This window comes from Streptomyces sp. NPDC014891 (assembly GCF_043081085.1).
Lineage (GTDB): Bacteria > Actinomycetota > Actinomycetes > Streptomycetales > Streptomycetaceae > Streptomyces.
Genome location: NZ_JBIBWF010000009.1, coordinates 1 through 57671 on the forward strand (window position 1 = coordinate 1; position 57671 = coordinate 57671).

At 72.2% G+C, this 57671-nt stretch carries 53 protein-coding genes and 1 riboswitch (1 of these 54 running past the window's edge); of the genes, 34 read left to right on the forward strand and 19 right to left on the reverse strand.

Translation table 11 applies throughout. From position 1 onward, the window contains the following. The 3 genes from ACF09E_RS24615 to ACF09E_RS24625 form a co-directional block, all read right to left on the reverse strand. Positions 1–928 (reverse strand): phosphatidylglycerol lysyltransferase domain-containing protein (locus ACF09E_RS24615; RefSeq protein ID WP_392207109.1); only part of this gene is annotated, 928 nt, incomplete at its 3' end. A gap of 130 nt (positions 929–1058) precedes the next feature. Beyond that, a complete protein-coding gene (cobT, locus tag ACF09E_RS24620) occupies positions 1059–2138 on the reverse strand; it encodes a nicotinate-nucleotide--dimethylbenzimidazole phosphoribosyltransferase (RefSeq protein WP_392207111.1) in 1080 nt (359 codons plus the stop codon). A 47-nt stretch (positions 2139–2185) separates the two neighbouring features. Beyond that, complete coding sequence (locus ACF09E_RS24625) at positions 2186–3388, reverse strand: bifunctional adenosylcobinamide kinase/adenosylcobinamide-phosphate guanylyltransferase (RefSeq protein WP_392207113.1); 1203 nt, start codon at positions 3386–3388, stop codon at positions 2186–2188. Between the two features lie 91 nt (positions 3389–3479). On the opposite strand from ACF09E_RS24625, the gene ACF09E_RS24630 reads away from it, so the two are divergent. Beyond that, positions 3480–3686, forward strand: a complete 207-nt coding sequence (locus ACF09E_RS24630) for a hypothetical protein (RefSeq protein WP_361407450.1) — start codon at positions 3480–3482, stop codon at positions 3684–3686. A gap of 125 nt (positions 3687–3811) precedes the next feature. Here the strand turns inward: ACF09E_RS24630 and ACF09E_RS24635 are convergent, their stop codons facing one another. From ACF09E_RS24635 to ACF09E_RS24645, 3 genes are all read right to left on the reverse strand, one after another. Then, positions 3812–4960 (reverse strand): S1C family serine protease, encoded by a 1149-nt coding sequence (locus ACF09E_RS24635; protein WP_392207115.1) that lies wholly within the window; start codon positions 4958–4960, stop codon positions 3812–3814. Positions 4961–5096: 136 nt separating this feature from the next. Then, entirely contained in the window at positions 5097–5858 is a 762-nt protein-coding gene (locus ACF09E_RS24640) for a methyltransferase domain-containing protein (protein WP_361853824.1), read from the reverse strand. Between the two features lie 80 nt (positions 5859–5938). Further along, a complete protein-coding gene (locus tag ACF09E_RS24645; RefSeq protein ID WP_361853821.1) occupies positions 5939–6541 on the reverse strand; it encodes a DUF3043 domain-containing protein in 603 nt (200 codons plus the stop codon). A 272-nt stretch (positions 6542–6813) separates the two neighbouring features. Here ACF09E_RS24645 and ACF09E_RS24650 point away from each other — a divergent pair, with 272 nt between their 5' ends. From ACF09E_RS24650 to ACF09E_RS24670, 5 genes are all read left to right on the forward strand, one after another. After that, on the forward strand, positions 6814–7614 hold the full coding sequence (locus ACF09E_RS24650) for a PspA/IM30 family protein (RefSeq protein ID WP_361853818.1): 801 nt from the start codon (positions 6814–6816) through the stop codon (positions 7612–7614). A gap of 75 nt (positions 7615–7689) precedes the next feature. Next, positions 7690–7968 (forward strand): hypothetical protein, encoded by a 279-nt coding sequence (locus ACF09E_RS24655; RefSeq protein WP_388799647.1) that lies wholly within the window; start codon positions 7690–7692, stop codon positions 7966–7968. A 391-nt stretch (positions 7969–8359) separates the two neighbouring features. After that, positions 8360–9601, forward strand: coding sequence for a sensor histidine kinase (locus tag ACF09E_RS24660; RefSeq protein WP_392207118.1), 1242 nt, complete (start codon positions 8360–8362; stop codon positions 9599–9601). Beyond that, on the forward strand, positions 9598–10287 hold the full coding sequence (locus ACF09E_RS24665; protein ID WP_392207120.1) for a response regulator: 690 nt from the start codon (positions 9598–9600) through the stop codon (positions 10285–10287). Before ACF09E_RS24660 ends, ACF09E_RS24665 begins: the two co-directional genes overlap by 4 nt. A 187-nt stretch (positions 10288–10474) precedes the next feature. Beyond that, positions 10475–13621 (forward strand): efflux RND transporter permease subunit, encoded by a 3147-nt coding sequence (locus tag ACF09E_RS24670; RefSeq protein ID WP_392207122.1) that lies wholly within the window; start codon positions 10475–10477, stop codon positions 13619–13621. 93 nt (positions 13622–13714) lie between these two features. Here ACF09E_RS24670 and nadA read toward each other — a convergent pair whose 3' ends face one another. After that, entirely contained in the window at positions 13715–14923 is a 1209-nt protein-coding gene (gene nadA / locus ACF09E_RS24675; protein ID WP_392207124.1) for a quinolinate synthase NadA, read from the reverse strand. Between the two features lie 250 nt (positions 14924–15173). Between nadA and ACF09E_RS24680 the strand changes: the two genes are divergently transcribed. Then, complete coding sequence (locus ACF09E_RS24680; RefSeq protein WP_015033024.1) at positions 15174–15530, forward strand: iron-sulfur cluster assembly accessory protein; 357 nt, start codon at positions 15174–15176, stop codon at positions 15528–15530. Between the two features lie 99 nt (positions 15531–15629). Here the strand turns inward: ACF09E_RS24680 and ACF09E_RS24685 are convergent, their stop codons facing one another. After that, positions 15630–17219, reverse strand: a complete 1590-nt coding sequence (locus tag ACF09E_RS24685) for a hypothetical protein (RefSeq protein WP_392207126.1) — start codon at positions 17217–17219, stop codon at positions 15630–15632. A 66-nt stretch (positions 17220–17285) separates the two neighbouring features. Further along, positions 17286–17492, reverse strand: coding sequence for a hypothetical protein (locus tag ACF09E_RS24690; RefSeq protein ID WP_392207128.1), 207 nt, complete (start codon positions 17490–17492; stop codon positions 17286–17288). Positions 17493–17625: 133 nt separating this feature from the next. Here ACF09E_RS24690 and ACF09E_RS24695 point away from each other — a divergent pair, with 133 nt between their 5' ends. After that, positions 17626–18600, forward strand: coding sequence for a carbohydrate kinase family protein (locus ACF09E_RS24695; protein ID WP_392207130.1), 975 nt, complete (start codon positions 17626–17628; stop codon positions 18598–18600). 160 nt (positions 18601–18760) lie between these two features. Here the strand turns inward: ACF09E_RS24695 and ACF09E_RS24700 are convergent, their stop codons facing one another. Next, a complete protein-coding gene (locus tag ACF09E_RS24700; RefSeq protein ID WP_392207132.1) occupies positions 18761–20164 on the reverse strand; it encodes a cysteine desulfurase/sulfurtransferase TusA family protein in 1404 nt (467 codons plus the stop codon). 412 nt (positions 20165–20576) lie between these two features. Between ACF09E_RS24700 and coxB the strand changes: the two genes are divergently transcribed. The 4 genes from coxB (at position 20577) to ACF09E_RS24720 (ending at position 25047) form a co-directional block, all read left to right on the forward strand. Further along, the gene (coxB, locus tag ACF09E_RS24705; RefSeq protein WP_361847939.1) at positions 20577–21542 is read left to right on the forward strand and encodes a cytochrome c oxidase subunit II; all 966 of its coding nucleotides are present in this window, start codon (positions 20577–20579) and stop codon (positions 21540–21542) included. Continuing rightward, a complete protein-coding gene (ctaD, locus tag ACF09E_RS24710) occupies positions 21539–23275 on the forward strand; it encodes a cytochrome c oxidase subunit I (protein WP_148004443.1) in 1737 nt (578 codons plus the stop codon). The genes coxB and ctaD overlap by 4 nt, the downstream gene beginning before the upstream one ends. Beyond that, positions 23272–23670: a cytochrome c oxidase subunit 4 gene (locus ACF09E_RS24715; protein ID WP_017238857.1), complete on the forward strand. Its 399-nt coding sequence runs from the start codon at positions 23272–23274 to the stop codon at positions 23668–23670. Before ctaD ends, ACF09E_RS24715 begins: the two co-directional genes overlap by 4 nt. 120 nt (positions 23671–23790) lie before the next feature. Beyond that, positions 23791–25047, forward strand: coding sequence for an Ig-like domain-containing protein (locus ACF09E_RS24720; RefSeq protein WP_392207134.1), 1257 nt, complete (start codon positions 23791–23793; stop codon positions 25045–25047). A gap of 46 nt (positions 25048–25093) precedes the next feature. Here the strand turns inward: ACF09E_RS24720 and ACF09E_RS24725 are convergent, their stop codons facing one another. Continuing rightward, on the reverse strand, positions 25094–25495 hold the full coding sequence (locus ACF09E_RS24725) for a hypothetical protein (protein WP_392207136.1): 402 nt from the start codon (positions 25493–25495) through the stop codon (positions 25094–25096). 202 nt (positions 25496–25697) lie between these two features. Between ACF09E_RS24725 and ACF09E_RS24730 the strand changes: the two genes are divergently transcribed. From ACF09E_RS24730 to ACF09E_RS24755, 6 genes are all read left to right on the forward strand, one after another. Further along, a complete protein-coding gene (locus tag ACF09E_RS24730; protein ID WP_030314378.1) occupies positions 25698–26318 on the forward strand; it encodes a heme-copper oxidase subunit III in 621 nt (206 codons plus the stop codon). Between the two features lie 74 nt (positions 26319–26392). After that, positions 26393–27202, forward strand: a complete 810-nt coding sequence (locus ACF09E_RS24735; RefSeq protein WP_388802124.1) for a c-type cytochrome — start codon at positions 26393–26395, stop codon at positions 27200–27202. Then, a complete protein-coding gene (locus ACF09E_RS24740) occupies positions 27199–28251 on the forward strand; it encodes a Rieske 2Fe-2S domain-containing protein (RefSeq protein WP_361847925.1) in 1053 nt (350 codons plus the stop codon). The genes ACF09E_RS24735 and ACF09E_RS24740 overlap by 4 nt, the downstream gene beginning before the upstream one ends. Next, complete coding sequence (locus ACF09E_RS24745; protein WP_361847922.1) at positions 28248–29870, forward strand: cytochrome bc complex cytochrome b subunit; 1623 nt, start codon at positions 28248–28250, stop codon at positions 29868–29870. Before ACF09E_RS24740 ends, ACF09E_RS24745 begins: the two co-directional genes overlap by 4 nt. A gap of 130 nt (positions 29871–30000) precedes the next feature. After that, the gene (gene trpD / locus ACF09E_RS24750; RefSeq protein ID WP_392207138.1) at positions 30001–31065 is read left to right on the forward strand and encodes an anthranilate phosphoribosyltransferase; all 1065 of its coding nucleotides are present in this window, start codon (positions 30001–30003) and stop codon (positions 31063–31065) included. A gap of 82 nt (positions 31066–31147) precedes the next feature. After that, positions 31148–31264, forward strand: a riboswitch (SAM riboswitch). Between the two features lie 244 nt (positions 31265–31508). Continuing rightward, the gene (locus ACF09E_RS24755) at positions 31509–32921 is read left to right on the forward strand and encodes an aminotransferase class V-fold PLP-dependent enzyme (RefSeq protein ID WP_392207140.1); all 1413 of its coding nucleotides are present in this window, start codon (positions 31509–31511) and stop codon (positions 32919–32921) included. A 70-nt stretch (positions 32922–32991) separates the two neighbouring features. On the opposite strand, the gene ACF09E_RS24760 is transcribed toward ACF09E_RS24755, so the two are convergent. Continuing rightward, entirely contained in the window at positions 32992–33273 is a 282-nt protein-coding gene (locus ACF09E_RS24760; RefSeq protein WP_148004451.1) for an Lrp/AsnC family transcriptional regulator, read from the reverse strand. After that, positions 33270–34013: a rhomboid family intramembrane serine protease gene (locus ACF09E_RS24765; RefSeq protein ID WP_361847912.1), complete on the reverse strand. Its 744-nt coding sequence runs from the start codon at positions 34011–34013 to the stop codon at positions 33270–33272. The genes ACF09E_RS24760 and ACF09E_RS24765 overlap by 4 nt, the downstream gene beginning before the upstream one ends. Positions 34014–34171: 158 nt before the next feature. Here ACF09E_RS24765 and ACF09E_RS24770 point away from each other — a divergent pair, with 158 nt between their 5' ends. From ACF09E_RS24770 to ACF09E_RS24790, 5 genes are all read left to right on the forward strand, one after another. Continuing rightward, positions 34172–34414 carry a hypothetical protein gene (locus ACF09E_RS24770; RefSeq protein ID WP_309049699.1) on the forward strand — a complete coding sequence of 81 codons (243 nt, stop codon included), beginning with the start codon at positions 34172–34174 and terminating at the stop codon, positions 34412–34414. A 33-nt stretch (positions 34415–34447) separates the two neighbouring features. Continuing rightward, on the forward strand, positions 34448–35812 hold the full coding sequence (locus ACF09E_RS24775) for an NYN domain-containing protein (protein WP_392207142.1): 1365 nt from the start codon (positions 34448–34450) through the stop codon (positions 35810–35812). A 267-nt stretch (positions 35813–36079) separates the two neighbouring features. Further along, positions 36080–37129 (forward strand): NlpC/P60 family protein, encoded by a 1050-nt coding sequence (locus tag ACF09E_RS24780; RefSeq protein ID WP_392207144.1) that lies wholly within the window; start codon positions 36080–36082, stop codon positions 37127–37129. A gap of 200 nt (positions 37130–37329) precedes the next feature. Continuing rightward, a complete protein-coding gene (locus tag ACF09E_RS24785) occupies positions 37330–38340 on the forward strand; it encodes an NlpC/P60 family protein (RefSeq protein WP_392207146.1) in 1011 nt (336 codons plus the stop codon). An 81-nt stretch (positions 38341–38421) separates the two neighbouring features. Continuing rightward, positions 38422–39651: a hypothetical protein gene (locus tag ACF09E_RS24790; protein ID WP_392207148.1), complete on the forward strand. Its 1230-nt coding sequence runs from the start codon at positions 38422–38424 to the stop codon at positions 39649–39651. 27 nt (positions 39652–39678) lie between these two features. On the opposite strand, the gene ACF09E_RS24795 is transcribed toward ACF09E_RS24790, so the two are convergent. After that, a complete protein-coding gene (locus ACF09E_RS24795; RefSeq protein WP_392207150.1) occupies positions 39679–41004 on the reverse strand; it encodes a DUF2079 domain-containing protein in 1326 nt (441 codons plus the stop codon). A 219-nt stretch (positions 41005–41223) separates the two neighbouring features. After that, positions 41224–42489, reverse strand: coding sequence for a glycosyltransferase family 87 protein (locus ACF09E_RS24800; RefSeq protein ID WP_361847895.1), 1266 nt, complete (start codon positions 42487–42489; stop codon positions 41224–41226). A gap of 89 nt (positions 42490–42578) precedes the next feature. Here ACF09E_RS24800 and ACF09E_RS24805 point away from each other — a divergent pair, with 89 nt between their 5' ends. Then, a complete protein-coding gene (locus ACF09E_RS24805; RefSeq protein WP_392207152.1) occupies positions 42579–43721 on the forward strand; it encodes a glycosyltransferase family 4 protein in 1143 nt (380 codons plus the stop codon). A gap of 233 nt (positions 43722–43954) precedes the next feature. Here ACF09E_RS24805 and ACF09E_RS24810 read toward each other — a convergent pair whose 3' ends face one another. Beyond that, a complete protein-coding gene (locus tag ACF09E_RS24810) occupies positions 43955–45751 on the reverse strand; it encodes an AMP-dependent synthetase/ligase (protein WP_392207154.1) in 1797 nt (598 codons plus the stop codon). 255 nt (positions 45752–46006) lie between these two features. Here ACF09E_RS24810 and ACF09E_RS24815 point away from each other — a divergent pair, with 255 nt between their 5' ends. The 6 genes from ACF09E_RS24815 to ACF09E_RS24840 all read left to right on the forward strand — a co-directional run bounded on the left by ACF09E_RS24815 (position 46007) and on the right by ACF09E_RS24840 (position 51022). Continuing rightward, positions 46007–46774 (forward strand): metallophosphoesterase, encoded by a 768-nt coding sequence (locus tag ACF09E_RS24815; RefSeq protein ID WP_392207156.1) that lies wholly within the window; start codon positions 46007–46009, stop codon positions 46772–46774. Between the two features lie 90 nt (positions 46775–46864). Beyond that, positions 46865–47308: an SRPBCC family protein gene (locus tag ACF09E_RS24820; RefSeq protein WP_388802154.1), complete on the forward strand. Its 444-nt coding sequence runs from the start codon at positions 46865–46867 to the stop codon at positions 47306–47308. Positions 47309–47508: 200 nt separating this feature from the next. Continuing rightward, complete coding sequence (locus ACF09E_RS24825; RefSeq protein WP_392207158.1) at positions 47509–48642, forward strand: ArsA-related P-loop ATPase; 1134 nt, start codon at positions 47509–47511, stop codon at positions 48640–48642. Between the two features lie 43 nt (positions 48643–48685). Then, a complete protein-coding gene (locus tag ACF09E_RS24830) occupies positions 48686–49195 on the forward strand; it encodes a DUF5304 domain-containing protein (RefSeq protein ID WP_392207160.1) in 510 nt (169 codons plus the stop codon). A 66-nt stretch (positions 49196–49261) separates the two neighbouring features. Next, positions 49262–50203, forward strand: coding sequence for an ROK family glucokinase (locus ACF09E_RS24835; protein WP_148004464.1), 942 nt, complete (start codon positions 49262–49264; stop codon positions 50201–50203). Between the two features lie 72 nt (positions 50204–50275). Beyond that, complete coding sequence (locus tag ACF09E_RS24840) at positions 50276–51022, forward strand: endonuclease/exonuclease/phosphatase family protein (RefSeq protein WP_392207162.1); 747 nt, start codon at positions 50276–50278, stop codon at positions 51020–51022. 67 nt (positions 51023–51089) lie between these two features. Here the strand turns inward: ACF09E_RS24840 and ACF09E_RS24845 are convergent, their stop codons facing one another. Beyond that, positions 51090–51764, reverse strand: a complete 675-nt coding sequence (locus ACF09E_RS24845; protein WP_388802166.1) for a hypothetical protein — start codon at positions 51762–51764, stop codon at positions 51090–51092. Further along, positions 51757–52539: an alpha/beta hydrolase gene (locus tag ACF09E_RS24850; protein ID WP_392207164.1), complete on the reverse strand. Its 783-nt coding sequence runs from the start codon at positions 52537–52539 to the stop codon at positions 51757–51759. The genes ACF09E_RS24845 and ACF09E_RS24850 overlap by 8 nt, the downstream gene beginning before the upstream one ends. Before the next feature lie 191 nt (positions 52540–52730). Between ACF09E_RS24850 and ACF09E_RS24855 the strand changes: the two genes are divergently transcribed. The 4 genes from ACF09E_RS24855 (at position 52731) to ACF09E_RS24870 (ending at position 56506) form a co-directional block, all read left to right on the forward strand. Then, the gene (locus tag ACF09E_RS24855) at positions 52731–53462 is read left to right on the forward strand and encodes a 1-acyl-sn-glycerol-3-phosphate acyltransferase (RefSeq protein WP_148004468.1); all 732 of its coding nucleotides are present in this window, start codon (positions 52731–52733) and stop codon (positions 53460–53462) included. A gap of 48 nt (positions 53463–53510) precedes the next feature. Continuing rightward, on the forward strand, positions 53511–54722 hold the full coding sequence (gene macS / locus ACF09E_RS24860) for a MacS family sensor histidine kinase (RefSeq protein WP_392207166.1): 1212 nt from the start codon (positions 53511–53513) through the stop codon (positions 54720–54722). Then, positions 54719–55393: a response regulator gene (locus ACF09E_RS24865; protein ID WP_388802175.1), complete on the forward strand. Its 675-nt coding sequence runs from the start codon at positions 54719–54721 to the stop codon at positions 55391–55393. The genes macS and ACF09E_RS24865 overlap by 4 nt, the downstream gene beginning before the upstream one ends. 114 nt (positions 55394–55507) lie before the next feature. Continuing rightward, positions 55508–56506 (forward strand): 2-hydroxyacid dehydrogenase, encoded by a 999-nt coding sequence (locus ACF09E_RS24870; protein WP_392207168.1) that lies wholly within the window; start codon positions 55508–55510, stop codon positions 56504–56506. Between the two features lie 19 nt (positions 56507–56525). Here ACF09E_RS24870 and ACF09E_RS24875 read toward each other — a convergent pair whose 3' ends face one another. Further along, positions 56526–57671 carry the 3' portion of an anthranilate synthase family protein gene (locus ACF09E_RS24875; protein WP_392207170.1) on the reverse strand. It continues 744 nt past the right edge of the window, so only the last 1146 of its 1890 coding nucleotides appear in the window; its start codon lies off the right edge, out of view; the stop codon is at positions 56526–56528.

The window sequence follows — 57671 nt, forward strand, 5'->3', positions numbered from 1 at the left end:
CGATCGCCCCCGGCCAGGCCTCGGGGTCGCCGATCGGATCGCCGGAGGCGAGCGACACCCCGCCGACCACCCGGTAGGTCACGGCGGCCTTCTCGCTCGGCGACCACACGACGCTCTTCTCGCGGCGCAGCGCGAAGTAGCCGAGCGAGTCGCGGTCGCCCTGCTTGTCCAGCAGGGCCCGCAGCCGCTCCTCGTCCTCCTCGGTCAGCGGATCGGTGGCCCGGCGGGAGCGGAAGGCGGCGAAGAGCACCGCGAACAGCAGCAGCGTGGACAGGACGTTGATGGTCACGTCCACCCAGCCGGGGGTGCTGATCCCGGCGAACCGCGAGTCGTCCGAGGCCAGGGTGATCAACCGCATCACGCCGTACCGCCAGCGCTCCAGGAAGGTGGAGGGGGCGCCGGAGGTGTTGGTGACGGTGACCAGGACGGCCGCCAGCAGCGAGGTGACGAGCAGACCGCCGACCGCGACCACCGCCGCCAGCCACGGGTTGGAGCGGTCCCCCTTCGCGTAGAACTCCTTCCGGCCCAGCAGCAGCGCGAGCACGAACGCGGCGGTCAGGACCAGCGAGATCCAGTTCTGGGCGTGCTGGCGGATCTCGGGGAAGAGCATCACCAGCGCGAAGAGCAGCAGGAACAGCCCGCTCAGCACCAGGTTGAGGATCCACGCGGCCCGCTTCCGCCGCCGCATGGTGATCGCCAGGAAGAGGGTGAGGACCCCCGAGGCGAAACCGGCCGTGAGCAGGTACGGAGTGAAGTAGTTGTCCTCGTTGTGCCGGCGCAGGTCCTGCCCGAAGGAGACCCAGACGGCACTCAGGAAATTGATGAACGTGACGACGCGCAGGTACCAGACGGCGAACGCGGCGCTGCGCCGTGAACGGGCCGTGGTGCCCCGGGGCGCTGCTTCGGCGGACAAACGGACCTCTCCCATGAAAAGCGATCATATGGGGCGTCGTTTGTCATGCGGCGACGCCGGAGGCGGCCGCGCGCGCGTCGTGCGCACCTGACGTGCGCCACGCGTGCGGCCGCCTCCGGAGCCGACGAATCCCTGCTTCCCCGCGTCAGACCCCGGAGCCGGTGTCCCCGCCGTCCGGAGTGGTCGGATCCGGACGCTCGGGCAGCTCCGCGGCGAACGCCGCCGCGGCCTTGACGAGGGGGAGTGCGAGCAGCGCCCCGGTTCCCTCACCCACATGGACGCCGTGGTCCAGCAGAGGGTTGAGCGCCATCCGGTCCAGGGCCTTCGCCTGCGCCGGCTCCCCGCTCACCTGACCCGCCAGCCACCAGTCCGGCGCCCGGAACGCCGCCCGCTGCGCCACCAGCGCGCACGCCGCGCCCACCACACCGTCCAGGATCACCGGCATCCGCCGCACCGACGCCTGGAGCAGGAAGCCGGTCATCGCCGCCAGGTCCGCCCCGCCGACCGCCGCGAGCAGCTCCAGCTGGTCGCCCAGGACCGGCCGGGCCCGGCGCAGCGCGTCACGGATCGCCGCGCACTTGCGCATCCACGCCAGGTCGTCGATCCCCGCGCCGCCGCGGCCGGTCACCACGGAGGCGTCGGTCCCGCACAGGGCGGCGATCAGGGTCGCGGCCGGCGTCGTCCCGCCCACGCTCAGATCACCCAGCACCACCAGATCGGTGCCCGAGTCCGCCTCCTCGTCGGCGATCCCGATCCCGAGCCGGACCGCGGCCTCGGTCTCCTCGACCGTCAGCGCGTCCTCGATGTCGATCCGTCCGCTGCCGCGCCGCACGCGGTGGCGCGTCACCTCGGCCGGCAGCAGCTCCGGATCGCAGTCCAGTCCCGCGTCCACGACCCGCACCGGCACGCCGGTCGACCGGGCCAGCACCGCGACCGGGCTCTCCCCGTCCAGCACGGCCCGCACCAGCGCGTGGGCGGTGCCCGCCTGGCGTCCCGACACGTCGAGCGAGGCCACCCCGTGGTCGCCCGCGAAGAGCACCGCCTTCGGCTGCTCGATCGCCCGCACCTTCACCGAGGCCTGCGCGGCCGACAGCCACTCCCCGAGCTCGTCGAGCCGGCCGAGCGACCCCGGCGGCACCGCCAGCCGCTCGCGGCGCTCCTCGGCGTCACGCCGGATCCCCCCGTCGGGGCGCTCGATCAGATCGGAGAAGTCGTCCAGGTTCACGGGTATCCGCCTTGTGACAATCAGCGAGGGCCATCGGTGCTGGCACCCTACCCGCGCAGCACGAGCGCCTGACCGGCGACCACGAGGAGGACCTCCTCGCACTCGTCCGCGAAGGCCGCGTTCAGCCGGCCCAGCTCGTCGCGGAAGCGCCGGCCCGCCGCCGTCGCCGGCACCACGCCCGATCCGACCTCGTTCGTCACGGCGACGACCGTGCGTTGGGTCGCCCGCACCGCCGCCACCAGCTCGGCGGTCCGCTCGCGCAGCGCCGCCTGCCCGCCGTCCGCCCACCTCGCGTCGTCCCAGGCGCCCACCCGGTCCATGGCGTCCGTCAGCCACAGCGACAGACAGTCGACGAGGAGCGCCGGCCCGTCCCCGTCGAGCAGCGGTACGAGGTCGCAGGTCTCGGCGGTACGCCACGAACCCGGCCGCCGCTCCCGGTGCAGGCCCACCCGCTCCGCCCACTCCGGGTCGCCGTCCCGGCTCCCGCCGGTCGCCACGTACAGCACGTCCGGGAAGGTCTCCAGCCGCCGCTCGGCCTCCACCGACTTCCCCGACCTCGCCCCGCCGGTCACCAGCGTCCGCCGGGGCACGTCCGGCACCTCGTGGTACTCGCCCACGTACAGCGTCGTCCCGTCCGGCACCGCCCGCGCGCCCGCCGCGGCCAGCCGCCGGTCCAGCTCGGCACCGGTCGGCGCGTCGTGGTCCAGGTGCGCGGCCACGACGTCGGTCGCGGGGCCCACGGCCCCGGTCGCCCGCAGCCGGGCCAGCGCGTCCGGCCGCCCCGTCACGTCCGCGACCACCATGTCGTACGGCCGCCGGTGGTCGTCCGGAAGTCCGGCAGGCGACCCGCCCGGCGGCAGGTACAGCAGCGTCTCGCCCTCGGCCGAGGTCACCTCGTACCCGGTCCCGGGGGAGTCCATCGGCACCGCCCGCACCCGGTGACCGGAGATCAGCGTCAACTCCCGTCCGTCCGGCACCCGCCCGGCGGTGGGCAGCCCGGCGGGCACCTCCACCGCCGGCCCGTCGTGCGGATGGGTCAGCAGCACCTGTCGCACCCCCACCAGCGAATGCCCGGACCGCGCGGCGGCCAGCGCGGCGCCCGGGGTGAGATCGAGCAGCAGGGCCCCGTCCACGAGCAGCGCCGTCGCGGCGCGCACCCGCGGCCCGCGGGAGAGCGCGCACACGGCGCAGGAGCAGTCGGGACGGGGCAGGCCGAGCGGGGCACCGGTGCCGAGCAGAGTCAGTTCCACCCTCAGATCCTCCCGCGCCACCGCGAGCGGTGCGCGCCCGGCTACGCTGCGGGCAGGAAACCGATCATCCGGTGAGCACCAGGAGGCGGACATGGCATGGACGTGGCGGTTCGAGAAGTCCGACGGCACGGAGGTCGAGCCGGTGGTGACGCCCGAGGAGTTCACCACCCAGGGCGACGCGGAGAGCTGGATCGGCGAGAACTGGCGTGACCTGCTGGGCGGCGGGGCGGACCAGGTGACGCTCTCGGAGGACGGGACGAAGATCTACGGCCCGATGCCCCTGAACGCGGAGGCCTGACCCCCGCCCGACCACCCACCGCCCCCGGCTCCGCCGGGGGCGGAGCCCGCCCGGCGGTCCGGGCTCGGCGTCGTGGGGCTCCGTCCGGCCAGGGCGAAGCCCGCCCGGCAGCGCCCCCGCCCTCCTCACATCTCGCCCAGCGTCACCGTCGCCGTCCGCGTCTCCTCCCCCCGTTCGTACGTCACCACCACCTCGTCGCCCGGCCGGCGCGAGGCCAGCGCCTCCGCGAGGGACGTGATCGTCGTGACCTCCGTGTCGCCCAGCCGCGTGATCACGTCCCCCGGCCGCAGCCCCGCCTTCCCCGCCGCCCCGTTCGCCGGCGCCTCGACCACCGCCACGCCCGTCGGCTCGTAGGCGTCGTCCAGCACCGTGCGGCCCGTGATGTCCAGCGCCGCCCGGCCCGAGTCGGTGACTTTGCCGTCCTTCACGATCTGGTCCGCGATCGTCCGCACGGTCGAGGCGGGGATCGCGAACCCGATGCCCGCCGCCGAACCGCCGCCGATCTCCGGGTCGACCGCCGCCAGCGTCGGGATGCCCACGACCTCGCTGTCCAGGTTCACCAGCGCGCCCCCGCTGTTCCCGGGGTTGATCGCCGCCGACGTCTGGACCATGTTCGCGATGGTCGCCCCCGTCCCCCCGCCGTTCCGGCCCTCGCTGACCGTGCGCCCGGTCGCGGAGACGATGCCCTGGGTGACGCTGCCGGACAGCCCCAGCGGGGAGCCCATCGCCAGCACGATCTGGCCCATGTCGACGGCCGAGGAGTCGCCGAACCGGGCCGGCTTCAGTCCCTGCGGCAGCGAGTCCAGCTTGATCACCGCGAGGTCCTGCTCGGGGTACGAGGAGACGAGCCGGGCGGTCACCGGCCGGCCGCCCGTCGCGGCGCTGACCCGGAAGGTCTTCTCCTGGCCGACCACGTGCGCGTTGGTGACGATGTGGCCCTTGTCGTCGTAGACGACCCCGGAGCCGAGGCTCTCGCTCGCGTCGATCTGCACGACCGACGGCAGGACGTTCTTGATGACGGCCCGGTAGTCGTCCTCCAGGTCGTTCGCGGCGAGCGGCGCCGCCGCCTGCGTGGAGCGTTCCGGCTCCGGCGCTCCTCCGCCGGCCGAGCAGCCCCCGAGGAGCCCGACGGCGCAGACCACGGCAGCCAGCGGCGGAAGGGGGGAGCGGGAGACACGAGCGAACAGGAGGAGACCGGAGCGGAGGGGGAGACCGGAGCGGAGGGGGAGCGGAGACCGCGGGGGACGGGGAGCGCGGGCACGGGAGACGTCCATGTCCGGAGTATCCGTGCCGTCCCGGGACCGGGCCCGGTGAGCGCATCCGATCAGCGGAGCACCACCGCCCGTCGGCGTCCGGGCCTGCCGCGCGGGGCCGCGCGGGCGCGCCCGCCGCGCACGGGCGGCCCGGGGATCAGCCCCGTACCCCGCAGAGGTGCAGCAGCGCCGCCACCCGGCGGTACGGCTCGGTCCGCCCCGCCCGGTCCTCGGCGGAGAGCAGCCGGTCGAGCTCCTCGGCGGGCGGCAGCCCCGCGTCGGCGGGGACGGCGTCGGTGAAGACCCGCACCCCGTACCAGGCGTGCAGCGGCGCCGCGATCCCGGCGAGCGTGGAGGTCAGTGCGTCGAGGCGGTCGGCCCGCACCTTCACGCCGTCGTCGTCGGTGTAGACGTCGGAGTCGAAGCCGGCGAGCGCACCGGACCAGTCGCCAGCGAGTCCCGGGCGCATCGCGAGGGCCTCGGCGTTCCGCACGACCAGCGAGAGCAGCCCCCCGGGGGCGAGCATCCGGGCGAGCCCCGCGAGCAGCGCGTCGGGCTCGTCCGCGTACATGAGGACGCCGTGGCAGAGGACGACGTCGAAACTGCCGGGCAGGAAGTGCACCCCGGTCTCGCGCCCGTCGCCCTCGATCAGCCGGACCCGTTCGCGGATGCCGGCGGGTTCGGTCGCCAGCGACTCGCGGGCGGCCTTCAGAAGGTCGGGATCGGCCTCGAGGCCGGTCACCGTGTGCCCGGCGCGGGCGAGCCGGAGGGCCTGGGTGCCCTGGCCCATGCCGGCGTCGAGGATCCGGAGCCGCTGCCCCACGGGGTAGCGGCCGGCTATCTGCTCGTCGAGCTGGCGGGCGACTATCTCCTGCCGGATGGTGTCGCGCAGCCCGCCGGAACCGGCGGGCCAGTGCACGACGACGGGCAGGACGGGCCCCCCCGACTCCGACGTCGCGGCACCGAAGGCCCGCTCGACGGTCTCCGAACGATCGGCGCTCAGGGCCGCTCTCCGCGCTTGACCTGCGGCTTCGGCAGTCGCAGGCGGCGCATCTGGAGCGTACGCATCAGACCGTAGGCGACGGCGCCGCGCTTAGGCTCGTTCGGGAAGCGCTCGTTGAGCTGCTTCCTGAGCCGGATCCAGATGCCGACGGAGTCGATGACGATCAGGATGATCACACCGAGCCAGAGCAGCAGCGAGATGTTCTGCAGCGACCGGTTGGCGTTGCCGAACAGCGACAGCACGAGGATCACCACGGCCATCGGCAGGAAGAATTCGGCGATCGCGAACCGCGAGTCGACGAAGTCGCGCACGAAGCGGCGGACCGGACCCTTGTCGCGGGCCGGCAGGTAACGCTCGTCGCCACTGGCCAGTGCCTCGCGCTGGCGCGCCAGGTCCGAGCGGCGTGCCTCGCGCTGGCGCTTGGCGGCCTCCTTGCGGTCGGTCGGCACCGTCGCGGCGCGACGGCGCTGGGTCTGCGCCTCACTCCGCTTCGGGGTCGGGCGGCCCTTGGGGGCCTCGGGGTCGCGGGGCTGCTTGGAGAGGTCCGCCGTCACCTTGTCGGTGGGGGCCTTCTCGTCCTTCGAACGGCTACGGAACACAAAACCCAAGGGTACGGGGTGGCGGGCATGAACCCCATGCCGGGCGGGAACGATCCGCTAACAGAGTGCGTCTACGGCGGTACGTACGCGGGACGGGCGCGGGTTTCCCCTAGATCCATCTACTCCCTGCGCGGGAGGGGAGGCCGGCCGTAGTCGTCCTTGGGGAGGAGCGCATCCGGCTCCGAACAGTGCGGTAATGGAGACAGGGCCCGTACTGTGGATCCTGTCGAAAGCTGGAGCCGAAGTCCGTCAGAAGGGGGCGCGCGAAGCCCATGAGCGGTGTCATGAAGCGTATGGGGATGATCTTCCGCGCGAAGGCGAACAAGGCCCTTGACCGGGCCGAGGATCCGCGCGAGACGCTCGACTACTCCTACCAGAAGCAACTGGAGCTGCTGCAGAAGGTGCGGCGGGGCGTCGCCGACGTCGCCACCTCCCGCAAGCGGCTCGAACTCCAGCTGAACCAGCTGCAGGGCCAGTCCTCCAAGCTGGAGGACCAGGGCCGTAAGGCGCTGGCGCTCGGCCGCGAGGACCTGGCGCGCGAGGCGCTGTCGCGTCGTGCCGCGCTGCAGCAGCAGGTCAGCGACCTGGAGGTGCAGCACCAGACGCTGCAGGGCGAGGAGGAGAAGCTCACCCTCGCCGCCCAGCGTCTCCAGGCCAAGGTGGACGCCTTCCGCACCAAGAAGGAGACCATCAAGGCGACCTACACGGCGGCCCAGGCGCAGACCCGGATCGCCGAGTCCTTCTCCGGCATCTCGGAGGAGATGAGCGACGTCGGCCTCGCGATCCAGCGGGCCGAGGACAAGACCGCCCAGCTCCAGGCGCGCGCGGGCGCGATCGACGAGCTGCTCGCCTCGGGCGCCCTGGACGACCAGTCCGGGCTCGCCAAGGACGACATCCAGGCGGAGCTCGACCGGCTCTCGGGCGGTACGGACGTCGAGCTGGAGCTCCAGCGGATGAAGGCGGAGCTGGCCGGCGGCCCGTCGGCGCAGAAGCAGGCGATCGAGGGCGGCGGCGCGGCCGCTCCCCAGGACGCCCCGCAGCAGCACCAGTCCCACCCGCGCTTCGAGAAGTAGGCACCGGCCCGCGCGGGCAGCGGTCCGCGCGGGCGCCGGACGTAGGCGACAGCCCGCGAACAGACAGGACGCGTCATGATCGTACGGATCATGGGGGAGGGCCAGCGGGAGCTGGCCGACAGCCACTTCGTCGAGCTGAACAGGCTCGACGACGAGCTGCTCGGGGAGATGGAGTCGGGGGACGAGGACGGGTTCCGGCGCACGCTGAACGCCCTCCTCGGCGCGGTCCGGCGGCTCGGCGAGCCGCTCCCGGACGACGCGCTCGAACCCTCGGAGCTGATCCTGCCCGCTCCGGACGCGAGTCTGGACGAGGTCAGGGAGATGCTCTCCGACGACGGCCTCATCCCGGGCTGACCCCTCGGAATCCGGGCGGACGCCGCGGAAACCTCGGATGGCGCCCCGGGGCCCGGGGCTGAGGCCCCGCAGACTCCGGCCGCCGATCCGGAACCCCGGGTTGCCCCCCCCGCAGGCCCCGGCCGCCGTTTGCGGAACCCCGAGCTGACGCCCGCAGGCCCCGCCCCGGCCGACGTTTCCGGAACCCCGGGCTGACGCCCGGGAAGCCCGGCCGACGACCCCGGCCGCAGGCCTCGCGCCCCCAGGGGGAGCCGTCGAACTCACGTCCGCCCCTCCCGGCCGACCGGCCTACCTTCCCGCCACCACGGGAGACCGACGGACGGGCCCCGGGCGGCGGGACCGCGCGCCTTCCGCGCACCGCCGTTCCCCCGGCCCCGTACCGTTGGTGCCCGTGACCCCCACCGGACCCGCCACCGGCGGCCTCTTCGCCCGTCTCCGCGACGGGTTCCGCGCGCATCCGCTCGCCTTCGACGCCACGCTCGCGTTCGGCGTGCTCGTCTCGATGATCGCCGGGTCCTTCACCGACCCCCACGGCAGCCCGACCGGGCCGACCTTCGGCGACCGGGTGCCCAGCGTCCTGAGCGTGCTGCTCATGGTGCTCGGGGCGGCGGCCCTGGTGCTGCGCCGGCGCCGGCCCTTCCACGTCCTCTGCTTCACGGTGGCGGTCAGCCTCCTGGAACTGGTCAACGACACCCGGCCCGCCACCGTCTCCATGAGCGCCGTCGTCGCGCTCTTCACGGTCGCCGCCCGCACCGACCGGCCCACCACCTGGCGGGTCGGCCTCGCCACCATGGCGGTGATGACGGCCGCGGCCATGGCCTTCGGCCCCACGCCCTGGTACGCCCAGGAGAACGTCGGCATCTTCGCCTGGACCGGCATGGCCGCCGCCGCCGGAGACGCCGTCCGCAGCCGCCGGGCCTTCGTCGACGCCATCAGGGAACGCGCCGAACGCGCCGAACGCACCCGCGAGGAGGAGGCGGGCCGACGGGTCGCGGAGGAGCGGCTGCGGATCGCCCGCGACCTCCACGACGTCGTCGCCCACCACATCGCCCTGGTGAACGTCCAGGCCGGGGTCGCCGCGCACGTCATGGACAAGCGCCCGGACCAGGCCAAGGAGGCGCTCGCGCACGTCCGGGACGCCAGCCGGTCCGCGCTCGACGAACTGCGCGCCACGGTCGGCCTGCTGCGCCAGTCCGGCGACCCGGAGGCCCCCACCGAGCCCGCGCCCGGCCTCGCCGTCCTCGACGGGCTGCTCGACAGCTTCCGCAACGCCGGACTGCCGGTCGCCCTGGCCCGTACCGACGGGGAGCGGCCGCTGCCCGCGACCGTCGACCTGGCCGCGTACCGGATCGTGCAGGAGGCGCTGACCAACGTGCGCAAGCACGCGGGACCGGACGCCGAGGCCGAGGTCAGCGTCGTCCGGGTGGGCCGCACGGTGGAGATCACCGTTCTCGACAACGGCACCTCCACGCCCGACCCCGACCCCGCCCCCCACGGCGGGCACGGGCTGCTCGGCATGCGCGAGCGGGTCGGCGCGCTCGGCGGCACCCTGACCGCGGCCCCCCGGTACGGCGGCGGCTTCCGCGTCCAGGCGATACTGCCGGTGACGTCCCGCACGGGGGAGGACACATGACGATCCGGGTACTGCTCGCCGACGACCAGGCCCTGCTCCGCAGCGCCTTCAAGGTCCTGGTGAACTCCGAGGCGGACATGGAGGTCGTCGGCGAGGCGGCCGACGGTGCCGAGGCCGTGGCCCTCGCCCGCTCGGAGCGGGCCGACGTGGTCCTGATGGACATCCGCATGCCCGGCACCGACGGCCTCGCCGCCACCCGCATGATCACCGCGGACCCGGAGCTCTCCGACGTGCGGATCGTCATGCTGACCACCTTCGAGGTCGACGAGTACGTCGTGCAGGCCCTCCGCGCCGGGGCCTCCGGGTTCCTCGGCAAGGGCGCCGAACCGGACGAGCTGCTCGGCGCGATCCGGGTCGCCCACGCGGGCGAGGCACTGCTCTCCCCGGCCGCCACCAAGGGGCTCATCGCCACGTTCCTCGCCCAGGGACCCGGTGCCGACGCCGTCGGCGAGGGCGGCCGGGCCCGCACCGAGCGGCTCGCCGCGCTCACCGCCCGGGAGCGCGAGGTCCTCGTCCTGGTCGGCGGTGGCCTCTCCAACGACGAGATCGCCGAGCGGCTCGACGTCAGCCCGCTCACCGTGAAGACCCACGTCAACCGGGCCATGGCCAAGCTGGGCGCCCGCGACCGCGCCCAGCTGGTCGTCACCGCCTACGAGTCGGGACTGGTACGTCCGAGGGTGGAGTGACCGGCGACTCCCGCGTACTCCAGACGCGGTATGCGCGGGATAAGGATGTGGACCCGGGGGGCGAGGACTTCCGGGCCGCGATGGCAGATCGTATAGGCGGGGGGCACCTCCGGCGGATCCCGCGGATCCGGGCCGGCGCCTTGGCTGCTCCCGCCCGTCGACGCGTACGCCACAGAAGAGAGACCCCATGTCCTGGCTGTCGAGATTCAGCCTCGCCCAAAGGGCCCTGATCGGGCTGATCTCCATCGTCGCCCTGGTGTTCGGGGCGATCGCGATACCGCAGCTGAAGCAGCAGCTGTTCCCCTCGATCGAGCTGCCCATGGTCTCGGTCCTCGCGCCCTACCAGGGCGCCTCTCCCGACGTGGTCGAGAAGCAGGTCGTCGAGCCGCTGGAGAGCAACCTGAAGGCCGTCGACGGCCTGAAGTCGGTCACCTCCACGGCCTCCGAGGGCATGGCGCTCGTCATGGCCTCCTTCGACTACGGCGACGAGTCGACGAAGCAGCTCGTCGCCGACGTCCAGCAGGCCGTCAACCGGGCCCGCGCCGAACTGCCCGACACGGTCGACCCGCAGGTCGTGGCCGGCTCCACGGACGACATCCCGACCGTCGTCCTCGCCGCCGCCTCCGACCAGGATCCGCAGGCCCTCGCCGACCTGCTGGACCGCACCGTCGTGCCCGCCCTCGAAGGCATCGAGGGAGTCGGCCAGGTCTCCGTGACCGGCGTTCAGGACCTCCAGGTCTCCGTCACCCCCGACGACCGCAAGCTCGCCGCGGCCGGCCTCACGACGATGAAGCTCGGCGAGGCCCTCCGCTCCGGCGGCGGCACCCTCCCGGCCGGCTCCTTCTCCGAGACCGGCAAGAGCCGCACCATCCAGGTCGGCGGCGGCTTCACCTCGCTGCGCCAGATCGAGGACCTCCGCATCCCGGCGGCCACCCCCGGCAAGGGCAAGGCGGTCCGCCTCGGCGACGTCGCCACCGTCCGCCAGGAGGAGTCCCCGCGCGTCTCCCTCACCCGGACCAACGGCAAGCCCAGCCTCGCCGTCATGGCCACCATGGACAAGGACGGCAGCGCCGTCGCGATCTCCGACGCCGTTGAGGAGAAGCTGCCCGAGCTCCGCGCCGACCTCGGCGCGGGCGCCGAGCTGACCGTGGTCTCCGACCAGGGCCCGGCCGTCGCCAAGGCCGTCTCCGGCCTCACCACCGAGGGCGCCCTCGGCCTCGTCATGGCCGTCCTGGTGATCCTGGTCTTCCTCGCGTCGATCCGCTCCACCCTGGTCACCGCGGTCTCCATCCCGCTCTCCGTGGTCCTCGCGCTCATCGTGCTGTGGACCCGCGACCTCTCGCTGAACATGCTGACGCTCGGTGCGCTCACCATCGCCATCGGCCGGGTCGTCGACGACTCGATCGTGGTCCTGGAGAACATCAAGCGGCACCTCGGCTACGGCGAGGAGCGGCAGGCCGCGATCCTCACCGCGGTCCGCGAGGTGGCGGGCGCCGTCACCTCCTCGACGCTCACGACCGTCGCCGTCTTCCTGCCGATCGGTCTGACCGGCGGCATGATCGGCGAGCTGTTCGGCTCCTTCTCGCTGACGGTCACCGCGGCCCTGCTGGCCTCGCTGCTCGTCTCCCTGACGGTCGTCCCGGTCCTCTCGTACTGGTTCCTGCGCGCCCCCAAGGGCACCCCCGAGGACCTGGCCGAGGCCCGCAGGCTGGCCGAGGAGAAGGAGGAGAAGAGCCGTCTCCAGCGCCTCTACGTGCCGGTCCTGCGGTTCGCGACCCGGCGCCGGCTCACCAGCCTCGCCATCGCGTTCGTGGTCCTGATCGTCACCTTCGGCATGGCCCCGCTCCTGAAGACGAACTTCTTCGACCAGGGCGAGCAGGAGGTGCTCAGCATCCAGCAGGAGCTGGCCCCCGGCACCGCCCTCGACGCCTCCGACGCGGCCGCGAAGAAGGTCGAGAAGCTCCTCGCGGACACCGACGGCGTCAAGGACTACCAGGTCAACGTCGGCTCGTCCGGCTTCATGGCGGCCTTCGGCGGCGGCACCGGCACCAACCAGGCCACCTACCAGGTCAGCCTGGAGGACTCCGCCGCGTTCGAGAAGACCCGGGACGCCATCGAGAAGGGCCTCGCCGCCCTCGACGGCATCGGCGAGACCAAGATCGCCGCCGGTGACGGCTTCGGCAGCCAGGACCTGAGCGTGGTCGTGAAGGCCGCCGACGCCGAGGTCCTCGAGAAGGCCTCCGACCAGGTCAGGGACGCGATCGCCGGCATGAAGGACGTCACCGACGTCCAGAGCGACCTCTCGCAGTCCGTCCCGCGCATCTCGGTCCGGGCGAAGCCCGCGGCGGCCGACGCCGGCTTCGACTCCGCCTCGCTCGGCATGATCGTCGGCCAGGCCGTCCGGGGCACCCCGGCCGCCAAGGCGACCCTCGACGACAGCGAGCGCGACGTCCTCATCACCTCGGCGAAGCCGGTCACCACCCTGGCCGGACTCAGGGCGCTGCCCCTCGGCCCGGTGAAGCTGGGCGACATCGCCACCGTCGAGCTCGTCCCCGGCCCGGTCTCCATGACCCGGATCGACGGCGCCCGCGCCGCGACGATCACGGCCAAGCCGGTGGGCGACAACACCGGCGCCGTCAGCGCCACCCTCCAGCAGAAGATCGACGCGCTCGACCTGCCCGAGGGCGCCACCGCCAGCATCGGCGGTGTCTCCGAGGACCAGTCCGAGGCCTTCCTCAACCTGTTCCTGGCCATGCTGGCCGCCATCGCGATCGTCTTCATGCTGCTCGTCGCGACCTTCCGGTCGCTGGTCCAGCCGCTGATCCTGCTGGTCTCGATCCCGTTCGCGGCGACCGGCGCGATCGGCCTGCTCGTGGCCACCGACACCGCGATGGGCGTCCCGGCGATGATCGGCATGCTGATGCTCATCGGCATCGTCGTCACCAACGCGATCGTCCTGATCGACCTGATCAACCAGTACCGGGCGCAGGGCCTGGGCGTCGTCGAGGCGGTGATCGAGGGCGGCCGGCACCGGCTCCGCCCGATCCTGATGACCGCCCTGGCGACGATCTTCGCGCTGCTGCCGATGGCGCTCGGCATCACCGGCGAGGGCGGCTTCATCGCCCAGCCGCTGGCCGTCGTGGTGATCGGCGGTCTGATCACGTCGACGCTGCTGACGCTGCTCCTCGTCCCCACGCTCTACGCGATGGTGGAGCTCCGCAAGGAGCGCCGTGCGAAGAAGAAGGCGGCGAAGAAGGGCAAGGACATCCCGGAGCAGCCGACGGAGGCGAACACCGACACGGACACGTCGCTGCTCGACGCGCTGGACGCCTAGGAGACGCCGCTGGACGTCCCGCAGAAGCCGCAGAACGCCTGAGGGCGCCCCGCACCTCGCGGGGCGCCCTCAGGGCGTATCGGGGGAGAACCGTTACGGCAGAGCGAGCATCCGCTCCAGCGCGAGCTTCGCGAAGCTCTCCGTCTCCTTGTCGACCCGGATCTGGTTGACGAGGTTGCCCTCGGCGAGGGACTCCAGGGTCCACACCAGGTGGGGCAGGTCGATGCGGTTCATCGTCGAGCAGAAGCAGACCGTCTTGTCGAGGAAGACGATCTCCTTGTCCTGGTCGGCGAACCGGTTCGCGAGCCGGCGGACCAGGTTGAGCTCGGTGCCGATCGCCCACTTGGAACCGGCCGGGGCCGCCTCCAGGGTGTTGATGATGTACTCGGTGGAGCCCACGTAGTCCGCGGCGGCGACGACCTCGTGCCGGCACTCGGGGTGGACCAGCACGTTCACGCCCGGGATGCGCTCGCGGACGTCGTTCACCGAGTCCAGCGAGAAGCGGCCGTGCACCGAGCAGTGGCCCCGCCACAGGATCATCTTGGCGGCGCGCAGCTCCTCGACGGTCAGCCCGCCGTTCGGCTTGTGCGGGTTGTACAGGACGCAGTCGTCGAGCGACATGCCCATGTCGCGGACGGCGGTGTTGCGGCCCAGGTGCTGGTCCGGCAGGAACAGCACCTTTGTCGTGCCGGGCTCCCCCTGCCCGAAGGCCCAGTCCAGGGCGCGCTCGGCGTTGGACGAGGTGCAGATCGTGCCCCCGTGCTTGCCGGTGAAGGCCTTGATGTCGGCCGAGGAGTTCATGTAGGAGACGGGCACGACCTGGTCGGCGACGCCGGCCTCGGTCAGCACGTCCCAGCACTCGGCGACCTGCTCGGCGGTGGCCATGTCGGCCATCGAGCAGCCGGCCGCGAGGTCGGGCAGGACGACCTTCTGCTCGTCGCCGGTGAGGATGTCGGCCGACTCCGCCATGAAGTGCACGCCGCAGAAGACGATGTACTCGGCCTCGGGCCGGGCCGCGGCGTCGCGCGCGAGCTTGAACGAGTCGCCGGTGACGTCGGCGAACTGGATGACCTCGTCGCGCTGGTAGTGGTGGCCCAGGACGAAGACCTTGTCCCCGAGCTTCTCCTTGGCGGCGCGGGCGCGCTCCACCAGGTCCGGGTCGGAGGGCGAGGGGAGGTCGCCGGGGCACTCCACGCCGCGCTCGCTCTTCGGGTCGGCCTCGCGACCGAGCAGAAGCAGGGCGAGCGGCGACGGCTGTACGTCGAGGTCATGACGGGCTTGGGCCGTGGTCACGTCACGCACCCTTTCTTCGGGGAAACCTTTTCGTCGAAATGACGCTATCTATCATAACCGCTTCACGTCACGTTGACGATGTCCATAGTGTCGATGTGACGAATTCGCTGCCGCCGCCGCGGGACTTCCTCGTCCCCGCCGCTGGACAGGGTGTGCGAGCATGAAGAGAGAAAGACCCCACACGGCCCGGAATGAATCCGGGGCACCGTCGGTTGCAACCGTCGGCAAGCAGTCTCCGTACACACCGGGAGAGAAGCAGATGTCCGTATCGGACGAGAAGACCACTGTCAGCGACGGCATCCTCCTGTCCGACGCCGCCGCGGCCAAGGTCAAGGCCCTCCTCGACCAGGAAGGCCGCGAGGACCTGGCCCTGCGCGTCGCCGTTCAGCCCGGCGGCTGCTCCGGCCTGCGTTACCAGCTGTTCTTCGACGAGCGCTCGCTCGACGGCGACGTCGTGAAGGACTTCGACGGCGTCAAGGTCGTCACCGACCGCATGAGCGCCCCGTACCTGGGCGGCGCCTCGATCGACTTCGTCGACACCATCGAGAAGCAGGGCTTCACCATCGACAACCCGAACGCCACCGGCTCCTGCGCCTGCGGCGACTCGTTCAGCTAAGCTCCGCCGGGCCGCGCGCGGCCTCGCACGCCGGAGGGCGGTGGTCCAGGAGGAATCCTCCCGGACCACCGCCCTCCGGCGTGTGCCGGAGCGCGCCGCTCAGCGGCGCGGCACCGCCTCCCCGCTCGCCTCGTCCACCACCGGACGGTCGCCCAGCGGGCTGCGCAGCGTCACCGTCTGCGTGAAGTCCTTGGCGATCATGATGCAGACCCGCTCGGGGTCGGACTTCTCGACGATCCGCACCGTCACCCGGTCCGGCTGCTCGTCCGCCCGCACGGTGTACGTGCTGCACACCCCGCCCCAGAAGGTGACGGCGAGCTCCCTGCCGCCCTCCTGGACCCGGACCGACTCCACGGCCCGGGGCACCCCGCCGTCGTCCCCGGGGGGCCGCGTGGGCGCCGGCACCGGCGAGGGCGTGGCCGGCGGCGCCAGGTACTCCGGGGCCACCGCCGTCCGCGCCACCGTGTACGGCGCGCCCTCCGCCGGGTCCGCGGTGAACAGCCACGACGGTACGAGCAGCCGCTCGCCGTCCACGTCGCGCGCGGCCAGCCCGAACACCGCGGCCGTCACCGGCACCCGGTCCGGGGCGGCGCGCTGCACGATCGTCTGGCAGGGCGGGACCGGTTCGACGCGCCCGGGCGCCGGCGTCCCGCCGGTCCGGGTGTCCTCGGGCCTCCCGTTCCCGTCCACACCGGGCGCGGCGGGCTCCACGCCGCCGGGCGCCGGCTTCCCGTCCGTACCGGCCGTGCCGGCGCCCGGCGGGTCCGTGGGGCAGCGCCCCACCCCGATCGGGCCGGTGCCCTTCGCGTCCTCGTTCAGCGCGGCGAGCGCCTTCGCCGCCCCGATCACCGGGTACGCGGCACCCTCGGCCGGCTCCTTGAGCATCCCGCTGCCCGCGACCGTCCGGCCGTCCCGTGCGATGTGCAGCCCCGTCGACCAGCCGTACGTCGGCAGCCCGCCCACCACCGGATCGGCGTTGACCACCCGGACCGAACCGTTCACCACACCCGTCGCGGTGACCTTGGCGTCGTCCTGGCCGAGCGCCTTGAGGACCGGAGCGGCCGCAGCCTTCGCCGCCGCCTCGCTCAGCGGGGTACCGCCCGGCGCGGGCTTCGACTCGCCCGGCGGCGGGCAGGCCCGGCCCTTGAGACAGGCGTCGCCCGCCGGGCCGCCGTCGTACCAGGAGTAGGTCCAGTTCCCCGGCGCCTTCCGCGCCACGTCGAGACGGGCCCCCGAACCGTCCTTCTCCGGCCGGATCGTCCAGACCTCGCCCACGAGCGAGGGACTGCCGGAGACGCCCAGCGCTTCGGCCAGCCTGGTCACCTCCGCCGAGGTGACCAGGCCCTCGGGCCGGTGGACCGCGGCCGAGGAGGGCCCTTGGGGGAGTGGGCCCTTGGCTGTGTAGACGGTCCCGTTCGGGCCGCCCCCGGGGTCGGGCTCGCCGGGCGCGATGCCCGGACCGCCCCCCGAGTCGCCACCGGGGGTGGCGACGCCGCTGCCGCCCTCCTCCAGGCGCAGCGTGGGCGGCGGACCGGCGTCCGCGGCCTTCGCGGCCGCGCCCACGCCGGTGCCGTCACCGGATGCCGAGGTGGCCAGGTAGACGCCACCGCCCCCGGCGAGCAGCACACCCGCCGCCACCGAGGCCGCGATGGTGCTCCGCCGCCTCCGTACGTTCTCCGTACCGCTCACCGCAACGCTCCCTCGTCTCGAACGGACGCCGATGGGACGGAGCGGGCGGGCGGACGGTTCCCTCCGTCAGCCCCCGTACTCGGCCGTCGCGTCGATCAGCCGCGCCGAGGCCGCCGGGACGACGACCCCGTGGATCAGCGCGGGGGAGACCGGATCCGGCACGGGGGCGGCCGGGGTCACCCAGTGCGGAGCCATCCGTGCGCCGTCGCCCCGCAGGTCGGCGAGGCTCGGCTCGGACTCGTATCGCTCACGTGAAGCGGGGTAGATGGTCATGGGCGCACCGTATGCATCGCACGCCCCCGGGGAAAAGGCCTACTCTGGGGTAGTTTCCACTGTTCGGCAGTGAGGCCTCCAGCCGGTAGCGTGAATGTCCGTCATTGCCGCCTTCCCGCAGGAGCACCCCGCCGTGCGTATCGCAGTCACCGGCTCCATCGCCACCGACCACCTCATGACGTTCCCCGGCCGGTTCGCCGACCAGCTGGTGGCCGACCAGCTGCACACGGTGTCCCTCTCCTTCCTCGTCGACAACCTCGACGTCCGGCGCGGCGGCGTCGGCCCCAACATCTGCTTCGGCATGGGCCAGCTCGGCGGCACCCCGATCCTCGTGGGCGCGGCCGGCTACGACTTCGACGAGTACCGCGGCTGGCTCGACCGCCACGGCGTCGACACCGGTTCGGTCCGGATCTCCGAGGTCCTCCACACGGCCCGGTTCGTCTGCACCACGGACAAGGACCACAACCAGATCGGCTCCTTCTACACCGGCGCGATGAGCGAGGCCCGGCTGATCGAGCTCAAGGCCGTCGCCGACCGGGTGGGCGGGCTCGACCTGGTCCTCATCGGCGCCGACGACCCCGAGGCGATGCTCCGCCACACGGAGGAGTGCCGGACGCGGGGCATCCCGTTCGCCGCCGACTTCTCGCAGCAGATCGCGCGGATGGACGGCGACGAGATCCGCACGCTCCTGGACGGCGCCACGTACCTCTTCTCCAACGAGTACGAGAAGGGCCTCATCGAGTCCAAGACGGGCTGGACCGACGCCGAGATCCTCGCGCGTGTCGGCCACCGCGTCACCACGCTGGGCTCGCGGGGCGTCCGCATCGAGCGCGTCGGCGACACGCCGATCGAGGTCGGGTGCGCGGAGGAGACGGCGAAGGTCGACCCGACGGGCGTCGGCGACGCGTTCCGCGCGGGCTTCCTGACGGGTCTGTCCTGGGGCGTCGGCCTGGAGCGAGCCGCGCAGGTCGGCTGCATGCTGGCGACGCTGGTCATCGAGACGCTGGGCACGCAGGAGTACACGCTGCGCCGGGCCAACTTCATGGAGCGCTTCACGAAGGCGTACGGCGACGAGGCGGCGTCGGAGGTCCAGTCCTACCTGTCCTGACACCAGGCGGCCCCTGCCGGACGCCGGGTCGGACCGAACCGAACCGAACCCGGCGCTCCCACGGGCGCGCCGCCCCCACGCCCCTTGTTCCCGAACCCGCACCCACAGGTCGTCGCACCATGGGTGCGGGTTCCGGCGTGGAAGCCGCAGGCCCGGTGCGTCAGGTCGCGCGCCGGATCACGTACGCCACCCCTCCCCCCGCCGCGGGCGACTCGCCCACATACTCCTGCCCCCGCATCTCGCACCACGCCGGAATGTCCAGCCGCGCCGCCGCGTCGTCCGCCAGGACCGTCACCGTCCCGCCCAGCGGCACGTCCCCGATGACCTTCGCCAGTTCGATCACCGGGATCGGGCAGCGCCGGCCCAGCGCGTCCACCACCAGGGAGCCCGCACCCGGCGCGGCCACCGCCGACGGCGCCGTCGCCGGAGCGCCCAGCCGTTCCCGCACCCCCGCGACCACCCCCGGCAGCACCTCCAGGAAGCGGTCCACATCCTCCTCCGCCGTGCCGGCCGGCAGGGACACCCGTACGTTCCCCTCGCTCAGCACCCCCATCGCGCGCAGCACATGGCTGGGGGTCAGCGTCGAACTCGTGCACGACGAACCGGACGAAACGGAGAAACCCTCCCGGTCCAGCTCGTGCAGCAACGTCTCCCCGTCGACGTACAGGCAGGAGAAGGTGACCAGATGGGGGAGGCGCCGCACCGGGTCCCCCACCACCTCCACGTCCGGGACCAGCTCCGGGACCCGCGACCGGATCCGGTCCACCAGGGCCCGCAGCCGCGCCTCCTCCACCGCCGCCTCCGCCCGTACCGCCCGCAGCGAGGCCGCCGCCGCCACGATCGCCGGCAGGTTCTCGAAGCCGGGCGCCCGGCCCGACTCCCGCTCGTCCGACGGGCCTTGCGGGCTGAACCGCACGCCCTTGCGCACCGCGAGCAGACCCACCCCCGCCGGCCCTCCCCACTTGTGCGCACTCGCCGCGAGCAGCGACCAGGCGCCCTCCACCGGGCCCCAGCCCAGCGACTGGGCCGCGTCCACCAGCAGCGGCACGCCCGCCGCCCGGCAGGCCTCGGCGACCTCTGCCACCGGCTGCTCGGTGCCCACCTCGTGATTGGCGGACTGGAGACACGCCAGGGCCACCGGCCCCGCGTCGCCCGGGTCGAGCGCCGCCGCGAAGGCGCCCGCGGCCACCGCCCCCGTCCGTCCCACCGGCACCTCCGTCACCGTGGCCCCGGCCGCCGCGTGCGCCTCGGCGGCGTGCAGTACGGAGGAGTGCTCGACCGCGGAGACCACGAGCCGGTTTCCGACACGCCGACGCCCCGCGAGGGATCCCGAGATTCCCGCGTGAACCGCGCGCGTCCCCGAAGGAGTGAATACGAGCTCGTCCGGCCGGCAGCCCACGGCCTCCGCCGCGGCCTCCCGCGCGGCGTCGAGCAGCAGCCTGGCGCGCCGCCCCTCCCGGTACAGCCGGGCGGGGTCGGCCCAGCCCTCGTCGAGGGAGGCGAGCAGTGCCTGGCGGGCGACGGGGTGCAGCGGAGCGGCGGACGCGGCGTCGAAGTACGGCATCCGCCCACGGTAGGGCCTGCCCGCACACGGGCCCGGCCGCACCCCACCGGGCCGCGCCCCCCGTCCCACAGGGGCCCGGCCCCCGTCCCACCGGGCCGGATCCCCGTCCCGCCCGCCCCGCGCCCCTCCCGACCTCTTCCCCCCCGGTGAGCCCTCGTCAGAAGCGCGTCGCCGTAGTCCGGCAGACGGCCGAACGGGCGTGTCCGACCCCCCTCCGGAACCCCGGAGTCCACCCCTTCGGGGACTCGGACGGCGCGTTGGGCACCCTCCCCGCGCGACCCCAAATAGCGTCCAGTAGGGTTTGGTCCGCATAAACATCCAAACCCCTGCCCGCGGCCGGGGCGGCGACCGACCAGCGAGACGGACGGCCGTGGCCGACCACTGCGGGCCGAGACTCTCGGGAAGGCGCTACGTGAGTCCCAACGGCTCCGACCGCTCGTCGCGGCGCCCGATGCGGCGGAAGCTGCCGCAGGTGCTGACTGCGGGCCTGATCCTGGCGACAGCCACCGGCTGCTCGTACAACTGGGAAGACTTCCCCCGCCTTGGTATGCCCACCCCCGTCACGGAAGAGGCTCCCCGGATCCTCTCCCTGTGGCAGGGCTCGTGGGCCGCTGCGCTCATCACCGGAATCCTGGTGTGGGGCCTGATCATCTGGTCCGTCATCTTCCACCGGCGAAGCAGGACCAAGGTCGAGGTACCTCCGCAGACCCGTTACAACATGCCCATCGAGGCGCTGTACACGGTCACCCCCCTCATCATCGTCTCGGTGCTCTTCTACTTCACCGCGCGCGACGAGTCGAAGCTCCTCGAGCTCTCCCCGAAGCCGGCCCACACGGTCAACGTGGTCGGCTACCAGTGGAGCTGGGCCTTCAACTACGTCGAGGACGTGCCCGGTGTGAAGGGCGACGCGAAGACGGACAAGAACCTCGCGGCCATTCCGGACAAGTTCCAGGACCAGTTCCCGGACAACGCCGGCGGCGTCTACGACGCCGGCATCCCCGGTGACCGCAACCCGCAGACCGGCAACCCGGGTCCGACCCTGTGGCTGCCGAAGGGCGAGAAGGTCCGGTTCATCCTGACCTCCCGTGACGTCATCCACTCGTTCTGGGTGGTCCCCTTCCTCATGAAGCAGGACGTCATCCCGGGTCACACCAACTCCTTCGAGGTCACCCCGACGCAGGAAGGCACCTTCCTCGGGAAGTGCGCCGAGCTCTGCGGCGTCGACCACTCCCGGATGCTCTTCAACGTCAAGGTGGTCTCTCCGGAGCGCTACCAGCAGCACCTGAAGGAGCTGGCCGAGAAGGGGCAGACCGGCTACATCCCGTCTGGCATCGAGCAGACGGACCCGGCCAGGAATGCGGAGAAGAACCAACTGTGAGCATCCACAACGAAACCCAGGGTGCCGCCGCAGCTGAGGACTCGTACGAGAACGAGCTGCCCGTACGGCGCAAGCAGCCCGGCAATGTCGTGATCAAGTGGCTGACCACCACCGACCACAAGACGATCGGCACGCTCTACCTGGTCACGTCGTTCGTCTTCTTCTGCATCGGCGGACTCATGGCGCTCTTCATGCGCGCCGAGCTGGCCCGTCCGGGTACGCAGATTATGTCGAACGAGCAGTTCAACCAGGCGTTCACGATGCACGGCACGATCATGCTGCTGATGTTCGCGACGCCGCTGTTCGCCGGATTCGCGAACTGGATCATGCCGCTGCAGATCGGCGCGCCCGACGTGGCGTTCCCGCGGCTGAACATGTTCGCGTACTGGCTGTACCTCTTCGGCTCGATCATCGCGGTGGCCGGCTTCCTCACCCCGCAGGGTGCGGCCGACTTCGGCTGGTTCGCCTACTCCCCGCTGTCGGACGCCGTCCGCTCGCCGGGCGTCGGCGCCGACATGTGGATCATGGGTCTGGCCTTCTCCGGCTTCGGCACGATCCTCGGCTCGGTCAACTTCATCACCACGATCATCTGCATGCGCGCTCCCGGCATGACGATGTTCCGCATGCCGATCTTCACCTGGAACGTGCTGCTGACCGGTGTCCTGGTCCTGCTCGCCTTCCCGGTCCTCGCGGCCGCGCTGTTCGCCCTGGAGGCGGACCGCAAGTTCGGTGCGCACGTCTTCGACGCGGCCAACGGCGGAGCCCTGCTCTGGCAACACCTCTTCTGGTTCTTCGGCCACCCAGAGGTGTACATCATCGCGCTGCCGTTCTTCGGCATCATCTCCGAGGTCATCCCGGTCTTCAGCCGCAAGCCGATGTTCGGCTACATCGGCCTGGTGGCCGCGACCATCGCGATCGCCGGTCTCTCCGTGACGGTGTGGGCCCACCACATGTACGTCACCGGAGGCGTGCTCCTCCCGTTCTTCTCCTTCATGACGTTCCTCATCGCCGTACCCACGGGCGTGAAGTTCTTCAACTGGATCGGAACGATGTGGAAGGGCTCACTGTCCTTCGAGACACCGATGCTCTGGACGATCGGCTTCCTGATCACCTTCACCTTCGGTGGTCTGACCGGTGTCATCCTGGCCTCGCCGCCGATGGACTTCCACGTCTCCGACTCGTACTTCGTCGTCGCGCACTTCCACTACGTCGTCTTCGGCACCGTGGTCTTCGCGATGTTCGCCGGCTTCCACTTCTGGTGGCCGAAGTTCACGGGCAAGATGCTGGACGAGCGGCTCGGCAAGATGACCTTCTGGACGCTGTTCATCGGCTTCCACGGCACCTTCCTCGTGCAGCACTGGCTCGGTGCCGAGGGCATGCCGCGTCGTTACGCGGACTACCTCGACGCCGACGGCTTCACCGCCCTGAACACGATCTCGACGATCTCCTCCTTCCTGCTCGGCCTGTCGATCCTGCCGTTCCTCTACAACGTCTGGAAGACCGCCAAGTACGGCAAGAAGATCGAGGTCGACGACCCGTGGGGCTACGGTCGTTCGCTCGAATGGGCGACGTCCTGCCCGCCGCCGCGGCACAACTTCCTCACCCTGCCGCGGATCCGTTCGGAATCCCCGGCGTTCGATCTGCACCACCCCGAGATCGCGGCTCTCGACCAGCTCGAGAACAAGGGGCACGCGGCCGAGGCCCTCACGGGCGGCAAGGAGGCCGGCAAGTGAAGATCCAGGGCAAGATGTTCATCTGGCTGAGCGTCTTCATCCTTGCCATGGCCGTCCTGTACGGCGTCTGGTCGAAGGAGCCGGTCGGCACCACGGCCCTCTTCCTGGCCTTCGGCCTGTCCATCATGATCGGCTACTACCTGGCCTTCACGGCCAAGCGGGTCGACGCGATGGCGCAGGACGACAAGGAGGCGGACGTCGCGGACGAGGCCGGTGAGGTCGGCTTCTTCGCCCCGCACAGCTGGCAGCCGCTGTCGCTGGCCGTCGGTGGCGCGCTGGCCTTCCTGGCCATCGCCATGGGCTGGTGGATCCTGTACTTCTCCGCCCCGCTGATCCTGGTCGGCCTCTTCGGCTGGGTCTTCGAGTTCTACCGCGGCGAGAACCAGAACCAGTAGCGGCACCCGCTCCACCGGAGCACCCGAGAGGGGCCCGGACACTTCGTCACAGAAGTGTCCGGGCCCCTCTTTTGCAGTACTAGACGCGCTGGTCGGGAGGATTGTCCTTAGCGTGAAGTCATGAACGACACGCCGCGCATTCGGACTGTTTTGAGCTGCACTCTTCTGGCCGTCACCGTCACCGCAGGCGCCACGGCGTGTGCGGGCGCCGACGACCACCCGCTGTCGGCCAGGGCGTACGACGCGGCGGACCAGCTCGCGGTCAGCGCTCCCGGGGACGGCGCCAAGGCCGACCCCGAGAAGCCGCTGGAGGTCACGGCCAAGGGCGACGACGGCCGGATCACCGACGTCACCGCCGTCGACGCCGCAGGGCGCCACCTGGCGGGCGAACTCACCGCGGACGGGCGGCGCTGGCGCTCCACGGCCGCCCTGGCCGCAGGCGCCCGCTACACGGTCCGCGTCGCCACCGAGGACGAGGACGGCGCTCCGGGCGCCCGTACGTTCACCTTCGAGACGACCCCGGCCAAGCGGGCGCTGACCGCGGCCTTCGGCCCGGAGACGGGCACGTACGGCGTCGGGCAGCCCATCACGGCCGAGCTCAGCCTCGCCGTCAAGGACCGCAAGGCCCGTGCCGTCGTCGAACGCGCGCTCAAGGTCCGCTCCACGCCGTCCGTCGAGGGCTCCTGGTACTGGGTGGACGACAAGAAGCTGCACTTCCGCCCGAAGGAGTACTGGCCGGCGGGCGCGCGGATCACGGTCACCGGGAACCTGGACGGCCTCAAGGTCGGCGACAAGCTCTACGGCGGCGAGTCCAAGCCGCTCCAGCTCACCATCGGCGACCGGATCGAGGCCGTCGCGGACGCCGGGTCGCACTACATGACCGTGCGGCGCAACGGAGAAGTGATCAATACCATTCCGGTGACCACCGGAAAGCCGGGCTTCTCCACCCGAAACGGCATCAAAGTGATCCTCGGCAAGGAGTACTACGTCCGGATGCGGGGCACCAGCATCGGCATCGCGGAGGGCAGCTCCGAGTCGTACGACCTGCCGGTCTACTACGCGACCCGGGTCACCTGGAGCGGCGAGTACGTCCACGCCGCGCCCTGGTCGGTCGGCTCGCAGGGCGTGGCGAACGTCAGCCACGGCTGCGTCGGCATGTCGACCGGGAACGCGGCCTGGTTCTACGAGACCGTCCGCGCCGGCGACATCGTCCGCGTCGTCAACAGCTACGGCGACACGATGGACACCTTCGGGAACGGCTTCGGCGACTGGAACCTGCCGTGGGAGAAGTGGCGGGAGGGCAGCGCCCTGGTCGAGGCCACCGGAAGCCCGGTGGCCTCGACGGAGAAGTCCCGCCTGCGGCCGCTGCCGCTCTAGGGGGTGTTCTGCCCGCCCGCGGGGCCTCCACCCGCCCCCGGGCCCCCTACGCGTCGATCGACAGGCGCGAGCGCAGCAGGGCGGCCAGGGACGCCGCGAACTCGACCGGGTCCACCGGAAGGGTGACCGCGGCGTCCGCGCGGCTCCAGGTGGCCAGCCAGGCGTCCTGGGGGCGCCCGATGAGCAGCAGCACGGGCGGGCAGTGGAAGACCTCGTCCTTGATCTGCCGGCAGACGCCCATGCCGCCCGCCGGCACCGCCTCGCCGTCCAGGACGCAGACGTCGATGCCGCCCTCGTCCAGGCGCTTCAGCACCGCCGGCAGGGTCGCGCACTCCACGAACTCCACCGGGGGGACGTCCGACGCGGGCCTGCGCCCGGCCGCCAGCCGTACCTGCTCGCGGGTGTTCGCGTCGTCGCTGTAGACCAGGACCGTGGCACTCGACTGCATCGTTCCTCCGGCTGGGAAGGCGGGTGGGTCGTCGTCGACCGATGCGCGGATGCTACTCCGGTCCACACCCCGTCAACACCCGTTCAACACCTGTTCGAAGGGTGGCAGGGGGGCCTCGCACTGGGCCGTTCGGGCTGGACACACCCCTCTGACACTCCGAACGGCACCCCCCGGAGTGAGGGCGGGATAAGCGACCGACATAATGTCGGTCGTGGCGACAGTAACGACAGTAGAAACAGGGCACGCGCACCCGTCGGTCAATCGACCGAACCTCACCAGCGTCGGAACCATCATCTGGTTGAGCTCCGAGCTGATGTTCTTCGCGGCCCTCTTCGCGATGTACTTCACCCTGCGATCCGTGATGGGCGCCGAGTACTGGACGGAAAAGGCAGACGCCTTGAACTTCCCGTTCTCGGCGACGAACACCACGATCCTGGTGCTCTCCTCCCTCACCTGCCAGCTCGGCGTCTTCGCCGCCGAGCGGGGCGACGTGAAGAAGCTCCGGTCGTGGTTCATCATCACGTTCGTGATGGGTTCGATCTTCATCGGCGGACAGGTCTTCGAGTACACGGAGCTGGTGAAGCACGAGGGCCTCTCGCTCTCGTCGGACCCGTACGGTTCCGTGTTCTACCTGACCACCGGCTTCCACGGCCTGCACGTGACGGGCGGACTCATCGCCTTCCTGCTGGTCCTCGGCCGGACGTACGCCGCCAAGAGGTTCACTCACGAGCAGGCAACCGCCGCCATCGTCGTGTCCTACTACTGGCACTTCGTCGATGTCGTCTGGATCGGCCTCTTCGCCACGATCTACATGATCAAGTAGTCGGCGCCGCCGACACGGCGGTCCGACACATCCAGCAAGCATCGACGCAGAAGATCCTGACACCGGGGTAATCCGTGAAAAAGCTCTCCGCACGACGACGCCATCCGCTGGCGGCGGTCGTCGTCCTACTTCTCGCGCTGGCGGCCACTGGGGGGCTGTACGCCGCGTTCGCGCCCGCGGGCACGGCGAAGGCCGATGAAACCGCCCAGTCCCTCGCCATCGAGGAGGGCAAGAAGCTCTACACCGTCGGCTGCGCCAGCTGCCACGGAACCGGCGGTCAGGGCACCTCTGACGGCCCCTCCCTCGTCGGCGTCGGCTCGGCCTCCGTCGACTTCCAGGTCGGCACGGGCCGTATGCCGGCCCAGCAGCCGGGCGCCCAGGTCCCGAAGAAGAAGAACATCTACTCGCAGGCTGAGATCGACCAGCTCGCGGCGTACGTCGCTTCTCTCGGTGCCGGCCCGATCACGCCGACCGAGAGCCAGTACAGCCCTGACGGTGCGGACGTCGCCAAGGGTGGCGAGCTGTTCCGCACCAACTGTGCCCAGTGCCACAACTTCACCGGTGAGGGTGGCGCGCTGACCTACGGCAAGTACGCCCCGAACCTCGAAGGCGTGAGCCCTAAGCACCTCTACGAGGCCATGCAGACCGGCCCGCAGAACATGCCTTCCTTCCCGGACACGACGATGCCCGAGAAGGAGAAGAAGGACATCATCGCGTACGTCCAGGCCGTCAACGGCGAGAAGGCCGACAGCCCGGGCGGTCTCTCGCTCGGTGGCCTCGGCCCCGTCTCCGAGGGCCTGTTCGCCTGGGTCTTCGGCCTGGGTGCGCTGATCGCAGTTGCCATCTGGGTCGCGGCCCACACCGCTAAGGCCAAGAAGTCATGAGTAGCCAAGAGATTCCAGAAGAGAACCTGCCGGCAGGGCAGGACACCGCGCACGGCGCGGTGAAGGTCGCCGACGACCCGTTCGCCGACCCGGGCCTCCCGCCCCACAAGCCCCGCATCCAGGACATCGACGAGCGGGCCGCACGCCGGTCCGAGCGTGCCGTGGCGTTCATGTTCACGCTGTCGATGCTGGCCACGATCGGCTTCATCGCCTCGTACGTGATCTTCCCGGTCGACAAGATCGTGTACATCTGGCCCTTCGGCCGGGTGTCCGCGCTCAACTTCGCGCTGGGCTGGACCCTCGGCCTCGCCCTCTTCTTCATCGGCGCGGGCGCGGTCCACTGGGCCCGCACCCTGATGTCCGACGTCGAGATCGCGGACGAGCGTCACCCGATCGCGGCCGACGCCGAGACCAAGGCCAAGGTCATGTCGGACTTCGCGGCCGGTGCCGCCGAGTCGGGCATGGGCCGCCGCAAGCTCATCCGCAACACGATGTTCGGCGCGCTGTCGCTCGTTCCGCTCTCCGGCATCGTCCTGCTGCGTGACATGGGCCCGCTGCCCGAGAAGAAGCTCCGGTCCACCATGTGGGCCAAGGGGCTTCAGCTCATCAACATGAACACGCACGAGCCGCTGCGTCCCGAGGACGTCGCGGTCGGTTCGCTGACCTTCGCGATGCCCGAGGGCCTCTCGGAGCACGACCACCACTTCCAGACCGAGATCGCCAAGGCCGCCCTGATGATCGTCCGGATCCAGCCGGAGGACATCAAGGACAAGCGCGAGCTCGAGTGGTCGCACGAGGGCATCGTCGCGTTCTCGAAGATCTGCACCCACGTGGGCTGCCCGATCTCCCTGTACGAGCAGCAGACGCACCACGTCCTCTGCCCGTGCCACCAGTCCACCTTCGACCTCTCCGACGGCGCCCGCGTCATCTTCGGCCCGGCCGGTCACGCCCTCCCGCAGCTGCGGATCGGCGTGAACGACAAGGGCTTCCTGGAGGCGCTCGGCGACTTCGACGAGCCCGTCGGCCCTGCCTTCTGGGAGCGCGGATGAGCACCGTGACCGATACGAAGAAAGCACCCGCAGGTGAGCGGGTGGCCGACTGGGCCGACGGACGCCTGGGGATCTACACGCTGGCCAAGGCCAACATGCGGAAGATCTTCCCGGACCACTGGTCCTTCATGCTCGGCGAGATCTGCCTCTACAGCTTCCTCATCATCATCCTGACGGGCGTCTATCTGACGATGTTCTTCCACCCGTCGATGAACGAGGTGGAGTACGTCGGACCGTACGTCCCGCTCCAGGGACAGCTGATGTCCGAGGCGTTCAACTCGACGATGCACATCTCGTTCGAGGTCCGCGGTGGTCTGCTCATCCGGCAGATCCACCACTGGGCGGCGCTGATCTTCCTCGCCGGCATGTTCGTGCACATGATGCGCGTGTTCTTCACGGGCGCGTTCCGCAAGCCGCGTGAGATCAACTGGCTGTTCGGCTTCCTGCTGTTCTTCCTGGGCATGTTCACCGGCTTCACCGGTTACTCGCTCCCGGACGACCTGCTCTCCGGCACCGGTGTCCGCTTCATGCAGGGCGCGATCCTGTCCGTCCCGGTCATCGGCACCTACCTGTCGATGTTCCTGTTCGGCGGGGAGTTCCCCGGCGGCGACTTCGTGGCCCGGTTCTACTCGGCCCACGTCCTGCTGCTGCCCGGCATCATGCTCGGCCTCGTGGTCGCCCACCTCATCCTGGTGTTCTTCCACAAGCACACGCAGTTCGCCGGCCCCGGCCGCACGAACAACAACGTCGTGGGCATGCCGCTGCTGCCGGTCTACATGGCCAAGGCCGGAGGCTTCTTCTTCCTGGTCTTCGGCGTCATCGCGATCATCGCGGCGGTCGCCTCGATCAACCCGATCTGGGCCATCGGCCCGTACCGGCCGGACCAGGTGTCCACCGGCGCCCAGCCCGACTGGTACATGGGCTTCGCCGAGGGTCTGATCCGTGTCATGCCGGGCTGGGAGATCAACCTCTGGGGCCACACGCTCGTCCTGGGCGTGATGATCCCGCTGGCGATCTTCCCGGCGGTCCTCGCGGCCATCGCGGTCTACCCGTTCATCGAGTCGTGGATCACCGGCGACAAGCGCGAGCACCACATCGCGCAGCGCCCGCGCAACGCTCCGACGCGCACCGCCTTCGGTGTCGCCTGGATCACCGCGTACATGATCATGCTCGTGGGTGGTGGTAACGACCTCTGGGCGACCCACTTCCACCTGTCGATCAACTCGATCACCTGGTTCGTGCGGATCTTCTTCTTCGTCGGCCCGGTCATCGCGTTCATCGCCACCAAGCGGATCTGCCTCGGCCTCCAGCGCCGCGACAAGGACAAGGTGCTGCACGGACGCGAGTCCGGCATCATCAAGCGCCTGCCGCACGGTGAGTTCGTCGAGATCCACGAGCCGCTCAGCCAGGGCGAGCTGCACCGCCTCACCGCGCACGAGCAGTACGACGCCGCGGAGCTTCCGGCGGGCGTCGACGAGAACGGCGTGGAGCGCAAGATCGGGCGCGTGGAGAAGCTCCGGATCAAGCTCAACAAGGGCTACTACGGCGGCGACAGCCAGGTCGCCAAGCCCACGGTCGAGGAGTACAAGGAGATCCAGAGCGGCCACGGCCACCACTGATCCCGGAACTCCCGACTTCCGACAAGTCGCCACGGTGAGAGCCCCGTCCATTCGATGGACGGGGCTCTTCGCCGTCCCCGCGGGTCGATAGGGTGGAGCCCTAGCCGTCACGTACTGACCAGGAGCTGCCATGAGCGCTGCGACCCCCGCTGGAGGACCTACGTCGGCGGGCCGCTCCTGGCCCGTCCTGCTGAACGGACTCCTCGACGGCAGGGACCTGTCCTCCGACGACACCGCCTGGGCGATGGACCTGATCATGAGCGGCGAGGCCACCGACGCGCAGATCGCCGGCTTCATGGTCGCGCTGCGCGCCAAGGGCGAGACCGTGCAGGAGATCGCCGGTCTCGTACGGACCATGTACGCGCACGCCAACGTGATCGAGGTGCCGGGGCCCGCCGTCGACATCGTCGGCACCGGCGGCGACGGCGCCAAGACGGTGAACATCTCCACGATGGCCTCGATCGTGGTCGCCGGCACGGGCACCAAGGTCGTCAAGCACGGCAACCGCGCCGCGTCCTCCGCCTCCGGCTCCTCCGACGTCCTGGAGAAGCTCGGCATCAACCTCAACCTGACCCCGCAGCGGGTCGCCGAGGTCGCCGAGGAGGCCGGCATCACCATCTGCTTCGCCGTGAAGTTCCACCCGTCGCTGCGGCACGTCGCCGCCGCGCGCGGCCAGCTGGGCATCCGGACCACGTTCAACGTCCTCGGCCCGCTGACCAACCCGGCCCAGGTGCGGGCCCAGGCCGTCGGGGTCGCCGACCCGCGGATGGCGCCCATCGTGGCCGGGGTCCTCGCCGAGCGCGGCAACTCCGCCCTGGTCTTCCGCGGCGACGACGGACTCGACGAGCTGACCACCACCTCCACCTCCCGGGTCTGGGTGGTCCGCGACGGCGCGGTCGCCGAGGAGCGCTTCGACCCGCGGGACGTCGGCATCGACCTGGTGCCCCTGGAGGCGCTGCGCGGCGCCGACGCCTCGTACAACGCCGACGTGGCCCGCCGCCTGCTCGCCGGCGAGACCGGTCCGGTGCGGGACGCCGTGCTGCTCAACGCGGCCGCGGCGCTCACCGCCCTGGAGCCCGGCACCGGCACGCTGGCGGAGCGGCTGGCCGCGGGCATCGCGCGGGCGGCCGAGTCCATCGACTCCGGCGCGGCCCTCCGGTCCCTGGAACGCTGGGTCGCCGCCAGCAACGCCTGACGGCATCCCGTCCCCCTGACCCCGGTCCACCATGCGGACCGGGGTCTTGCGCTTCGGCGATCATGTGGCAGGATGCTCCACAGGTCACGAGTGACAGCGTTTTGGCCCCGGCTTGCTGTCCGGCAACCCTCCGTCCGTGGCGGGGTGCCCCGGGTGATGACCAGGTCGTAGGCAGCGAGGTCTACGGCAAGCGCGGACCCCTCGAACACCAGGGGTCCTGGTCTCTCGAGGAGCTTTTTCCGTGAGCAAGCGAATGCGATAGGGCGACTACGCCCCTTCTTCACCCTCGGATCGTCGGATCAGGGTCACTTCTCCGTACCCCGTGCACCGCGGGCTTCCCCCGTGCACCCGTGTCCTCCGAGGCAACACCCCGTACCCCGCCGTGTCCGGCCGCGTACGGGTCCACCGAAGCCATTCCGCACCGCCCGCCGGGAGATACCGCCATGTCCGCACGCCCTGACGCCGCCACCGCCACCGCCGCCACCCTCGTCGAGACCGCGCCCGCCGGGCCCGCCGACCCCTGCTGCGCCGCCCCGCTGCCCGTGCTCGGCCGGGACGTCACCGTCCCCCTCGTCACCGGCGGCGAGGTGACCTACGCGGCGCTCGACTACGCGGCCAGCGCGCCCGCCCTCCAGCGGGTCTGGGACGACGTCGCGGCCTACGCCCCCTACTACGGCAGCGTCCACCGCGGCGCGGGCTACCTCTCCCAGCTCTCCACCGACCTCTTCGAGAACAGCCGCGCCACCGTCGCCGAGTTCCTCGACTGCCGCCCCGGCGACCAGGTCGTCTTCACCCGTTCCACCACCGACTCGCTGAACCTGCTGGCCGCCACCCTCCCGGCCGACTGCCAGGTCTTCGTCTTCGAGACCGAGCACCACGCCTCGCTGCTGCCCTGGAGGGACGCCCGCGTCACCTACCTCAACGCGCCGCGCACCCCCGGGCAGGCCGTCGCCACCCTGGAGCGGGCGCTCGCCGACCGCGACCCCTACGACCCCGCCCTGGTCTGCGTGACCGGCGCCTCCAACGTCACCGGCGAGCTGTGGCCGGTGAAGGAGCTCGCCGCCGCCGCGCACGCCCACGGCGCCCGGATCGTGCTCGACGCCGCCCAGCTGGCCCCGCACCACCCGGTCTCCGTCCAGGACCTCGACGTGGACTGGATCGCCTTCTCCGGGCACAAGCTGTACGCGCCCTTCGGCTCCGGCGTCCTCGCCGGCCGCGCCGACTGGCTCCAGGACTCCGAGCCCTACCTCGCCGGCGGCGGGGCCTCCCGCAAGGTGGCCCGCCGGGCCGACGGCGGTGTGGACGTGGAGTGGCACACCACCGCGGCCCGGCACGAGGCGGGCTCCCCGAACGTCATCGGCGTCTACTCCATCGCCTCCGCCTGCAAGGCCCTCACCGAGGCCGGATTCGACCAGCTCGTCGCCCGCGAGCGCCACCTGATCGCGAAGGTCCGGGCGGGCCTGGCCGAGGTGCCCGAGGTCAGGGTGCTCTCGCTCTTCGGCGACGACGCCCCGCGCGTCGGCGTCATCTCCTTCGTCGTGGAGGGCTGGAACAGCTCGCACTTCGCCGCCGCGCTCTCCGCCGAGTACGGCATCGGCGTCCGCGACGGCCTCTTCTGCGCCCACCCGCTAGTCCGCACGCTGCTCGGCAGCGACCCGCAGGACCCGGGCGAGTGCGGCGCCCCCGAGGCCGCACCGGGGGAGAGGTCCCTCAACGCCATCCGGGTGAGCTTCGGAGCCGGTACCCCGGACGAGCACGTGGAGCGGTTCGTCGGCGCCGTGAAGGAGCTCGTCCGCGACGGCGCCCAGTGGAAGTACCGCACCGAGGACGGCCGCTGCGTCCCGGACCGCGGCTGAGCGCTCACTCGTACGGGTGAAGGGGGCCTCCCCGGCGGGAGGCCCCCTTCACCCGTGCCCCGGACCCGTCTCAGGACTCCAGACCGATGGCGAAGGCCGCCTCCAGGTCGTGCTGGGAGTAGGTGCGGAAGGCGACGTGCGTGTCGGTGGCCTCGACGCCCGGGATCTTGCTGATGTTGCCGGGGATCACGTCGGCGAGGTCGTCGTGGCGCGGGACGCGGACCATGGCGATCAGGTCGTAGGTGCCGGTCACCGAGAAGACCTCGCTGACGCTGTCGAGCGCGGCGATCGACTCGGCGATCTCGGGGATGCGGTCCACGCTGGTCTTGATGAGCACGATCGCGGTGATCACGGCTGGCTTTCTCCCTCGGTCGCCGCGGTTGGGGCTTTCACTCTATCCCCACCCCGGTAGCGCCCCCAGGCGTACAGGAAGCCGACGGAGAAGCCCACCACATGGGCCAGATAGGCGACGCCGGGACCGGATCCGGCGGCCCGCGCGGCCAGCCACTGGAGCACGAACCAGAAGATCAGCACGATCCAGGCGGGGAAGCGCAGCGGCAGGAAGAAGAGGAAGGGGAAGAGACTGGTGACCCGGGAGCGCGGGAAGAGGAAGAGAAAGGCCCCGAGCACCCCGGAGATCGCCCCGGAGGCCCCGACCAGGGTCTGCTCGCTGCTCGCGTGCGCCACCGCGTACCCGACCAGGGCGAGGTAGCCCGTCCCCAGGTAGAACAGGGCGAACTCGACGGGACCCATGCGCTCCTCGGCCATCGCTCCGAAGACGTACAGGAACAGCATGTTTCCCAGCAGGTGGAGCCAGCTGCCGTGGACGAAGAGCGCGGTGAGCGGGGTGAGCAGGGCGCGGGGCTCGCCGCTCATCAGCTCGGCGGGGACGACGCCCCAGCGCCGGAAGTACTCGCCCTGCGCCGCGAGGAGCTCGTCCCCCGTGCCGTACACCGGATCGAGCCCGGAGACCGGGCCGATCACGAAGAGCAGGCAGCAGGCGGCGATCAGTCCGTACGTCACCGTGGGCCCGCTGCGGAGGCCCCGCCAGGACCCCTGGACACCGCGGACCGCACCTCGCCAGTCGATCATGGACAGATCATGGCGTACCGGGGCCGAACTGGACAGAGTGCCTCGCCGTGCCCCCGCGTACCGGCGAGGCCGTAGGGTAACGGGCAGTACGACCGCAGTTCGACGGCGCACCGCGGCTCCCGCACCTGGTACCCCGCAACAGGAAGAAGGACGGCACGATGACGACGGTTCCCCTGCCGACCGACGAGACCCGCTGGCGCTGCACTCTCTGCGGCAACCTGACCCGTTTTGACGTGACGCGATCCTCCAAGGTCGTCGAGTACGTCCATCTGGACCTCGCGGGAGAGCCGACGGTCGAGGAGCGGCAGGTGGTCAGTGAGACCATCGAGTCGGTCCGCTGCCGCTGGTGCAACGCGGTGGACCAGATCGAACTGGTGGACAGGCCGGGCGCCGCCTCCTGAGGGACGGCGCGGACGACATAGGGGTGACGGATCGTGGAGCAGCCCGCGCACGGTGGAGAGCCGGCCGGCGCGGCAGGTGACGCTGCCGAGACGCTCGACCACCCACTGCCGGAAGGCGTACGGCGGCGGGTCGTCGCGCTGGTCGCCGACGCCTTCGGCGGCCTGACCGTCGCGGAGCTGCCCGCCCCCCTGAGGCAGTACGCCCGGTTCACCGCGAGCCGGCGCGCCAAGTTCGCCGGGAACGCCATGGCGGCCGCCCTGGAGAGCGATCCGCTGTTCCGGCAGCGGATCGGCGAGCGCTTCCGGCAGGGTCAGCCCGAACTGGCCGGAGCGGTCGAGACCGGCACCCCGCCCGCCGCCGCCGACCCCGTCGACGTGGCGGCCGCGGCCTACGTCCTGCGTCCGCCCGGCTGGGTCAAACTGGTGGCCGCCGCGGGCGAGGAGGCCCAGCGCGTCGACGCCGAGCGCGCCGACGAGGCGGGCCGCCGGGAACTGGAGCGGATGCGCGAGGAGCTCGCCGCCGCCCGGGACCGGGCGCGCGGCGAGACCGAGCAGCTGCGCCACGACCTGGAGGCGGCCCGGAAGGAAGCGGAATCGCTTCACCGCAAGCTGCGCAGTGCCCAGAGCGACGTGAAGCGCGGCGAGGCGGCGCTGCGGCGCGTCCAGGGCGAGATCGACGCGGCGAAGGCGGAGTCGGCGGCCCAGGTGTCGTCCGCGGAGAGTGAGACCCGGCGGCTCAAGGCCCGGCTGGGCGAGGTCGAGGCCGCCCTGGAGGCGAGCCGCAGGTCGGCCCGCGAGGGGCGCTCGGTCGAGGACATGCGGCTGCGGCTGCTGCTCGACACCGTGCTCGACGCCGCCCAGGGGCTGCGCCGCGAACTCGCCCTGCCTCCCGTCTCGGTGCACCCGGCGGACACCGTGGACGCGGTGGAGCCGGGCCGGATGTCGCCGAAGGACATCGCGGCCCGGGCGCTCTCCGAGACCGACCCGGCGCTGCTCGACCAGCTCCTCGCACTGCCGCAGGCGCATCTGGTCGTCGACGGCTACAACGTCACCAAGACCGGCTATCCCACCATGCCGTTGGAGAAGCAGCGGCTGCGGCTGCTCGGCAGCCTGTCGGCCCTCGCGGCCCGTTCGGGCGCCGAGGTCACCTGTGTCTTCGACGGGGCGGAGCTGGCGGCCCCGGTGCTCCTCGCGCCGCCGCGCGGGGTGCGGGTGCTCTTCTCCAAGCCCGGTGTGACCGCCGACGAGTTGATCCGTCAGCTGGTGCGGGCGGAGCCGCCGGGCCGGCCGGTCGTGGTGGTCTCCACCGACCGCGAGGTGGCCGACGGGGTGGCGAAGGCCGGTGCCCGGCCCGTGGCGTCCGCCTTGTTGCTGAAGCGGCTTTCGCGGCTCTCCTGACGCATCGTCGCAGTTGGCAACTCTTGCGCTCTATGCCCGGATTCTGGAGGGCGCACCGTCAAGTGCCCATCACTGCCTGTGCGGTCTGTGTAAATTAAGTGGCCGGTGAGGGATATTTTTGCCGGTGGGATTTGAACTGATCACAAGTTGGTCACTAGGGTCGGGGCTCGAACCTTCGCGCGGTTGATCACCCATCCGGGGTGGCGGCGGAGGAACCGCCTGCCCCTTACCGGTTGGGCGGCTCTGAGGAAGAAGGAGCTCGCCTTCGTGGCGTCCCACCGTCGACCCAAGCAGCCGAGCCGCATGCGCGTGACCGTTCTCACCGCGACCGCGGCCGCCGCCGTAGCGCTCACCGCCCAGACCGGTGCCCAGGCGGCCCCCGCCAAGCCCAAGATCGACGAGGTCAAGTCGAAGGTCGACAAGCTGCACCACGAGGCCGAGGAGGCCACGGAGCAGTACAACCTCGCCGAGGAGCGCCGCGGCAAGCTGCAGGACGAGATCGGCAACCTCCAGGACAAGGTGGCCCGCGGCCAGCAGGAGCTCAACACCCTGCGCGACCAGATCGGTTCGGTCGCCAGCGCCCAGTACCGCTCCGGCGGCATCGACCCGGCGCTCCAGCTCTTCCTCTCCGCCGACCCGGACACCTACCTCGACAAGGCGTCCGCGATCGACCAGCTGAGCGCCCAGCAGGCCGACGTGCTCACCTCGATCCAGGCCAAGCAGCGCACGCTCGCCCAGCAGCGGGCCGAGGCCACCACCAAGCTGGCCGACCTCGACGACGTCCGCAAGACGCTCGGCGAGAAGAAGAAGAAGTTCCAGGGCAAGCTCGCCGAGGCGCAGAAGCTCCTCAACACCCTCACCGCCGCCGAGAAGGCCAAGCTGGCCGAGGAGGAGCGGCAGAAGGAGCAGCGCGCCAGCCGCGCCGCCGGCGAGCGCATCGACCTCGGCAACGAGGTCCCCGCGAGCGGTCTCGGCGCCGCCGCGCTCAGCGCCGCCGCCACCCAGATCGGCAAGCCGTACCAGTCCGGCGCGGAGGGCCCCGGCGCGTACGACTGCTCCGGTCTGACCCAGTGGGCCTACGGCAAGGCCGGCGTCGGTCTCACCCGCACCACGTACACCCAGCAGAACGACGGCGTGAAGATCGGCCGCAGCCAGCTCAAGCCGGGCGACCTGGTCTTCTTCAACGGCCTGTCGCACGTGGGTCTGTACGCGGGCAACAACACGATCCTCCACGCGCCCAAGCCGGGTGCCAGCGTCCGCTACGAGTCCATGAACTACATGGGCACCTTCCAGTTCGGCGTCCGCATCGGCGGCTGATCCGCCCGACGCGACCCGCGCAGCAGTACCGCCCAATCGGGTGGTTCGCCGCGACGCGAGCTGACCTGACGCCCCGCCGGTGACCTTGTGATCTCCGGCGGGGCGTCATTTTGTGTGCCCGGCGCCTTCGTTGGACGGGGACTGATCAACGGCTACTGTCTGCCGCGCCAGTCTGCGTCGAGCCGAACGGAGCGCGAGTCGTGGTGTCCCACCGCCGACCCGCCAGGGTCACCGTCCTCACCGCCGCCGCGGCCACCGCGGCGGCGACCCTCGGGGCCGTCCCCGCGAGCGCCGACCCGGGGGCCGGATCCGCGGCCACCCGTGCCACGGTGGACCGGCTCTTCGAGGAGGCCGAGAAGGCCACCGAGGGCTACAACCGGGCGGACGAGAAGACGGACGCGCTGCGCCGCACGGTCTCCCAGGCCCAGGACGGCCTCGCCCGTGGCCAGGAGCGCATCAACCGCATGCGGGGCGCGCTCGGTTCGGTCGCCGGCGCCCAGTACCGCTCCGGCGGCATCGACCCCGCCCTCGCGCTGCTGCTCTCCTCCGACCCGGACACCTACCTCGACCGGGCCTCCGCGCTCGACCGGATCACGGCCCGGCAGAGCGCCGCGCTCGGCGAGCTCAGGCGGGAGCAGCGCCGGCTCGACCAGAAGCGGTCCGAGGCCCGGGCGACCCTGGCCGAGCTGGAGCGCAGCCGGGCCGAGGTCGCCCGTCACAAGCGCGTCGTCGAGGGGAAGCTCGCCGAGGCCCGCCGGGTCCTCGCGAGCCTCACCGCCGAGGAGCGCGCCGACTTCGACCGGGCCTCCCGCTCCGGCGGGCGCGCGGAGGAGCTGCCCCCGATGGCCGAGGCGGCGCCCGGCTCCTCGCGGGCAGCCGCCGCGGTGCTCGCCGCCCGCAGCGCGGTCGGCAAGCCGTACGTGTGGGGGGCGACCGGCCCCTCCGCCTTCGACTGCTCCGGTCTGATGGTCTGGTCGTACGGGAAGGCCGGGATCAGCCTGCCGCGGACCTCCTCGGCGCAGCGGTACGCGGGCCGGCAGGTGCCGCTCTCGCAGGCGCAGCCCGGCGACCTCGTCACCTACCGCGGCGACGCCAGCCACGTCGGGATCTACGCCGGGAACGGCCAGGTCATCCACGCCCCCTACCCGGGCGCCGCCGTCCGCTACGACCCGGTGAACATGATGTCCCACGTGACGGTCACCCGGGTCTGAGCCGGCCGGGGACGGGCCGGACCACGGTCCGGCCGGGACCGGGAGCGGTCCGCGCCGCGATCCGACCGTACGATCGGAAGCGTGTCGGGTCAGGGGTGTGGAGCGCGCAGGCCGGCGACGGCCTGCCTGGCGGTCCTGCTCCTCCTGCTCGCCGGGCTCGTCGGCTGCGGCGCGAGCCCCGGCCGGCCCGCCGACACCGCCGAACGGGAGTTCCAGGCGCTCCTCGACCGGCACGCGAGGGCGCTGCTCGACCGCGACCAGCCCGGATACCTGGCCGACGTCGACGCCTCGTACGCCCCGACGGCCCTCGCCGTCTTCCGGCGGCTCGCGACGGTCCCCGTCGACGGCTGGAGCTACCGGGTCACCTGGGTCGACCGCACGGAGGCCGGCCGCGCCACCGTACGCGCCGAGCTCGGCCACCGGCTGGCCGGTCACGACCGGCGTCCCCTCACCGGCTCCCGGGTCCTCGACCTGACCGAGCGGGCCGGACGCTGGTACGTGACCGGCGACCGCCCGGCCCCCGGCGCCCCGCGGCAGCTCTGGGAGCAGGGCGACGTGACGACCGTCCGGGGCGCCCGCTCGCTCGTCCTCGGCGTCGGCCAGAGGCCCGAGCGGCTTCGCGAGATCGCCGCCGCGGCGGACCGGGCCGTCCCCGCCGTCTCCGGCGCCTGGCCCGCGGAGTGGGCCCGCGACGTGGTGGTCCTGGTCCCCGGGTCGCTGACCGGGATGGGGGAGCTCCTGGGGGCGCCGGGGAGCTCCTACCGGGGCATCGCCGCCGTCACCACGGGGGAGACCCGGGGCGGCGCGGACGCGCCCGCGGACCGGGTGATCGTGAACCCGGAGGCGTACGGGGTGCTGGGGGAGTTCGGCCGGCAGCTGGTCCTCACCCACGAGACCGTCCACGTCGCCACCCGCTCGGCCACCACCCCGTCCACCCCGGTCTGGCTCTCCGAGGGCTTCGCCGACTGGGTCGCCTACCGGGACGCCGGCCGCACGGCCGCGCAGGCGGCCCCCGAGCTGCTGCGCGCGGTCCGGGCCGGTGAGCTGCCCGCCCGGCTCCCGGAGGACCCCGACTTCGCCTTCGGCGCGGACGCGGAGGCGCTGGCCAGGGCGTACGAGGGCGGCTGGCTGGCCTGCGCACTGATCGCCGACCGCTGGGGCGAGGCGGAGCTGCGGGACTTCTACCGCGCGGTGGGCGCGCACCCCGGCCGGGAGGGCGCGGTGGAGAAGGCCCTCCGGGACGTGCTGGACACCACTCCGGAGGAGTTCACCGCGGAGTGGCGGCGGTACCTCGGGGAGCGGCTGGGCTGAGGGCCGCCGCGGGCGGCCCCGACCGGCCTACCGGGCGGGCTTCCCGTCCGGGGTCAGCCGGAGCAGGGTGATCCCGTCCCGGGTCTCCACGACCCGGTAGCCGGGGACGTGCGGGTCGGCCGTCTCCAGCTCCCGGCCGGTCGCGCACTCCGGATCGGAGGTGTCGGCGGCGTCGTAGATCAGCCATTCGGGCCGCTCCCTCGGCGGGAAGGAGCGGGGGAAGAGGCACACCTCGCTCACGACCGCCCGGTCGGCGAGCTGGGCGGCCAGCCGGTTCGACGCCGCCACCGTCGCGCCGTCGGGGATCCGCTCCAGGAGCGCGTCCGAGGTCCTGACGTAGGCCGAGTCGCTCCACGTCCGCGGCAGGACGACCTCGTGCAGCGGGTGGGTGAAGAAGGTGACGGCGGTGACCACGGCGCCCACGACACAGGCGGGCACGACCCGACGCGCGGGCACGCGGCCGGCGACCGCGTGGACGGCGGCGGCGAAGGCGACCGGCATGAGGACCGCGCTGTAGTGGAACTCCATCCCCCAGTAGAACGGGTTCGAGCCGGTGAAGCGCCAGGCCAGCGTCGGCAGCGCCACCAGCAGGATCGGCGACCGCAGGGCCAGGAAGCCGGTCGGGGCGACGATCATGAGGAGGGTCAGCCACTTGATCGGGGGCCAGAGCGTTCCGGCGGTCTCCGCCAGCAACCCGACCTCCTCCGCGGTCTCGGGCGGCAGATAGGCGAACCGCCCGAGCGGGTTGAAGTACGGGAGGATCACCGCCATCTCCAGCGCCGTCGCACAGGCCCCGAAGGCGGCGACGGCGAGCCCCGTCACCCGCGGTCCCTTCCACGCCACATAGAGGCCGATCGCCGCGACGGTGAGACCCAGGTCCTCCTTGACCAGCACCAGCGGCAGCGACCAGAGGGCGGCGGCGCGCCAGTTCCCCCGGCCCGCCGCGCAGAGCGAGAGGGACAGCAGCGGGACCGCGAAGGCGACTTCGTGGAAGTCGAAGAAGATGAGTGCCGCTATTCCCCAGGAGGCGCCGTAGGAGATGCCGGTCCAGTAGGCGAAGTTCCGTCCCCGGACCTCGTTCGCCCATTTCATCAGGGGGACGACGGAGAATGCGATGAGAGCGGCCTGGCAGACCAGCAGCGTATAGCTGGACGGAAATACCCGGTATACCGGGGCGAGCAGGGCGAGAATCGGGTGGAAATGGTCCCCGAGCGTGTTGTAGTCGGGCCCCTTGAGATTCGAGTACGGGGCGGACAGCTCGGCGTAGGACCGGACGATCTGGGTGAAGATGCCCAGGTCGTAACCGGTCGTCAGGTTCGCCGCGTGACGGCGCGCGGACAGCAGGAGATACAACAGGAAGAAAGCGCCGGAAACCAGGGTCAGGGATTTCCAGGATATTCCCGCGGGGGTTTTCGGTGCAGCCTCCGCAGCGGCCCCTTCGCCGCCTTTCCCGTGCCGCTGAAGCGTGTCGACCGAGAGAATCGGGTTGTTCATGTCAGCAGGAGAACCTCACAGGCGGGCAAAGGTGCATCAGGGTAGCACCCGTGCGTATCGGTGTTCGGGCCGCTACCGTCAGGCCGAACCTGCCAGGACCTTTTCGCGCTCGGGCTGCCGCGCCTGTCCGGGGATCCGCACGACACCGGCGTCGGTCACCGTGTGCCGCCACAGGGTGCGGCAGGCGGAGAGGGCGGCCCACACCAGGAGGCCGTTGCGCAGGAACAGCACCGCGATGCCCAGGGGATCGCTCTGCGTCACGTGCGAGAACCAGACGGGGAACTCGAACTGCGTCACGGCCGTCGCCCACAGCACCAGATGGGCGGGGCGCCGCATCCGCGACGAGCGGTAGGCGAGGCAGACCGCGGCGAGGCCGAACAGCCAGATCATGTACTGCGGTGAGATCACCCGGCTCGTCACCGTGAAGAGCAGGACCGCGACGAACGCCGCGTCCGCCGTCGTCGACGAGTCGAACCGGCGCGCCCGGTACCGCCACAGCGCGAGCCAGCCGAACGCGGCCGCGGTCAGCACCATCGCCCCGGTCGACACCCAGGACACGTAGGGGCCGAGGAACTCCATCGACCCGTAGTTCATCCGGGCCTCGCCCTCCCAGCCGAAGTGCCGGGCGACGTGGAAGACCATCGCCCCCAGCGACTCGACCTCCGTGCCCCGCTCGCTCTGGTACGAGAGGAAGGCCAGTGACCCCGGCATCCAGGCCGCGCACAGCAGCAGCACCCCGGCCGCCGTGCCCGCCGCCACCGGCCAGGAGCGCCGGGTCGCCCCGCCCTTCGGGGTGCCGGCCAGCAGCAGCGCCGGCCACACCTTGAGGACGGCGCCGAAGCCGGCGAGGACCCCGAGGACCCGCGGGTCGCGGCGGACGGCCAGCAGGGCGGCCATGGCGACGGCCGTCACCATGATGTCGTAGCGGGCGTACGCGGTCGGGCCGAGCAGGGGCACCGCGGCCAGCCAGAGCCACGCCCCCCGCATCGACCGGCCCGCCCGGCGGCCGGTGTGCAGCAGGAGGCCCATGACGACGGCGTCGCAGAGGAGCGCGAGCACGAAGAACGCCGTCTTGTAGCCGAGGAAGGGCAGCAGCGCGGGGGAGAGGACCGCGAGCGCGGCGGCCGGCGGGTACTGCCAGGTCACGTCGTCCCGGGGGTACACACCGGTCCGCAGGACGTCGTACCAGCCCTGGTAGATCTGCTCGACCTCCAGCGTCGCGTCCGGGCCGGGGACCACGACGATCCTGAACGCGCACAGCAGGAGGACGATCCGGGTCAGGCCCCAGAGGCCGAGCGGGAGGCGGAGACGCGCGCGTGATCCCGTTCCCACTGCCCCCGTCATACCCGTCCCGTTCCTCGTCCTGTCGGCCCGCTGCCGCGGGGGAGTGGTGGTGCTGGGCGGTGGGTGCGCTCGCGGTACTGTCGGCCCCGATGCACAAGACCCTGATCGTAACCAACGACTTCCCGCCGCGACCGGGCGGAATCCAGGCCTTCCTGCACAACATGGCCCTCCGTCTGGATCCCGAGCAGATCGTGGTGTACGCCTCCACCTGGAAGCGCAGCCGCGAAGGGATCGAGGCGACGGCCGCGTTCGACGCCGAACAGCCTTTCACGGTCGTCCGGGATCGCACCACCATGCTGTTGCCCACACCTCGGGTCACGGCCCGCGCCACCGCGCTCCTGCGCGAGCACGGCTGCACGTCCGTGTGGTTCGGCGCGGCCGCGCCGCTCGGGCTGATGGCCCCCGCGCTGCGCCGGGCCGGCGCGCGGCGGCTGGTCGCCACCACACACGGCCACGAGGCCGGCTGGGCGCAGCTGCCCGCCTCCCGCCGGTTGCTGCGGCGCATCGGCGAGGGCACGGACACCCTCACGTACCTCGGCGAGTACACCCGCTCCCGGATCGCGACGGCCCTCACGCCCGCCGCCGCCGACCGCATGAGGCAACTGCCGCCGGGGGTCGACGAGAAGACCTTCCACCCCGGCTCGGGCGGCGCCGGGGTCCGCGCCCGCCTCGGGCTGAGCGACCGCCCCGTCGTCGTCTGCGTCTCCCGGCTCGTGCCCCGCAAGGGCCAGGACACCCTGATCCGGGCCATGCCGCTGATCCTCCGCCGGGTGCCGGACGCGGTCCTCCTGATCGTCGGCGGCGGCCCGTACGAGAAGGACCTGCACCGGCTCGCCGCGGAGACCGGCGTGGCCGGATCCGTACGCTTCACCGGCGCCGTCCCCTGGTCGGAGCTGCCCGCCCACTACGGGGCCGGCGACGTCTTCGCCATGCCCTGCCGCACCCGGCGCGGAGGCCTCGACGTCGAAGGCCTCGGCATCGTCTACCTGGAGGCCTCCGCGACCGGACTCCCGGTCGTCGCGGGCGACTCGGGCGGCGCCCCCGACGCGGTCCTCGACGGGGAGACCGGCTGGGTCGTCCGGGGCGGTTCCGCCGAGGACACCGCCGACCGCGTCACCACCCTCCTCCTCGACCCCGAGCTCCGCGCCCGGATGGGCGAGCGGGGCCGGGCCTGGGTCGAGGAGAAGTGGCGCTGGGACCTCCTCGCGGACCGGCTCAAGGAACTTCTGTAGCGCCCGGGGCCCGACGCAGGGCGGCGCCGGGCGGCGCCCTGCCCGGCGGGCGGACGTCGGGGCCCAAGGGCTGGGCCCCCTTGCCTGGGGGCGGACGCGGCAGGGCCCCAGGGCCGCGCTGTGGGCCCCCGGCCCGCGGAAGGGCGTCACCGGCCCCGCGCGGCGGTGGAAACGGCCGGAGGGCCCGGGGCGGTGATCGCCCCGGGCCCTCCGGCCGTCCCCGCGCCGGACCGTCAGGCCCGGTAGATCGCCTCGATCTCGTCCGCGAAGTCCTTCGCCACCACGTTCCGCTTGAGCTTCAGGGACGGCGTGATGTGGCCCGCCTCCTCGGTGAACTGGGCCGGGAGGATGCGGAACCGGCGGACCGACTCCGCCTTGGAGACCGCCGCGTTGCCGTCGTCGATCGCCCGCTGGACCTCCGCCACCAGGTCCGTGTCGTCGCGGAGCGTCGCCGCCGTCGAGCCGGCCGGCTTGCCGTTCTCCGAGGCCCAGCGCCCCAGGAACTCCTCGTCGATCGTGACCAGCGCGCCCACGAACGGACGCCCGTCGCCGACCACCATGCACTCCGCGACCAGCGCGTGCGCCCGGATCCGGTCCTCGATGACCGCCGGGGCGACGTTCTTGCCGCCCGCCGTCACCAGGATCTCCTTCTTCCGGCCGGTGATCGCGAGGTAGCCGTCCTCGTCGAGCGTGCCGATGTCGCCGGTGTGGAACCAGCCGTCCGCGAGCGCCTCGGCCGTCGCCGACTCGTTGTTCCAGTACCGCGAGAAGATGTGCTCGCCGTGCAGCAGCACCTCGCCGTCGTCGGCGATCCGCACCACCGAGCCCGGCAGCGGCTGACCGACCGTGCCGATCTTCTGCCGGTCCCAGGGGTTGAACGCCGTCGCCGCGCACGACTCCGTCAGGCCGTAGCCCTCCAGGACCGTGAAGCCGATGCCCCGGAAGAAGTGGCCGAGCCGCTCGCCCAGCGGCGCGCCGCCCGAGATCGCGTACTCGCCGCGGCCGCCGAGCACCGCCCGCAGCTTGCTGAAGACCAGCTTGTCGAAGACCTTGTGCTTCAGCCGCAGGCCGAGGGACGGGCCCTGCGGGGTGCTCAGCGCCCGGCTGTACGCGATGGCCGTGTGCGCGGCCTTGTCGAAGATCTTGCCCTTGCCGTCGGCCTGCGCCTTGGCCCGCGCCGAGTTGTACACCTTCTCGAAGACCCGGGGCACGCCCAGGATCAGCGTCGGCCGGAACGAGGCCAGCTCGTCCGTGAGGTTCTTGATGTCGGGGACGCAGCCGAGACGGATCGGCGCCATCACGGACGCGACCTCGACGAGCCGGCCGAAGACGTGCGCCGCGGGCAGGAACAGCAGCACCGAGCACTCGCCGGTGCGGAAGAGCGGCTTCAGCCGCTCCACCACGTTGCCGCACTCCGCGAAGAACGCCCGGTGGGTGAGGACGCAGCCCTTGGGGCGGCCCGTCGTGCCCGAGGTGTAGACGATCGTCGCCGGGTCGTCCGCGTTCGCCGCCGACATGCGCGCGTCGAGGAGCGCGTCGGACACGTCGAGGCCGGTCGCGGTCAGCTGCGCGACCGCGTCGTCCTCGATCTGCCAGATGCCCTTGAGGTCCGGCAGGTTCTCCTGGACCGACACCACCGACTCCTGGTGGGCCGCGCTCTCGACGAGCACCAGGGTCGCGCCCGAGTCGCCGAGGATCCACTGGATCTGCTCCGGCGAGCTGGTCTCGTACACGGGTACGGTCACACCGCCCGCGCTCCAGATCGCGAAATCGAGGAGGACCCACTCGTAGCGCGTGCGGGAGAGCAGCGCGACCCGGTCGCCCGGCTCGACGCCGGCGGCGATCAGGCCCTTGGCCGCCCCGCGGACCTCCGCGAGGAACTGCGTCGCGGTCACGTCCGTCCACACGCCGTCGACCTTGCGTCCCATGACGGCGACGTCTGGGTGCTGGGAGGCGTTGCGGCGGATGAGATCCGTCAGGTTGCCGTCCGCGGGGACCTCGTACAGGGCCGGAAGGCTGAACTCGCGCAAGACTGCTGCTCCTCATCGGGCGCCGGCGCCACGGCTCTGTGTGATGCACCGGTGTAGTCCAAGAACTGGCGGGTGCTCCGTGGGGGAGAGCACGACTGGACTGCCCGGACGTTACCCATCGGTAGACGGTTCCGGATAGGGGGTTCCGGCCAGATGTTCCGTGCGTCACACCTGTGTGGCGGTGCTCTCCGCACAGTAATCCACAGGTTTCCGGACTCGGAAGTAACCGCAGGTGACACCCCCTAAGGTGGGCCCATGCGAGTCCATGTGGTCAGTGATGTGCACGGCAACGCCGGAGACCTCGCCAGGGCGGGGGACGGCGCCGACGCCCTGATATGCCTCGGGGACCTGGTCCTCTTCCTCGACTACGCCGACCACAGCCGGGGGATCTTCCCCGACCTCTTCGGCGTCGAGAACGCCGACCGGCTGGTCGAGCTGCGCACCGCCCGCCGCTTCGACGAGGCCCGCGACCTGGGGCGCCGCCTCTGGGCCGAGCTCGACGTCGACCGCGAGACCGCGATCGAGGCCGCGGTCCGCCGGCAGTACGCCGAACTCTTCGCCGCCTTCCCCACCCCCACCTACGCCACCTACGGCAACGTCGACATTCCCCGCTTCTGGCCCGAGTTCGCCCGGCCCGGGACCACCGTGCTCGACGGCGAGCGGGTCGAGCTCGGCGGCCTCGTCTTCGGCTTCGTCGGAGGCGGACTGCGCACCCCGATGCGCACCCCGTACGAGATCTCCGACGAGGAGTACGCGGCGAAGGTCGAGGCCCTCGGCGAGGTCGACGTCCTCTGCTCCCACATCCCGCCGGAGGTGCCGGACCTGACGTACGACACCGTCGCCCGCCGCTTCGAGCGCGGCAGCCGGGCCCTGCTCGACGCCGTCCGGCGCACCCGGCCCCGCTACGCCCTCTTCGGCCACGTCCACCAGCCGCTGGCGCAGCGGATGCGGATCGGCTCCACCGAGTGCGTGAACGTCGGACACTTCGCGTCGACGGGCAGGCCCTTCGCCCTGGAGTGGTGACGGGCCCCGCCGCGCAGCGCGATAGCCTTCCGTCGGCACGTCTGTGCCCCTTTTACTTCCGCCGGACCGCACAGTGGAGGAGCCACCGCGATGGCCGAACACACCAGCTCGAGCATCACCATCGAGGCGGCACCGGCCGACGTCATGGGTGTGATCGCCGACTTCGCCCGCTACCCCGAGTGGACGGGCGAGGTGAAGGAGGCCGAGGTCCTGGAGACCGACGGCTCCGGCCGAGCCGAGAAGGTCCGGCTGCTCCTCGACGCCGGCGCCATCAAGGACGACCACACCCTCGCGTACACCTGGACCGGGGGCAACGAGGTCAGCTGGACGCTGGTCAAGTCCCAGATGCTCCGCTCCCTCGACGGCTCCTACCGGCTCTCCCCGGTCGGCGGCGGCGACCGCACGGAGGTCACCTACCAGCTGACCGTCGACGTCAAGATCCCCATGCTCGGCATGATCAAGCGCAAGGCCGAGAAGGTCATCATCGACCGCGCCCTCGCGGGCCTGAAGAAGCGCGTCGAGTCGGGCGCCTGAGAGGGTGTCCTGCCGATCGGGCCGGGCTCGCGGGGCCTGATCCGGCCTGATCGACAAGACACCCCCCAGGCCCTCAGGGGCCACGCCGGACGGGCCGGATCGGCAGGACACCCCGCGCCCGCGCCGCCCCGGCCGGAGCCGTCCCGGCGGAACGGACGCCCGCGCCCGGCGCCGCGGAGGGCGCCGGTAACGTCCTCCGCATGCGGATCATCCTTGTCACCGGCCTCGGCGGCGCCGGCCGGACCACCGTCGCCGCCGCCACCGCCCTCGCCGAGGCGCGCGCCGGCCGCCGCGTCCTGCTCGTCTCCGAGGACGCCGCACCGCTGCCGGACCACGACGGGCTCCGCCTCCTGCGGCCCCGGCCGGCCGACGACTTCCGCCGCGAGTTCCTCAGCCTCCAGGACCGCTCCTCCGCCGCCCTGGACCTGCTGGGCGTCGCGCCCTTCGAGGACGCCGAACTCACCGAACTCCCCGGCAGCCGCCCCTTCGCCCTGCTCCGCGCCCTGCGCGACGCCGCCGAGGGCGGCCACGACCTCGCCGTCGTCGACCTCCCGCCGCTCACCGAGGCCCTCGCCCTGCTGGCCCTGCCCGAGCAGCTCCGCCGCTATCTGCGCCGCCTCCTGCCCGCCGAGCGCCAGGCCGCCCGCGCCCTGCGCCCGATGCTGGCCCAGCTCGCCGGGGTCCCGATGCCCGCCCAGTGGCTGTACGAGACCACCGGCCGCTGGGAGGCCGAGCTGGCCGCCGTCCAGGCCGTCGTCGAGGCGCCCGGCACCAGCGTCCGGCTGGTCCTCGAACCCGGCCCCGCCGCCGTCCGCGCCCTGCGCGCCGCCCGGCTCGGGCTCGCGCTCCAGCGCCTCCCCCTCGACTCCGTCGTCGCCAACCGGCTGCTGCCCGCCGACTCCGAGGACCCCTGGCTCGCCGGACTCACCGCCGAGCAGCACCGGCACCTCGCGGAGCTGCGCGCCTGCGCCGGCGCGGTCGACGAGCTGCCGCACCTCGGCCGGGACCCCCGCGGCCCCGAGGACCTCGTGCTCCTGGCGCCCGCCCGCCGCCCGGCGGACCTCCCCGACCCCGTACCGGCCTGGTCCGTCGAGGACCGGCGTGAGGAGGACGGCGTCCTGGTGTGGCACATCGGCCTCCCCGAGGCGGTCAAGCAGGAGCTGTCCCTCGTCCGCAGGGGTGACGAACTGCTCCTGACCGCGGGAGCCTTCCGCCGCAACGTGCCCCTGCCGGCCGCCCTGCGCCGCTGCACCGTCACCGGCGCGGCACTCGTCGACGGGGACCTCCGGGTCCGCTTCACCCCGGACCCCGGGCTCTGGCCCCGTACCCCCTGAGGGGGCGTGTACCGTCGAAGTACCAGCCAGTGAGGAGTACGCCATGAGCGATTCGGATGCCTGGGCCAGGGCGTGCGCCGAGGACCTGGAGGCGGAGAAGGCCCGCCGCCGGGCGGAGCGCGGTGCGGACACCGGCTCCGCCGCCGACGAGTTCCGCAAGCTCTTCGAGGCCGTCGCGGAGAAGGTCTCCGGAGGACTGGGGAACCCGCTGCTCGCGGGCCAGGCCGCGCAGACCGTGCAGCAGCTCGTCAACCAGGCGAAGGCCGCCGTCGAGCCCGTGATCGAGCGCAACCCGCAGGTCTTCGACCACCTCGCCGCCGCGGGCAGCGAACTGCTCGCCGCCTACCGCTCCGCCGTCGAGTCCCACGAGACCCGCTGGACCCGCGACGGGAAGGTGACCCCCGACGACCCGCGCGACCCGCGCCGGGAGGCCGACGGGACGGCCGCGGACGGCGGCGCGCACACCGGCCGGGCCGCCGCCGGAGAGGCCCCCGACGGCGACCGCAAGGACGACGAGGGGCCGGGAACCGGCCAGCACATCGACCTGGACTGATCGGGACGGCCGTCCCCCTCGGGTACGGTGGGCCTTAGCGGGGCTCGACCGAAAACTGAGGGACACATGGGACTCACCATCGGCGTCGACATCGGCGGCACGAAGATCGCGGCCGGCGTGGTCGACGAGGAGGGCAACATCCTCGACACGCACAAGGTGCCCACCCCGCCGACCCCCGAAGGCATCGTCGACGCGATCTGCGCCGCCGTGTCCGAGGCCGGCAAGGGCCACACGATCGACGCCGTCGGCATCGGCGCCGCGGGCTACGTCGACGACAAGCGCGCCACCGTCCTCTTCGCGCCGAACATCGACTGGCGGCACGAGCCGCTCAAGGACAAGGTCGAGCAGCGGGTCGGCCTGCCCGTCGTCGTCGAGAACGACGCCAACGCGGCGGCCTGGGGCGAGTACCGCTTCGGCGCCGGCCAGGGCCACGAGGACGTCATCTGCATCACCCTCGGCACCGGCCTCGGCGGCGGCATCATCATCGGCAACAAGCTGCGCCGCGGACGCTTCGGCGTGGCCGCCGAGTTCGGCCACATCCGGGTCGTCCCGGACGGCCTGCTGTGCGGCTGCGGCAGCCAGGGCTGCTGGGAGCAGTACGCCTCCGGGCGCGCGCTCGTCCGCTACGCCAAGCAGCGCGCCAACGCCACCCCCGAGCGGGCCGAGGTCCTCCTCGGACTCGGCGACGGCACCCCCGAGGGCATCGAGGGCCGGCACGTCAGCCAGGCCGCCCGTGCCGGCGACCCGGTCGCCGTCGACTCCTTCCGCGAACTGGCCCGCTGGGCCGGCGCCGGCCTCGCGGACCTCGCCTCGCTGTTCGACCCCTCGGCGTTCATCGTCGGCGGCGGCGTCTCGGACGAGGGCGACCTCGTCCTCGACCCGATCCGCAAGTCCTTCCGGCGCTGGCTGATCGGCGGCCAGTGGCGTCCGCACGCCCAGGTCCTCGCGGCCCAGCTCGGCAACAAGGCCGGTCTGGTCGGCGCGGCGGACCTCGCCCGCCAGGGCTGAGCGGCCACTCGTCCGACAACCGCCCGTCGCGTCCCCGTGGACGCGGCGGGCGGTTGTCGTACGTTACCTGTCATGGCGATCAGTGAGCTGCCCAACTCCCGCACCGAGGAGGACGGTTCGGCCGTCCTCCGGGTCCTCAGCTACAACGTGCGCTCGATGCGCGACGACGAGGACGCTCTCGCCCGGGTCATCCGGGCCTGCGATCCCGACCTCGTCTTCGTCCAGGAGGCGCCCCGCTTCTTCCGCTGGCGCAAACACGCGGCCCGGCTCGCCGCCAAGAGCGAGCTCGTGATGCTGAGCGGCGGCGCCACCGCGGCCGGACCGATGCTGCTCTGCTCCCTGCGGGCCACCGTGGAACGCACCGAGGACGTCCTGCTGCCGCTCACCCCGGGCCTGCACCGGCGCGGCCTGGCGACCGCCGTCGTCCGCTTCGCCCGGGCCCGGGTCGGCCTCATCAGCTGCCATCTCAGCCTGCGCAAGGACGAGCGGTACGCCCAGGCGGGCATGGTCCTCGACCGGGTCGCCGCCCTGGGCACCCCGTACACCCTGGTCGCCGGCGACCTCAACGAACGGCCCGACGGCCCCGCCTTCCGGCGACTGGCGAACGAACTCCGGGACGGCTGGGAGGCCAGCCCCTGGGGAGGCGCGTACACCTCGACCCCCGCCGATCCGCACCAGCGGATCGACGCGATCCTCGCCACCCCCGGCGTCGAGTTCCTCGGCTGCGGGGTGCCGACCGACCTCGACCCCGGGGACCTGCGGGCCGCCACCGACCACCTGCCCGTCCTGGCGGCGGTGCGGGTGCCCCCGGCCCCCTGAGGTGCGGGGCCGCCTCCGGCCGGGGCCGCGGGCCACCGGCCGGCGCGCGGCCCCGGTGCCGGGAGGGTCAGACGACCGCGCCGCGGCCCGGGTCGTCGAAACCGTCGTCCTCGTCGTCGTGCTTCATCCGGCCCACCAGCGTCGCGAAGCCGCCCAGGAAGCCGCCGATGCACAGCGTGGTCAGCCACCACGTCATGTCCCAGCCCAGCAGGACCGCGACCAGCATCAGCACCGGGCCGCCGACCACGGCCAGCCAGGCGAACCTGGTCGTCGCGTCCGTCTCGGGCAGCGGGGGCGGCTCCGGGGGCACGAAGTGGCCCTCGTCGGAGTCCCCGGACGCCTCGTCCGGCTCGGCCGGGGAGTAGTCGCGCGGGCCCGCGGGGCGCACGCCGGGCGCGAAGACCACGGAGCTGCCGAGCGCGGGCCGCTCGGGCCCCGCCTCCGGCTCCTCCTCCGCCCCGGGCTCCTCGGAGCCCTCGGGCGCCGCGCCGCCGGGCGCCGGCCTAGGCTTCCACGGCGTGCCCTTACCGGCCGCCGGCGCCGGACGCACCGGCCGGACCTCGCCGTCACCCTCGCCGTCGCCCTCCGGCTCGGGGAGCGACAGGTTCTCGACGGTCCGGAACGGCTTCGCCCCCGGCGGGTCGGCGGGCTCCTCGCCGTACCCCGCGACGATCGCGGCCCACGCCGCCTCCTCGTCGACGGGCTGCGGCTCCCGCCCGGCGCCGTCCTGCTCCTCAGCCACCGCTCCTGCTCCCCTTCTCGTCCACGAGACCCGGCGCGAGACGCTCGACGAAGGCCAGGCTCTCGTCGAAGACGCGCTCCGCGTCATGGTCCAACGTCGCCACGTGGTAGCTCTGTTCCAGCAGGACCTCCCGGACGTCCGTCGAGGAGATCCGGGACAGGATCCGGGCCGAGTCGGCGGGCGGCACGACGTGGTCCTGCGGGCTGTGGAGCAGCACCACCGGCTGCGTGACCTGCGGAAGCTCCGCGTCCACGGTCTGGAAGAAGCGCCGCACGGAGTGCGCCGCGTGCAGCGGCACCCGGTCGTAGCCCAGCTCGGTGACGCCCTCCTTGGCGATGTCGCTCGCGATGCCCCTGGTCGACGGGACCAGATGGCGGGCGACCGGCAGGGCGTACGCCGCCAGGCCGTGCACCTTGTTCCCCGGGTTCACCAGGACGATGCCCCGCACGGCGTCCCCGTGCCGCGCGGCGAGCCGCAGGGTCAGCGCCCCGCCCATGGAGAGGCCGAACACGAAGACCGTCGCGCACCGCTCCAGGAGCTCGCCCAGCGCCCGGTCGACCTCGGCGTACCAGTCGTGCCAGGTGGTGAGCTGCATGTCCTGCCAGCGGGTGCCGTGTCCGGGCAGCAGCGGAAGGGACACCGTCAGACCGCGTGCGGCCAGGAACTCGGCCCACGGGCGCAGCGACTGCGGGGAACCGGTGAATCCGTGACAGAGAAGGACGCCGACCTCTCCGCCTTCATGGCGGTACGGCTCGGCTCCGGGAAGGACCGGCACCGGGGGTCTCCTGTTCGCTCGGCTTCGCGTCCGCCCTCGGGTGCGCCGAGGCGACGGAAAGATGGGGAAGGACCTTCACGGTACGCGACCGGACCGACACCGACCAGGGCCGTAGCGGGGGCCGTACGCCGGTACGGGATAAAGTCGTCGCCACGGCACACGGAAGGCATGGCGAGTTGATCTACGGCGCAATGAAGTTCTCCCTCGGAGGGTCCCTGAAGCTTGCCTTCCGGCCCTGGGTGGAGGGTCTGGAGAACATCCCCGCCGACGGACCCGCGATCCTGGCGAGCAACCACCTGTCGTTCTCCGACTCCTTCTTCCTGCCCGCGGTGCTCGACCGGAAGGTCACCTTCATCGCCAAGGCGGAGTACTTCACCTCGCCGGGCGTGAAGGGCAAGCTCACCGCCGCCTTCTTCAAGGGCGTCGGCCAGCTCCCGGTGGACCGCTCGGGCGCGCGCGGCGCGGGCGAGGCGGCGATCAAGGCCGGCATCGAGGTCATCGAGAACGGCGGCCTCTTCGGGATCTACCCGGAGGGCACCCGCTCGCCCGACGGCCGCCTCTACCGGGGCAAGCCCGGCGGCCTCGCGCGCGTGGCCCTGGCCACCGGCGCGCCGGTGATCCCGGTCGCCATGATCGACACCGAGAAGATCCAGCCGCCCGGCAAGGTCGTCCCCAAGCTGATGCGTCCGGGCATCCGGATCGGCAAGCCGCTGGACTTCACCCGCTACCAGGGCATGGAGGGGGACCGCTTCATCCTCCGCTCGGTGACCGACGAGGTCATGTACGAGATCATGAAGCTGTCCGGCCAGGAGTACGTCGACATCTACGCGACCGCCGCCAAGCGGCAGATCGCGGACGCGGAGAAGGCGGCCAAGGAGGCCGTGAAGGCCGAGATCGCCGCTCGGGAAGAGTCCGGCGCGTAGGCGTCCGGCGGGAAGGCGTCCCCCCGGGGACGTCCGGGGGTGGGGGAGATGGCCAAGCGTGAGCGTGTCGTGCGCATGTCGGTCGAGCAGCCGCTGTGGCGGGCGCTGACCGGCTACCGCGTCCTGACCATGGTCTACGCGGTCCTGCTGTTCGCCTTCGGGCGCGAGCGGTACGAGCGGCCCTGGGTGGCCCTCCTCTATCTGGCGTTCCTGTGCGTCTGGACGCTCGCGACCCTCCCCAAGGTGGCGAACGCGGCCAGCTGCACCAAGCGCTTCCTCGTCGCCGACCTGACCGTCGCCCTCGTCGGCATCCTCCTCACCCCGCTCGCCGACGCCCAGGCCCAGTCCGTCGACCACTCCACCCTGCCGACGATATGGACCGCCGGATCGGTCCTCGCGTACGCGATCAAGGGCGGCTGGCGGTGGGCGGGAGTCGCCTCGTCGCTGGTCGCCGTCGCCAACCTCGTCGAGCGCGGCCACCCCAGCCGGGACACCCTCCACAACGTCCTCCTCGTCTGGGTCGCCTCCATCGCCATCGGCTACGTCGTCGAGGTCGCCCGCGCCTCCGAGCGGACCCTCGCCCGAGCCCTGGAGATCGAGGCCGCCACCCGCGAACGGGAGCGGCTCGCCCGGGACATCCACGACGGCGTCCTCCAGGTCCTCGCGATGGTGCAGCGCCGCGGCACCGCCCTCGGCGGGGAGGCCGCCGACCTCGGCCGGATGGCCGGGGAGCAGGAGGTGGCCCTGCGGACCCTCGTGGCCGGCGGCCTCAACCGGCCCAGCCTGGTCTCCGAGGACGAGTCCGAGGGAGCCGTCGTCCGGGTCGTCGAGGAGGACGAGGAGTACGACGACGGTCCCGTCGACCTGCGGCTGCTGCTCGCCCCCCGCGCCGGGGCGAAGGTCACCCTCTCCGAGCCCGGGGCGCCCGTGCTGCTGGCGCCGCCCGCCGCCCGGGAGCTGGCCGCCGCCGTCGGCGCCGCCCTGGACAATGTGCGGGTGCACGCCGGGAGCGGGGCCCGGGCCTGGATCCTCGTCGAGGACTGGCCCGACGAGGTGATCGTCACCGTCCGGGACGACGGCCCCGGCATCCCGGAGGGCCGCCTCGCCCAGGCGGAGGGGGAGGGTCGGATGGGCGTCGCCCTCTCCATCCGGGGGAGACTGCGGGATCTGGGCGGCACGGCCGAGCTGATCTCGGTCCCCGGACAGGGCACGGAAGTCGAGTTGAAGGTTCCCCGGGGGAAGGCAGGACAAGGAAGATGAGCGAGCAGCAGCGGATCAAGGTGATGGTCGTCGACGACCACCCGATGTGGCGGGACGCGGTCGCCCGCGACCTGGCCGAGGCCGGCCTCGACGTGGTCGCCACGGCCGGCGACGGCGAGCAGGCGGTGCGCCGCGCCCTCGCGGCCGCGCCCGACGTCCTCGTCCTGGACCTCAACCTCCCGGTGAAGCCGGGCGTCCAGGTCTGCAAGGAACTCGTCGGCGGCCGCCCCGGCCTGCGGGTCCTGGTCCTCTCGGCCAGCGGCGAGCACGCGGACGTCCTGGAGGCGGTGAAGTCCGGCGCCACCGGCTACCTCCTCAAGTCGGCGAGCACCGAGGAGCTGATCGACGCCGTCCGGCGGACGGCCGCCGGGGACCCCGTCTTCACCCCCGGCCTCGCCGGACTGGTCCTCGGCGAGTACCGCAGGCTCGCCACCGAGCCCGCCCCCACCGCCGGCACCGACGAGCCGAAGGCCCCGCAGCTCACCGAGCGCGAGACGGAGGTCCTCCGGCTCGTCGCCAAGGGCCTCAGCTACAAGCAGATCGCCGAGCGCCTGGTGATCTCGCACCGCACGGTGCAGAACCACGTCCAGAACACCCTCGGCAAGCTCCAGCTGCACAACCGGGTGGAGCTCGTCCGGTACGCCATCGAGCGCGGCCTCGACGACGCCTGAGCCGGCGGACGGCCCGCCCGGCGTCCCGGGGACGCCGGGCAGGGCGGCGGGGCGGGCCGTATATTCGCGAGGAGTGCGCGTATCCGGCCCATCACCGTCGATGAGGGGAATACCGTGGAAATCCTGGCATTCGGTGTGCAGGCGGATGAGAAGCCCCTCATCGAGAAGGCCTTCGAGGGCCACCACGACGTCCGCTGCCTGAGCGTCTTCCTCAGCGAGGACACCGCCCCCATCGCGGCCGGCTACGAGATCGTCTCCACCAGCGTCAACGCCAGCCTGGACCACCGCGTCCTGCAGACCCTCGCCGCCGGCGGCACGCAGATGATCGCCCAGCGCTCCACGGGCTTCAACAACATCGACCTGGAGGTCGCCGAGCGCCTCGGCCTCACCGTCGCCCGCGTCTCGTACTACTCGCCGTACTCCGTCGCCGAGTTCGCCTGGACCCTCGCCATGGCCGTCAACCGCCGGATCGTCCGCGCCTCCAACCGGACCCGCGACTTCGACTTCCGCCTCGACGGACTGATGGGCCGCGACCTGCGGGGCCGCACGGTCGGCGTCCTCGGCACCGGCAAGATCGGCGAGGCCTTCACCCGCATCGCCCACGGCTTCGGCATGAACCTGCTCGGCTGGGACGTCGCCGAGAACCCCGCCTGCGTCGCCCTCGGCATGAAGTACGTCGAGAAGGACCGGCTCCTCGCCGAGGCCGACCTGGTCAGCCTGCACGTCCCGCTGCTGCCGGCCACCCGCCGCATCATCGACGCGGCCGCGCTCGGGACCATGAAGGACGACGCCATCCTGGTGAACTCCAGCCGCGGCGGACTCGTCGACACCGACGCGCTCGTCACCGAGCTGCGGGCCGGCCGCTTCGCCGGCGTGGGCCTCGACGTCTACGAGGCGGAGGCCGGGCTCTTCTTCCTCGACAAGTCCCTGGAGATCGTCGAGGACGACACCCTGGCCCGCCTGGTCACCTTCCCGAACGTGGTGGTCACCTCGCACCAGGCCTACTACACCGAGGACGCCGTCGGCCAGATCATCGACACCACGGTCCAGAACGTCCTCGACTACACCGCCGGCCGGCGCGGCGAGAACGTCCTGGTCCCGAGGACCGCCTAGGCGGCCGCCACCCGCCCCCTCAGACCAGTACCCCGGCGAGCAGGGAGGCCGTGAGCGCCGCGCCCTCCGTCGTCAGCACCGACTCCGGGTGGAACTGCACCCCCGCGAAGCCCGGGCCGCGCAGCGCGTGCACCTCGCCCGTCTCCGCGTCCCGGCTCACCTCGATCCGGTGCAGGGCCAGCTCCGTCGCCGTCCGGTCGTCGCAGCGGGCGGTGAAGCTGTTGTAGAAGCCGACGGTCCGCCGCTGCCCGAAGAGGTCGATCCGCAGCTGCGCCCCCTGGAAAGGGGTCCGCTTGCGGACGATCTCCAGGCCCAGCTCGGCCGCGATCAGCTCGTGCCCGAGGCAGACGCCCAGCAGACCGTGCCGGTGCTCCCGCACCAGCTCAGCCGTCAGCGCCCGGAGGAACCGCATCTTGGGGTCGGCGGCGTCCGCGGGGTTCCCGGGACCGGGGCCGAGGACCACCGGACCCTCGTGGGCCAGCGCCAGCTCCCGCAGCCCCGGCTCGTCGTAGCGCAGCACCGACACCTCAAGGCCCGAGGAGCGCAGGACGTGCGCCAGCATCGCCGTGAACGTGTCCTCGGCGTCGATCACCAGCGCGTGGCCCGAGAGCTCCGCGGACCGCGCCTGCATCTTCAGCCAGAACGGCGCGAGGTCCGCCCGGCGCGCGTCCAGGGCGGCCCGGACCCGGGGGTCGTCGGCGAGCCGCGAGGGCGCCCGGTCCGCCGCGCCGCCGCCGGGCCTGCCCTCCCGCACCCCGAGCGCGGTCAGCACCCCGGCGGCCTTGGCGTGCGTCTCGGCCACCTCGCCGGCCGGGTCCGAGTGCCGGACCAGGGTCGCCCCGACGGGCACCCGCAGCCCGCCGTCCGCGTCGATGTCGGCGGTGCGGATGAGGATGGGCGAGTCCAGGGTCTGCGCCCCGCTCGCGTCCGTACCGAGCAGGGCGAGCGCGCCCGCGTAGTAGCCGCGGCCGACCCCGTCCCGCCCGAGGGGCTCGTACCGCTCGATCACCCGGCACGCGTTCTGCACCGGCGAGCCCGTCACGGTCGCCGCGAACATCGTCTCCCGCAGCACCTCCCGCACGTCCAGGCTGGAGCGTCCCCGCAGTTCGTACTCGGTGTGCGCGAGATGGGCCATCTCCTTGAGCCGGGGTCCGATCACCACCCC

Coding starts and splice junctions, on each gene's coding strand:
- ACF09E_RS24630 (WP_361407450.1), top strand. CDS start 3,480: ATGGCATGGACGTGGCGGTTCGAGAAGTCCGACGGCACGGAGGTCGAG.
- ACF09E_RS24635 (WP_392207115.1), bottom strand. CDS start 4,960: ATGGACGTCTCCCGTGCCCGCGCTCCCCGTCCCCCGCGGTCTCCGCTC.
- ACF09E_RS24650 (WP_361853818.1), top strand. CDS start 6,814: ATGAGCGGTGTCATGAAGCGTATGGGGATGATCTTCCGCGCGAAGGCG.
- ACF09E_RS24655 (WP_388799647.1), top strand. CDS start 7,690: ATGATCGTACGGATCATGGGGGAGGGCCAGCGGGAGCTGGCCGACAGC.
- ACF09E_RS24665 (WP_392207120.1), top strand. CDS start 9,598: ATGACGATCCGGGTACTGCTCGCCGACGACCAGGCCCTGCTCCGCAGC.
- ACF09E_RS24670 (WP_392207122.1), top strand. CDS start 10,475: ATGTCCTGGCTGTCGAGATTCAGCCTCGCCCAAAGGGCCCTGATCGGG.
- ACF09E_RS24680 (WP_015033024.1), top strand. CDS start 15,174: ATGTCCGTATCGGACGAGAAGACCACTGTCAGCGACGGCATCCTCCTG.
- ACF09E_RS24690 (WP_392207128.1), bottom strand. CDS start 17,492: ATGACCATCTACCCCGCTTCACGTGAGCGATACGAGTCCGAGCCGAGC.
- ACF09E_RS24700 (WP_392207132.1), bottom strand. CDS start 20,164: ATGCCGTACTTCGACGCCGCGTCCGCCGCTCCGCTGCACCCCGTCGCC.
- ACF09E_RS24720 (WP_392207134.1), top strand. CDS start 23,791: ATGAACGACACGCCGCGCATTCGGACTGTTTTGAGCTGCACTCTTCTG.
- ACF09E_RS24725 (WP_392207136.1), bottom strand. CDS start 25,495: ATGCAGTCGAGTGCCACGGTCCTGGTCTACAGCGACGACGCGAACACC.
- ACF09E_RS24730 (WP_030314378.1), top strand. CDS start 25,698: ATGTCGGTCGTGGCGACAGTAACGACAGTAGAAACAGGGCACGCGCAC.
- ACF09E_RS24740 (WP_361847925.1), top strand. CDS start 27,199: ATGAGTAGCCAAGAGATTCCAGAAGAGAACCTGCCGGCAGGGCAGGAC.
- ACF09E_RS24745 (WP_361847922.1), top strand. CDS start 28,248: ATGAGCACCGTGACCGATACGAAGAAAGCACCCGCAGGTGAGCGGGTG.
- trpD (WP_392207138.1), top strand. CDS start 30,001: ATGAGCGCTGCGACCCCCGCTGGAGGACCTACGTCGGCGGGCCGCTCC.
- ACF09E_RS24755 (WP_392207140.1), top strand. CDS start 31,509: ATGTCCGCACGCCCTGACGCCGCCACCGCCACCGCCGCCACCCTCGTC.
- ACF09E_RS24765 (WP_361847912.1), bottom strand. CDS start 34,013: ATGATCGACTGGCGAGGTGCGGTCCGCGGTGTCCAGGGGTCCTGGCGG.
- ACF09E_RS24770 (WP_309049699.1), top strand. CDS start 34,172: ATGACGACGGTTCCCCTGCCGACCGACGAGACCCGCTGGCGCTGCACT.
- ACF09E_RS24800 (WP_361847895.1), bottom strand. CDS start 42,489: ATGACGGGGGCAGTGGGAACGGGATCACGCGCGCGTCTCCGCCTCCCG.
- ACF09E_RS24805 (WP_392207152.1), top strand. CDS start 42,579: ATGCACAAGACCCTGATCGTAACCAACGACTTCCCGCCGCGACCGGGC.
- ACF09E_RS24815 (WP_392207156.1), top strand. CDS start 46,007: ATGCGAGTCCATGTGGTCAGTGATGTGCACGGCAACGCCGGAGACCTC.
- ACF09E_RS24820 (WP_388802154.1), top strand. CDS start 46,865: ATGGCCGAACACACCAGCTCGAGCATCACCATCGAGGCGGCACCGGCC.
- ACF09E_RS24825 (WP_392207158.1), top strand. CDS start 47,509: ATGCGGATCATCCTTGTCACCGGCCTCGGCGGCGCCGGCCGGACCACC.
- ACF09E_RS24830 (WP_392207160.1), top strand. CDS start 48,686: ATGAGCGATTCGGATGCCTGGGCCAGGGCGTGCGCCGAGGACCTGGAG.
- ACF09E_RS24835 (WP_148004464.1), top strand. CDS start 49,262: ATGGGACTCACCATCGGCGTCGACATCGGCGGCACGAAGATCGCGGCC.
- ACF09E_RS24840 (WP_392207162.1), top strand. CDS start 50,276: ATGGCGATCAGTGAGCTGCCCAACTCCCGCACCGAGGAGGACGGTTCG.
- ACF09E_RS24855 (WP_148004468.1), top strand. CDS start 52,731: ATGAAGTTCTCCCTCGGAGGGTCCCTGAAGCTTGCCTTCCGGCCCTGG.
- macS (WP_392207166.1), top strand. CDS start 53,511: ATGGCCAAGCGTGAGCGTGTCGTGCGCATGTCGGTCGAGCAGCCGCTG.
- ACF09E_RS24865 (WP_388802175.1), top strand. CDS start 54,719: ATGAGCGAGCAGCAGCGGATCAAGGTGATGGTCGTCGACGACCACCCG.